We start from the raw sequence: 41524 nt of genomic DNA on the forward strand, positions 1-41524 counted from the left end.
AGCCCTGGCGGTGGCGGTTGTTTCGCACCGTAGAACAGTGTCCATCCACTCAACAGAAATGCTGGTGTCATTAAAACCAGCCACAACAACCATACTGGTGTTCGGGTGATGTGAGCGACGCTGTGCTGCACCATTAGATAAGTAGCTAGCCCCAGCAGGAGGATAAACAGAAACCAAAATGCCATATTATCTTCAGTAATTTTGACAAAACGCCCCACCAGTAGCTTCAGCACCATAGCATTAACTACAAGGCAGACCTCAAATCCCAATTTTTTTCATAAAGGTTAACAGGGGATTGGGGACTGGGTATTGGGTATTGGGAACTGGGTATTTGGGACTGGGTATTGGGTATTGGGAAAGAAATTCTTTTAAGATTTGGTTGGTATACCAATCTCCATTCAAGTCTTACCCAGTCCCCAGTCCCCAGTCTCCAATACCCAATCTCCAGTTCAATTCTTGAGAATTTCCACACTGTAACCAGATTGTCCACAACTCCCAGTTTCGGTTCTTTGATTATGTGCCCTTTACCTCAACAACCAAGTCATACAACTAAGCCACCACGGGCTGTCTTCCTTGACGAAGTTCCTAGCGGAAGTTCTCTGCAATCGGACTTCACACAAGAGAGCATTTTTGCTTTTCCACCCAATCGGGACACATTAGGGGGAACCTCTTATCTTATTGTAAGAAATGAAGGCAATATCCTCATAGATTGCCCTGCCCTAGAGCAAACAAATCAAGATTTTTTGCAAACTCATGGAGGCGTGCGTTGGTTATTTCTCACCCATCGAGGCGCAATTGGCAAGACTGCTGAATTTCAGCAAACCTTTGGCTGCGAGGTGCTGGTTCAAGAGCAAGAAGCTTATTTATTACCAGGCTTAACAGTAACTACCTTTAGGCAAGAATTTACTCTTGATGCAGCAACACAAGTGATTTGGACACCAGGTCACTCTCCCGGCTCATCTTGTCTCTACTATAGTGAACTTGGAGGCATATTGTTTTCTGGTCGACACTTAGTTCCTAATCATCAGGGTGGAGCAGTACCATTACGGACAGCTAAGACCTTTCACTGGCCAAGACAAATTCAAAGTCTTCAATTATTGTTAAAAAGTTTTACACCAGAAACTCTGCGGTACATTTGTCCTGGAGCTAATACAGGCTTTCTCAGAGGCAAGCGAGTCATCGATCAAGCTTATCAACGCCTGGCCTCTTTGGATTTATCAACTTTGCTGCGACAGACTCTTTAAACTCAGGATTAATAAGTAATAAGTAATAAGTAAAAAGATAATCCCCATAAATAAATTTAGTGGATTTAATAAGGACATATTATTTCTCTCTACGAGACGCCAAAGGCGAACGTGCTATGCATCTCGAAATAAATGTTTTTATTTCGTTACATAAATAAATTTAGGGGCTTGTAACCATTTTTTCTTATTCTCTCTTTAGCCTTTTAACTTTTTACTTTTGCCTTGTTCGGTCACTTTGTTCTCTTCCTCATGCCCAATCCCTAATCCCCAATCCCCTAACATTTGTTAACCAAGAGATTGTCATGGGAATTATAACGTTAGCACACAGAAATTTTCGTAAAAGTTTATGAGCGCAAAAGTTGATGGAACTTTAAAGATCGCTGGGTATCAAACTATAGAAGAACTTTATTCAGGTTCTCGTACCCAAGTGTATCGGGCAATTCGGGAATGCGATCGCCTACCAGTTGTCATCAAGCTCTTAAAACGAGAATACCCAAGTTTTAGCGAATTAGTACAGTTTCGCAACCAATATGCGATCGCTAAAAATCTAGATATTGCCAACATTATCAAACCCTACAGCCTGGAAACCTATTACAATGGCTATGCCCTAGTGATGGAGGACTTTGGTGGCATTAGCTTGCGGCAGTTTACTCAAGGAAAAACACTGACATTAGAGCAATTTTTACCCATTGCTCTGCAACTGCTAGACATTTTACACCAGTTACATCAACAGCGCGTTATTCACAAAGATATTAAACCAGCCAACATCTTGATTCACCCTCCTACGAAACAAATCAAGCTGATTGACTTCAGTATTGCCTCACTATTACCACGAGAAACCCAGGAGATCCAAAGTCCTAACGGGTTGGAGGGAACGCTAGCGTATCTGTCGCCAGAACAAACTGGACGGATGAACCGGGGCATTGACTACCGCAGCGACTTTTATTCATTAGGCGTGACTTTCTTTGAACTACTAAGCGGAAAATTGCCCTTTGAATCCCATGAACCGATGGAGTTGGTGCATTGCCACATTGCGAAACTTCCACCCATTGTGTGCGATTTCAACCCCGATTTGCCCTTGATGCTGGGCGAGATTATCCGCAAACTGATGGCGAAGAATGTCGAAGACCGCTATCAGAGTACTATGGGACTTAAACATGACCTTGTTACCTGCTTAGAACAGTGGCGAGAAACAGGTAAGCACACTTGGTTTGAGTTGGGACAGCGAGATATTAGCGATCGCTTTCTTATTCCCGAAAAACTTTACGGACGCGAATCGGAAGTACAGACGTTACTGGAAGCATTTGGCCATGTTGCCAATGGTGGCTCCCAACTGATGCTGGTGGCAGGTTTCTCTGGCATTGGCAAAACCGCAGTCGTCAATGAAGTGCATAAGCCGATTATGCGCTGGAACGGCTACTTCATCAAGGGCAAATACGACCAGTTCAACCGCAACATTCCTCTGTCTGCTTTTGTCCAAGCCTTTCGTGACTTGATGGGACAGTTGCTTAGTGAAAGCGATCGCCAACTAGAGCAATGGCAGAATAAGATTTTAGCGGCAGTTGGAGATAATGGGCAACTCCTGATCGAGGTGATTCCAGAACTGGAGCAGATTATAGGTAAACAGCCTGCGAGCGCAGAATTATCGGGTAGTGCGGCACAGAACCGTTTCAATCTGCTGTTTCAAAAGTTTATTCAAGTTTTTACCACACCAGAGCATCCGTTGGTGATGTTTCTCGATGATTTACAGTGGGCAGATTCGGCATCACTTAATTTGCTGAAGCTGTTGATGTTCCAGGGGGATTGCGGCTATCTATTGATTATTGGTGCATACCGCGATAACGAAGTATTTCCAGTTCATCCACTCATATTGACCCTAGATGAGATTGAAAAGGCATCCTCCCACATCAATACTCTGACTCTATTTCCCTTGAGTAAAGCAGATGTGAATCATTTAATCGCCGATTCCCTCAGTTGTGCAACAGAACAAGCATTGCCGTTAACGGAGTTGGTTTATCAAAAAGCTAAAGGTAATCCCTTTTTCACGACTCAGTTTTTGAAAGTGCTACATGAGGATAGGCTGATTACCTTTGATTGGGAGGTAGGTTTTTGGCAGTGTGATGTGACGCAAGTAAGAGCGATCGCTATCACCGATGATGTGGTGGAATTTATGGCCCAACAGCTTCAGAAATTGCCCGATATCACTCAAAATGTTTTGAAACTGGCAGCCTGTATCGGCAATCAGTTTGATTTGGCGACATTGGCGATCGTTTCTGAAAAGTCAGAGACGGAAACCGCTTCAGACTTGTGGAAAGCATTACAAGAAGGATTTATCATTCCCATCAATGAAATTTACAAGTTTTATCAGGATTCCTCGTTGGTGATTGGTCATTTGCAAATGACCAATCACCAAGCACAAATGACGGTTTACAAATTCTTGCACGATCGCGTCCAACAAGCTGCTTATTCCCTAATTCCAGACGCACAAAAACAAATCGCTCACCTAAAAATTGGGCAACTATTACTGACTCATACGCCAGTTCCCAAACAAGACGAAAAATTGTTTGAAATTGTTAACCAACTTAATATCGGTAAATCCCTAATAGTCCATCTATCTGAGCAAATAGAACTCGCCCAACTCAATCTAAAAGCTGGACAAAAAGCCAGAGCCGCAACTGCCTATATAGCCGCATTTGAATATTGCACTATAGGTATTTCCTTGTTAGCTGAAGATATGTGGCAAAGCCAGTATGAGTTAACCTTAGCTCTCTATGAAGCTGCTACTGAAGCTGCTTACCTGAGCGGCAACTTTCAGCAGATGACACAATTAGCGGCAGTCATCATCGAACACTCTAGAAACTTGTTGGATACAGTCAAGGTTTATGAAGTTCAAATTCAAGCTGCTCAAGCTCAACATCAATTTATAGAGGCAGTGCAGATTGCCCTGAAGATTGTAGAACGTCTAGGAACGAGTTTTCCTGAGCAACCAAGTCAATTAGATATTGCACAGGCATTCGAGGCGACTAAATCGATCCTGGCAGGCAGGCAACCGTTGGACTTAATCACTCTGCCCCAGATTGCAAACCCTAACAAATTAGCAGTTATACGGATTCTTGCGGCTGTCTCTTCTGCTGCCTTTGTCGTCACTCCAGCACTCTTACCGTTTATTACCCTTGAGCAGGTAAATTTATCCGTTCAATATGGCAACACCTCATTTTCGGCAATTGGCTATGCCTACTACGGACTAATACTTTGTGGAATGGTAGGAGAGATTGACTTTGGCTATGAGTGTGCAAAACTTGCACTTTTATTGCTCGAACATTTCAATGCCAAAGAACTGAAATCCAGAGTCTATGTCGGAATTCATTGTAGTGTGTGGCATTGGAAAGAGCCGCTCAAGAACACCTTACCGTTTCTTCGGGAAGGCTACGAAGTTGGATTGGAAACGGGAGATTTAGAATCAGCTGCTATTTGCGGATTTATTTACATCTCGTACTGTTGGTTTATGGGCAAAGAACTAAGCGAACTCAGCCGACAAAGCACTGCCTTCCGAGATCAGCTGGCGCACCTTAAGCAAGAAGGTCTTACCAGTCATCTGACAGTTTTTCAGCAAGCAATTTTGAATATGATCGGCGATTCTGCTGAACCTTGGCAACTGAGTGGAAATGCCTTTAATCGAGAGGAAATTGTGCCAGCCCTCCAGCGATCGGGCGATCAGACTGCGCTGTACTATTTCTATGCCAGCCAACTGGGTCTATGTTACATGTTTGGCAAGTTCGAATTGGCGGTGTCAGCTGCGATCGCAGCTGAAAACTATATAGGTGGCGCTACAGGCTTATTCATCGTTCCGCTCTGCTACACCTATGATTCTCTAGCCCATCTGACAATCTATTCTCAGGTTTCCCAAGCACAACAGCAACACATTCTGCAACGGGTGGCTAAAAACCAGGAAAAGATGAAAAAGTGGGCTGGCCATGCTCCAGAAAATCACCTGCACAAATTTTATTTAGTTGAAGCCGATCGATACCGAGTTTTACGGCAGAAATCAGAGGCAATAGATTTCTACGATCGCGCCATTGCTCTTGCTAAAGAACACGGCTACATCCAAGAAGAAGCACTAGCCAATGAACTAGCAGCTAAATTTTATCTCGACTGGGGCAAAGAAACGATTGCTCAGTCATACATAACCCAAGCCTACTATGGCTATGCTCGTTGGGGTGCTAAAGCCAAAATCGCCGACTTGGAACGACGCTATCCCCAACTCCTTGCCCCCATCTTAGAGAAAACCCGTTCTCCCCTCTCAACTAACGAAACTATCTTCACATTGGGGAGTGTCACCTCCACCAGTTCTGCCACTTCCAATAGTAGCAGCGTCTCTGTTGCTTTAGATTTAGCCAGCATTCTTAAAGCTTCCCAAACCCTGTCTGGGGAAATTGAACTCGAAAAACTGCTTTCAACTTTGCTGCATATCGTCATTGAAAATGCAGGAGCCGATAAGTGTGTGTTCATGCTTTTAGAGTCAGATCGGTTGCTAATTCAAGCGTTAGCACAGCTTTCCTTGAGCAATATACCGAACCAGACTGCCAAAGTTGATTTTTACCCAATGTTGCTCAACCCACAGTCTATTGAAGACTCGGTTGAGGTGCCAATTAGCTTAATTAATACCGTGAAACGCAGGTTACAACCTGCTGTAATTATGAATGCTACGGTGCATCCGCAATTAATTAATGACTCGTATATTCAGCAACAACAGCCCAAGAGTCTCTTGTGCAGCCCGATTTTGCATCAGGGTAAGTTGTTGGGCATATTGTATTTAGAAAACAATTTGGCAACCGGAGTCTTTACCAGCGATCGCGTCGAACTGCTCAACTTACTTTGCGCCCAAGCAGCAATTTCTCTGGAAAATGCTCGACTTTATCAAAATTCCCAAAACCATGCTCAACAATTAGAACAATCTCTAGCCAAATTGCAGGTTAGTGAAACCAGTTTCCAAAATTTGGCGAATAATATTCCTGGGATGGTGTACCAATTCCGTCTGGCGGCTGACGGTTCAACTTCAACACCCTACGTTAGCTCTGGCTGTCTCGACTTGTATGAGTTAGAGCCAGAGTTGGTGATGGTAGGCACGCATAGCCTTTATGCGATGAATCATCCTGACGATCGCGCAGCTGTTGCCCAAGCGATCGCTTACTCTGCCCAAAACCTCGCACCGTTTGAGCTAGAATGTCGCATTATCGTGCCTTCAGGAACCGTGAAATGGGTTAGATCTACTGCTCGACCAGAGCGACAAGCCGATGGTGCAATCATCTGGGATGGGGTGATGATTGATATTAGCGATGTCTACGACGAGCTTCGCTTACGCAAACAAGCCGAAGCATCTCTAGCCAAAGAACGAGAGTTTTTGAATGTAATTATTCAAACTATTACAGATGGGATTGTTGTCTGTGATTCTCATGGCACGTTGACTTTATTCAATACAGCAACTCGTGAATTTCATGGCTTACCAGTGGAATCATTACCACCAGAACAATGGACGGAACATTTCGATCTCTATCAACTTGATGGAAAAACACCTCTATCAACTACAGAAATCCCTCTGTTTCGCGCCTTGCAAGGGGAAATAGTCGAAAATGCCGAAATGGTAATTGCGCCAAAGCATGGTTCTAAGAGAATTTTGTTAGCCAGTGGACAGGCGATCGTCGATTCTTCGGGTAACAAACTCGGTGCGGTAGTTGTGATGCGAGATATTAGCGAGGTCTATGACGACCTGCGCTTACGCAAAAAAGCAGAACTTGCCTTACAGCAAAAGTCACAAGATTTACAACAAGCATTGAATGATTTGCAAAACGCCCAATTACAAATGGTGCAGAGTGAGAAAATGTCTGCACTGGGCAATTTAGTTGCTGGTGTGGCTCATGAAATGAATAATCCTCTTGGTTTTATTGCTGCTAGTCTCAAACAAGTTAAACCTAGCATCGCTGATATTGTTGAACATCTGGCACTATATCAAGAAAGTTTACCTCACAAAAATGACAAAATCCTTAACCATGCCGAAGAAATCGACTTGGATTATAGTTTAGAAGACTTGCCCAAGATAATTGATTCCATGACTATGGCGTGCGATCGCCTGAAAAATATTAGCACTAGTCTCCGCACTTTCTCCCGTGCTGATAGAGATTATAAAGTGCCATTTAATATCCACCAAGGCATCGACAGCACGATTTTAATTTTGAAACATCGTCTCAAAGCTAATGAACAACGTCTAGCAATTGAAGTAATAACTGAGTATGGCAATTTACCTCAAATTGAGTGTTTCCCTGGACAATTGAATCAGGTATTTATGAATATTATTGCCAATTCAATTGATGCTTTAGATGAGTCGAGTCTTGGGCAGAGTTTAGCAGATAATCAAGCAAAACACAACCAAATTAAAATTACTACTTCGACATTAGAAAATCTCGTTAAAGTTGCAATTCTTGATAATGGCAATGGGATGAGCGAACAAACAAAATCAAAAATATTTGACCATTTATTTACTACAAAAGCTGTCGGTAAAGGCACAGGATTAGGGTTAGCGATCGCTCGTCAAATTGTTGAACAAACCCACGGCGGAAAATTGAATTTTAACTCTGTTCTGGGCCAGGGTACAGAATTTGTTATTGAAATTCCGGTATAATTTTTGCTCTTTTGGTAAACAGCTTCAGATATCTGGGAATACTAAATCTGGAAATCTTCAGGATTTAGCAGTATGGTTAGCACCTTAGTCAGTATTCCCGGATATCGCATCAGTGAAGAACTCTACAATGGTTCCAGAACCCTGGTGTATCGAGGGCATCGAGAAACTGACTCATTACCTGTAGTGATTAAACTACTGAAAAATCCTTATCCGAGTTTGGGCGAACTCTTGTCGTTTCGCAATCAATACAGCATCGCCAAAAATCTTAACCATCCGGGAATTATTCAAACTTATAGCCTAGAAGCATACCAAAATGGCTATGCGTTGGTGATGGAAGACTTTGGGGGCATATCCCTTAAGGATTTTGTCAAGGTAGAGAGGTTACATATAACATCTCTAAAGGAATTTTTTCTCCCCGCTATATCTCTGTGTAACACATTAGATATTGTCATTCGTCATCGCATTATTCATAAAGATATTAAACCCAGTAATATTTTAATTAATCCCGAAACCAAACAAGTTAAATTAATTGACTTCAGTATTGCATCTTTGCTACCAAGAGAAACCCAAGAAATTCAAAATGCCAACGCTCTAGAAGGCACACTTGCTTATCTTTCGCCAGAGCAAACTGGAAGGATGAACCGGGGAATTGACTATCGCAGTGACTTCTACTCATTAGGTGTCACATTTTATGAATTACTCACTGGAGTTTTACCATTTGTCTCAAACGATCCGATGGAGTTGGTGCATTGTCATCTTGCCAAAAATCCCATTGCTGTACATCATCACAATCCCAATATTCCCTTAGTTTTATCTGAAATCGTCACTAAGTTAATGGCTAAGAATGCCGAAGAACGCTATCAGAGTACCTTGGGAATCAAGCATGATTTAGAAATTTGTCTAAGTCAATTACAAGCCACCGGAAATATTGAATATTTTACATTAGCAGAGCGAGATATTAGCGATCGCTTCCTCATTCCCGAAAAACTCTACGGCAGAGAAACCGAAGTATTAACCCTTCTCAAAGCATTTGAAAAAGTCAGGTTTGGGACAACAGAAATGATGTTGGTAGCAGGCTTTTCTGGGATTGGGAAAACTGCCGTTGTCAATGAAGTTCATAAACCCATTGTCCGGCAACGTGGTTATTTTATTAAAGGCAAATATGACCAATTCCAGCGCAATATTCCCTTTTCGGCATTTGTGCAAGCATTCCGAGATTTAATGAGGCAATTGCTTTCAGAATCAGATGCACAACTACAAGCCTGGAAAACCCAAATTCTCGAAGCCGTTGGCGACAATGGACAAGTCTTGATTGACGTAATTCCAGAACTAGAACGCATTGTTGGTACTCAACCTCCAGCTATAGAACTATCAGGGAGTGCTGCCGAAACCCGCTTTAATCTGCTGATGCAGAAATTTGTGCAAATCTTCACAAGCATTGAACATCCTTTAGTGATGTTTTTAGATGATTTGCAATGGGCAGATTGCGCATCGCTGAAATTGCTGGAATTATTGATGTCAGAAACAGGACATTTATTAATCTTGGGTGCATATCGAGATAATGAAGTCTCGCCGGTTCATCCATTCATCCTGACTGTAGATGAAATCGTCAAAAGTGGGGCAGTAGTCAATACGATTGTTCTGCAACCGTTAAGCGAAACAGATATGAATCAGTTGGTGGCAGATACCCTAAATTGCGAATTATTGCTAGCCCAACCTTTGACAAAATTAGTCTATCAAAAAACTCATGGTAATCCTTTCTTTGCTACCCAATTTCTCAAGGCATTAAATGACGATTGTCTAATTACGTTTGACTTAGAATACTGTCATTGGCAGTGTAATATTGCCCAAGTTAGAGCCTTAGCAATTACTAATGATGTGGTGGAGTTTATGGCACTGCAATTGCAGAAATTGCCGAACCAAACTCAGAATGTTCTCAAACTGGCAGCTTGTATTGGAGCGCAGTTTGATTTGAATACGCTGGCGATCGTTTCAGAACAATCCCTAGAAACAACGGCGGCTGATTTATGGAAAGCGTTGCAAGAAGGGCTGATTATTCCGAATACGGAAATCTATAAGTTCTTTATTCAATCTGACAGTACCTCGGTTTCTAATGCCGCAGCTAATCCGATTTATCGATTTTTGCATGACCGAGTTCAACAAGCAGCTTATTCCCTAATTCCTGATGACCAAAAAAAAGCAACTCATGTCAAAATTGGACAGTTACTTCAGCAAAACTTTTCCGAAATAGAACGAGAAGAAAAACTGTTTGATATTGTTGGACATTTGAATTTAGGAATTGAATTAATTAATCAACAACAGGAACGAGAAGCCTTAGCGCAACTTAACTTCAAAGCTGGCAGTAAAGCCAGAAGTTCAACTGCATACACTGCCGCCAAAGTGTATCTACAAACTGGAATTGATTTACTAGAGGTCGATTGTTGGAAACATCAGTATGAACTAACTCTGAATCTGTATGTGACGGCTGCGGAAGTTGCTTATTTGAATGGTGACTTTGAGGGTATGGAACAGCTAGCCGCAGTGGTATTGCGACAAGCACAAACCATTTTCGACAAAGTGAAAATCTATGAAATTCAAATCGTGGCACAGACGGCTCAGATCCAAATATTAACGGCGCTGGCAGTGGGAACAGAGGCTCTAGCGCAATTTGGGGTGGATTTCCCGACAAAAGTAGACGAAGCTTTGATTGACAAAGCCTTACAAGAACTTAACCAGCAACTAAATGGCAGAGAGATTGCTGGGTTGATCGAGCTGCCCGTGATAAGCGATCGCACCGCGATCGCCGCGATGCAATTGTTAAGAATGTTGGTTGCACCTGTGTTCCAGGGAATGCCAGGTTTACTGCCCCTGTTGAGCGCGACGATGGTGCGGTTATCGCTCCAGTTTGGCAATGACAAAGCCTCGACAGTCGGCTATGTGATTCATGGCATGGTGCTATGTTCAATTCTTTGCGAAGTCGAAACAGGCTACGAGTTTGGTAAATTAGCACTCTCCTTACTGGAGAGGTTGAATGCTCAGTCTATGAAATGCAGCACTCTCAACATGTTTGGGAATTTCATTCAGCATCACCAGCAATCATTCTTGGCAACTCTACCAACCATCAAAGATAGTTACACCATTGGTATGGAAACAGGTGATTTTCTCTTTGCTGGTTACGGCATAGCAAATTACGCCTATGTTGCGCTTTTTGCAGGTATAGACCTGGACACGTTAGCACCGGAATTGACTGGTTACAGTGCTGCCCTGGCTCAATTGAAACAAGATTCAGCGCGGATTATTTTGGGCATGGTGCGGCAAACAGTGCAGCAGTTCCAAGAAACGGTGAGCCAGCCCGATTGCTTAATAGGCACTGCCTACGATGAAACGGTGATGATTCCTAAGCACCAAGAGGATAAGAATCTCACAATGATCGCCTTTGTTTCTACTTACAAACTGCTGCTTGCCTACTACTTTGGCAATTATCAGGCTGCCCTCGACTATATCACCCAAGGCAAGCCCTATTTGATAGCAGCATCGGGAATGGTGCATATTCCCATTTTCCATTTCTATGCAGCGCTGACGTACTTGGCACTTGTTCCCACAAAGTCAGAAATTGAGCTTTCTGTAATTCTTGCCGAGTTTAAAACCTATGAAAGTATTCTGCATCAGTGGGCGCACAATGCCCCGATGAATCATAAGCATAAATGGCATCTCGTGGAGGCCGAAAAGTGTCGAGTTTTTGGTAACAAGTTGGAAGCAATGGAGCAGTACGATCGCGCCATCGCCCTCGCCAAAGAAAATCAATACCCCAACGAAGAAGGTTTAGCCAATGAACTAGCCGCTAAATTCTATCTGGATTGGGGCAAAGAAAAAATCGCTCAAACCTATATGACTGAAGCTTATTATTGTTACACCCGTTGGGGAGCAAAAGCTAAAGTTGTTGATTTAGAAACCCGCTATCCCCAACTACTCGCCACAATTTGGCAAAAACAGCAACCATCTTTCACATCTACGGAAACGATGATTGCGATCTCTTCTCACACGATTCAGACTTCCAACTTCAATAATGTTAGCCTTTCCGAAGCCCTGGATCTGGCGACCATTCTCAAAGCTTCTCAATCTCTATCGAGTGAAATTGAGTTGGATAAATTACTCTCAACCCTACTTGAGGTGGTACTGGAAAGTGCGGGAGCGGATAAATGTGCGTTGCTGATGCCTTCAGGCGAACGCTGGGTAATTGAGGCATTATCCCAATTGGAACAGCCTAGCATTATCTTGCGAAGGCTGCCCTTTGACGATGGTCAAACAGTACCCGTTACCCTAATCAATCGGGTCAAAAATACCCTCACCTTGACTGTAATTGAGAATGCAGTAGTTGAGCCAACCCTAGCGGCTGACCCTTATATTATTCGCCATTCACCTAAGAGTATTCTCTGTGCGCCAATTCTCAACCAAGGCAAATTGATTGGCATTTTGTACCTAGAAAATAATCTGACGGTGGGAGCATTTACGAGCGATCGCTTACAAGTTCTCAAACTCCTCACGACTCAAGCAGCGATCTCTCTAGAAAATGCCCAACTTTATCGCCAATTAGAGGAATATTCCCATACTTTGGAGCAAAAAGTCGAAGAACGCACCCAGGAAATAACACGTTCTTACACTCAGCTAGAATCAACCTTAGAAAAATTATACTCGACTCAAGCCAAGCTCATTCAAGCTGAAAAAATGTCCGGTTTGGGACAGCTAGTTGCCGGAATTGCTCATGAAATTAATAATCCGATTAATTTCATCTATGGCAACTTAGAACCAGCCAGTGAATATGTTGCTTCCTTAATTGAATTAAATAACTTATATCAGAAATACTATCCCCAACCATTGCCAGAGATTGCCGCAAAAATCACCGAGATAGAACTAGAGTTTCTGGTGAATGATTTACAAAAGCTACTCTCGTCGATGAGAACAGGAGCAGATCGTATCCGTCAAATTGTGCTGTCGCTGCGAAACTTTTCCCGTTTGGATGAATCAGAAATAAAATCAGTAGATATTCACTCTGGTATTGATAGCACACTGTTAATTTTGCAGCATCGACTCAAAAACAATAGTAAATCTTCCGAGATTACAGTGATTCGAGAATATGCAAATATGCCTTTAGTCAATTGTTACGCTTCGGCTTTAAATCAGGTATTTATACATCTGATAAACAATGCCATTGATGCTTTACAAGAATTAAAGGTAAATCGCACACTTACTATTAGAATTCGGACGGAATTTTCAGAATCAAAAAAAGTACTAATCCGTATTGCAGACAACGGTGTAGGGATGAGCGAGTCCGTGCAAAATAAGATGTTTAATCCATTTTTTACTACAAAGCCAATTGGTAGTGCTACAGGTTTGGGATTGTCAACTAGCTATTCGATTGTAGTAGAAAAACATGGAGGTCAGTTAAGCTGCATTTCCAAACTAGGAGAGGGAACAGAATTTTTCGTTGAAATTCCGGTATAATTTTTGGTAAACAACTTCAGATATCGTATCAGTGAGAACTCTACAATGGTTCGAGAACCCTAGTTTATCGAGGGTATCGAGAGAGTGACTCATTGAAGAACGACAATCAAGGGAAAGAAACTACTTTGCAAGAAGCGCTTTTAAATTTCAGCAGAGGTGAAATTGCTAGGCTTTGCACTTGCCGATCAATACCATCTCCCTGAATAATCACCTGAGAACGTGACTGAATTAATTCCCCTATCTGCGGACAACCTAGAACAGGAGTCAGTTCTGTTAAAGCAAAGAAAAATTCTGTGTTTAATTTGTCTAACGATGGTCGTAATGTTTGGTTTAAGTCTGGGACGTTAGGAAAAGATTTAATACCTTGCTTTTGCCAGTTTTTAAAATCAGCTGTTTGGATGAGTTTTCCTGCATCTATTTGTGCTTGAAAAAATTCTGCAACTCTATCGGGTTCTAGGTTATGAGTTTTTGCTTGTTGTCTAGCCTTTAATAGTAACTCTTGTTCGCGCTTGAGATCCTCAATAGGACGTTTGTGATTCCATTTCCACCGCGCTACATCATGTGCAATTAGTAATCGTTGCTGGATCAATTTTAGTAATTTATCTACAGGTAGCTGCTGATCTGCGATCGCAATATCTTGATAATTTGCTGATTTTACTGACTGAGAGTTCTGAGTAGTAAAATATAATTTTAAGTTCGCTGCAACTACTGTACTACTGAAAAAAAGCCCAAAGAAAACTATGATGACAAACAACAGTGGATGCTTTCTGAAAAAATTTAAATTCATGTCAAAAAGTTGCTCACCTCTGTTAACTATCAACAATTTACAGTATTATGATAGAAATACAGTATTTTAAATCTTAGATAGAATATCTCATAGTTACTAACAAAAAGCAAGATCAGCACAAAAAGCTGTTGTATTTGCTGGAATATTCTGGTTCTGAGGTGATTTATCAGACTGAGTTGCAGCTTAACTGCGCTGGCAATGAAATTTGCGCGCCAGTTGCTCATGGAGGAAACCCCTTCTCCCGTAGGTATCGCATTAAAATACAGCTTGCCTAAAAGCACCTACTAAGTTTGCTGGCGCTTATAGGCATCTGCACGTTCAAATACTATCGGATAACAATATTTAGTCGGTCGTTCCTAGTCAGAGATTTGGAACAAAACAAACTCCTAACTCTTCGTCTCTCCTTTAAGCCTTTCTGGCCACCACCGAGTTTTTAACCAAAAGTTCCACTGCTGCTTGATATTGCAGATCCGCCTCGGTACCAATCTGTTCGCGGTTAATGGCTGGTTGGGAAATAACCTGATCTGGCTTAATACCTAGTTTGTTAATATCCCGATGTTGAGGAGTTTCATACTTAGCAATTGTGACTGCCAAGCCCGAACCATCTGATAATTCAAATAAAGATTGAATTAAACCTTTGCCAAAAGTGGTTTCGCCTACCAACTGGGCGCGAGCATTATCTTGGAGTGCGCCGGCGAGAATCTCACTGGCACTAGCAGTTCCTTGATTCACCAAAATCACCAGAGGATCTTTCGTCAGGGCTGGCCCAAGGGCTTCAAAACTACCCTGAATGCCTTGTCGGTTAACAGTGTAAACGATAGTGCCGGAGTCTAACCACAGACGGGCAATTTCAATTCCTGATTGCAATAACCCCCCAGGATTATTTCGTAAATCTAGAATGTAGGCAGCAGCGCCTTTTTTTTCTAGACTAGAAATAGCGTGTGCCAATTCCGTTGAAGCGTTGGCATTAAATTGTGTAAGACGTAAGTAGCCAATGGGTGTACCCTCAGTGGAAACACGCAAATCTGAAACCACAGGGTTAAGAGCAATGCGATCGCGCGTTAGTCTAATTTCTGTTTCTGCCTCTCCATCCCGTTCGATCAGGAGAGTAACAAGGCTACCACTCGGCCCGCGCATTTTAGTTGCAGCTTCATCAAGGGTAAGATTTTTTGTAGAAACGCCCTCAATTTTGAGAATGCGATCGCGTGGTCGAATCCCCGCTTTATCTGCCGGTGAACCGGCGATGGGAGCCACTACTTCTAACTTCCCAGTCTCAGGATTCAAGGCAATTTGTAATCCCACCCCAGTCAGTTCCCCAGAAGTATTGACCTGCAAGCTGCGGTATTGTTCTGGATCTAAAAAGCGAGTAAAAGGATCGTCGAGGCTCTTGAGCATCTTCCCAATCGCCTCATAACTGGCATTTGAGTCTGCCAGTGGCTTCTCCAGAACCTTTTGCCGCACAGCCGCCCAGTTTTGATGATTAAATGTCTCATCTAGATAAGTGCGATTAACAATTCGCCAAACTTCCGAAACCAGCTTTTGTTCCGTCGTCAAAGCCATCGCCGGCTGAGTAAGCGTACCCAACGCCAAGCAAAACGCCATTAACAATGAAAATCCAACCCGAAAGACTTGTTTATTCATGAACCCTATTATCAATTCCACCTCAACCCAAATTGCCTAGATAATGCCCACTTCCCCTGTTGTTGATGAAATCTATCTCTCGATTATGTTACTTTTTTTATAGAAGTGGTGCATTTTTCTCATCAAGTTGTTCAGTCAACTGATGCATCGTATCCACTCACCAAAGGATAAAATCTACTTTGTGTCCACCATTTTGTGTGTAGGGGCGTAAAGAGATCGCAATATATTCCATCTTTACAGAATGTAAAGTTTCTGAAGTCTCTTAGCACGCCAAAAGCTGAAAAGCAAACAAAAAACTCCCCTTTACGAAAATCCCAAAATTGCTAATTGGGAGAGAAGTCTGAACAAAGGCTTCTGCCGATTCAGAACTTCGGGATTTATCAAACGCAACCGACTTTTAGGAACTTGAGATTGTATGGCCAACGTTTACGACTGGTTTGAGGAACGCCTGGAGATTCAGGCACTCGCCGAAGATGTCACTAGCAAGTACGTCCCTCCCCACGTCAATATCTTTTACTGTCTGGGTGGAATTACCCTAGTTTGCTTTCTCATCCAGTTTGCCACTGGATTTGCCATGACATTCTACTACAGACCAACAGTCACCGAAGCTTTCTCCTCAGTGGAGTACATCATGAATGAAGTAAACTTCGGTTGGCTAATTCGCTCCATCCATCGCTGGTCTGCCAGCATGATGGTATTGATGATGATTTTGCACACCTTCCGGGTTTATCTCACAGGTGGTTTCAAAAAGCCCCGCGAACTGACCTGGATCAGTGGTGTCATCCTGGCTGTGATTACCGTTTCCTTCGGAGTCACTGGCTATTCTCTACCTTGGGATCAAGTCGGCTACTGGGCTGTGAAAATCGTTAGCGGTGTACCAGAAGCAATTCCCGTAGTTGGTGTTCTGATCTCCGACTTGCTGCGCGGCGGTTCTAGTGTTGGTCAAGCAACACTAACCCGTTACTACAGCGCACACACCTTTGTACTGCCTTGGTTGATTGCAGTCTTCATGCTGTTTCACTTCTTGATGATCCGCAAGCAAGGCATTTCCGGGCCTTTGTAATCTCAGTTATTAGCGAAAGGCAACATTTGTCAGTTTTCAGATGACGTTGTTTGTTTTAAACTTATGAAACACAAGAAATTAATGGCACATAAGTTCTAAAAAACAAATACCTGTATCTGGAGCCGAAAACCGTAGAAAACCTCCAGATGGCGGACTGTAGAGAGACAAACGCTGTTTGCTGCCTGCTGGTTGCCTAGTAGCTGATAGCTTTCACAAATGCTTTAATTTAACTTAAGCAGGAGAGCAAATTTCAAAATGGCAACACAAAAAAAACCTGACCTGAGCGATCCTCAGTTAAGAGCCAAACTCGCTAAAGGCATGGGTCACAACTACTATGGTGAACCCGCTTGGCCTAATGACCTACTTTACGTCTTTCCAATTGTGATCATGGGTTCCTTTGCTGCAATTGTGGCTCTAGCTGTGCTAGATCCTGCAATGACAGGTGAACCAGCAAATCCTTTCGCTACACCATTGGAAATTTTGCCAGAGTGGTACTTGTATCCAGTCTTCCAAATTTTGCGATCGCTTCCTAACAAGCTTTTAGGAGTGTTAGCAATGGGTTCCGTACCACTAGGGCTAATTCTCATTCCCTTTATTGAGAACGTGAATAAGTTCCAAAATCCCTTCCGCCGTCCAGTTGCAACCACAGTATTCCTCGTTGGTACCCTTGTCACCCTCTGGCTGGGTATTGGTGCTGCTTTGCCATTGGATAAATCTTTGACTTTGGGACTATTCTAAATTAGTCACCTCAAAGTGCTTTGACGCCTGTGAGTTTCAATAGCAGATGCAGATGTGCTTTTGAAAACAATCAACAGGCGTCAATTTTAACAAGTCGCGCCAAGATTCCTTGACTTCGGCGCAGTAAGTCTTTTAGGAATGGCGCACCGGGACGGGGACTGAGGACTGTGAACTTAAAGAGTTTTATTCTCGTGCGAACACGCGCGAAGAAAACTTGGTTGGGGTCTGAATCCCCAAACAATTTTCCCAGTCCCCAGTCCCTTATCCCCAGTCCTTTTTCAATAAGAATTTACTTAACATAAGTTGCTAGTTACAACCCTTAGAATGCCAAAATCTTTCATGTTTTGTATTTTGGTAAATATAATATATAAATTCAGATTTTTTTATTTCAGAGAAATTTTGCGGATAGCGCAAAATTTAATAACTAGCAGCTTGGGTTTACTTACATTCAAGTCACAGTTAATGTTTAGCATAGTGCAGCAAGAGCATCTGATGGTTAAGAGCGAACTCAGGCTCTTAAACCAGGTGCAAGAATGGTTTGAGAAATTTTGTCTGCAACACTTATCTCAACTTGGCTGGTCAAAAACCCAACTTGATCGCCTCAATTTAGCATTAGCAGAAGGCTTTACCAACGCTGTTCGTCACGCTCATCATGCTTTACCTCCGGAAACAACCATTGAAATTAAAGTTTATCTGTGGATTGACCGATTAGAGATTAGAATTTGGGATTATGGAAAACCTTTCAATCCTGATGCGATCGCAGAACCAGCCCCAGGTACTCTACAAGTAGGTGGGTATGGATGGTTTCTCCTGAGGCGGTTGGCTGACCGTGTTGTATATGAACGTGGTCTAGATGGTAGAAATTGCCTGCTCATCGTCAAATACTCTGTAGAAGCACAAAAGTAAACTACTTACGCTGCACCATTTTGCAGAAAACTTTAGTGTGGGTTTTTAGTATCCGATCAAATATATGGTTATTTGATTGACAAAATCATACTGCTTTTTTAATTTGAATAATATATTTTTTACGTAAAATCGCTTAGTTGCTATATTTTTTGTAAAATTCTAAGGAATATATTTGTATAAAAAGAATTAGTGAAGACAGTAAAGACAGCATTCGAGTTACATTAGCTTCTTTGTTAGGATTTGCTAACGTGTTGAGAGTCTTAATTTTGTTCTCCAACAAATGCCATTTAGTGCTTAAAGAGATAGAGAGAATAGGGGACAAATGACCGAAAACGACTTATGATACAAGCCCCTAAATTTATTTATGGGGATCATTAATTTTGAATTTTGAATTCGGAGCGAAGCGACGTGACTAAGACAGCCCTAGTTACAGGAATTACTGGTCAAGATGGCTACTATCTCAGCCATTTGCTCCTCAATCGTGGTTATCGAGTTGTCGGATTAGTACCCCCGCATAGACAACCTAATTTGACAAAACTGGGAACACTGGCAAATCAGGTAGAAATTTTTACAGTTGATTTGCAAAATAGTGCGGCACTGTTGACCGCAGTTGAACAACTACGTCCCCAAGAAATTTACAATTTGGCGGCTCCCAGTTTTGTACCCGACTCCTGGAACGATCCATTGGGAACCTTGGATTTGATCACTGGTACGGCTACCAGACTCTTGGAAGCAGTACGAAAGGTTGGTTTGTCTACTAGATTTTATCAAGCTAGCAGTTCAGAAATGTTTGGCGATGTATTCCTCTCGCCTCAAGATGAAGAAACCCCTTTTCGTCCCAAAAATCCTTATGCTGCGGCTAAGATGCACGCCCACTGGACGATGGTGCATCATAGACAGCGCTATGGACTCTTTGCCTGTAGTGGAATTTTATATAATCACGAGTCTCCTTTACGCCCACCTCAGTTTGTTACACGCAAAGTTTCTCTAGCGGCTGCATCAATTAAATTGGGTTTAACTGACACCTTAGAAATGGGTAATCTGGATGCCAAACGCGATTGGGGATTTGCGGGAGATTATGCAGAAGCAATGTGGCTAATGTTGCAAGTTGATGAACCAGAAGAATATGTAATTGGCACTGGTAAACTACACAGCGTTAGAGATTTAGTTACCACAGCCTTTGAGTCTGTCGGATTGGATTGGACACAGCATATAGTATTAAATACTAGTTTTTTGCGACAAGATGAGCATTTTCAACTAGTAGCTAACCCCAGTAAAGCTAAAAGAAACCTCGGCTGGGAACCCCAAGTCAGTTTTGAGGAACTTTTAGAAAAAATGGTCAAAACAGATTTAGAAAGGTTACAAAGTGGTGCAATCGCGCCCTTACCGCGAGTGTAAATAACCTAACATGCAGATCACTACAGTGACAGAAAACCTCAAGTTAGGTAATAAAGTTAACAAAAAAACTAACCATGTCTTCGTGTTTTTAGAAATTTTTGCCCACGAAGGTGGTATCCAATCATATATAAAAGATATTTTTCGCGCCTATTCGGGATTGAGCCAAACCTACAAGGCAGAAGTATTTTTGCTACGAGATAGTCCTAATAGCTTAAATCCGTTTGAAGATGAGAACTTAAAATTTCATTACTTTAAAAACCAGTCTCCTTATTTAGGGAGATTGCAAATGGCAGCAGCTTTACTGAAGTGCCTTTTGCAAAGCCGTCCGCAGCAAGTTTTCTGCGGTCATATTAACTTAGCAGTATTAATCCAAACTCTTTGCCAGCCGTTGGGGATTCCTTATACCGTACTAACTTACGGTAAAGAAGTCTGGGAACCACTGAAAAATCAAGAACGTCGCGCCTTGACATCAGCAGTTGGAATTTGGACGATTAGTCGCTACAGCCGCGATCGCGCTTGTGTTGCTAATAGTCTAAACCCGAAAACAGTACAAATGATGCCTTGTGCAATTGATGGGGACAAATTTACTCCTGGTTCTAAGCAGCCAGAATTAATCCAGAAGTATAGTTTAACTGGTGCTAAAGTGTTAATGACAGTAGCGCGGTTATGGTCAGGGGATATTTACAAGGGTGTAGATGTCACGATTCGGGCATTACCACAAATCGCTCAAGTTTTCCCAGAAGTGAAATATTTAGTAATTGGTCGCGGTGATGATCAACCACGACTAGCACAGCTAGCAAAAGACTTAGGTGTGAGCGATCGCGTTATATTTGCTGGTTTCGTTGCCACAGAAGAATTAATGGAACATTACCGCCTTGCTGATGCCTATATTATGCCTTCACAAGAAGGCTTTGGCATTGTTTATCTGGAAGCAATGGCTTGTGGAGTACCTGTATTATCCGGTGACGATGATGGTTCCGCCGATCCTTTACAGGATGGTAAACTAGGATGGCGAGTACCACACCGCAGTCCTGATGCCGTAGCAGCGGCTTGTATAGAAATGCTGCAAGGTAATGACCAGCGATGTGATGGAGATTGGCTAAGAGAACAGGCGATCGCTCTATTTGGCATAGATGCCTTCCAACAACACTTGCAAAAAATACTTCTATTATCAGTAATGACTAATGACAAACGACTAAAATCGCTATCCTAGAAGGAGAGCAGGACGAAATTTAAAAAATGAGCTTTAAGTCATTTCAATTGAATCTTTTAAATCTCCGCCCTTGGCTCACCCTGCTGGCAGTTGTTTGGTTGCTAGCATCAGTGGGCTTGGGTTGGTTGGTCAATTCATTGCTAATTATTTTTGGGTTGCTATTGTTGGCACCTATTGTGGCTTTTTTTGGTTTTCGTTGGTGGCTACAACGCAACTTGGTTGCCGATCAGTGTCCCGTCTGTGAATATGAATTTACAGGTTTAAATAACAGTCAGTTGCAATGTCCTAACTGTGGGGAGTCACTGTTAGTACGAGATAGTCATTTTCAACGCTTCACACCAGAAGGCACGATTGATGTCACTGCTGTTGAAGTTCCAGCCAAATCACTCGAAGATTAGTCATTGGTCATTAGTTATTAGTCATTAGTCAAATTACTAATGACTAATTGTTTGTATTTGAAGATAAGATTATTTTTGTCAATTAGTATTTATGCTGAAAAAAATAAAAATAGAGTATTAAACTAACTTTTGTAGTAACTAGGCGTAGGCATCGCCTCACCAAAAATTGTGTTTCCTATCCCTTGCTAATGACCAATGACTAATGACTATTTCTTGTTTGCGAGATTGAGAGAGTGTAGTTATACTCTCGTTGCGATAGTTCACCTACATATAGCAAGTATTTTCCTACCTGCCAGTAACCAGAAAGTTCTGACTTACCTCCAGAGTAACTATCTGGTAGCACACAAAAGCGTCCTCCTGGCCCATCGATCAGTAGCGTTGCCTTTCCTTGACTTTCCGCTGTTAATCGCAAATAAGGTAGTGACTCTGTAACTTGGATAACTTGATTAGCTTCAGTGGTAATATTGCCACAATTACTTTTGACAGTTCCCCCAGACTTTCCGTTCAAAACCAGTGGATCGGGTTGGAGATTCCGATTAATTTGGATTGTTGGTGTTTGCGCCAAGTTAGCCTCAGTGAAAACCAAACTCATCGCCAAAGCTGTAGTAATAATTGCAAGTAGTCTAAGGGTTTTCATTTTAATTTATGCTCCAGATTTTTTTAGAGCAATCAATATTGTTATATTGATCTAATAGACGACAGCAATATGTCTTAGTTCCAAAAGCTGCCGTATAAAGTAATACTATTCAGGTAATGCCAATTTAATGTGAAGTTGCAGATATATTGATCCCCCTAAATCCCCCTTAAAAAGGGGGACTTTGATAGATGTTTTTCCGGTTCCCCCTTTTTAAGGGGAGCCAGCGCGGTCTTGGGGGTTTCCCCCATGAGCGACTGGCGTGGGCTAGGGGGGATCGAATTCTATGCAGTATGCAGCTTCATAAAGAATTGGTATAAGGGGTATTGGTGTAGATTTGATGGATGTATTTATAGATATGTTGCATCGCAATGTCTCTACAATTAATGTCTGGAAAATAACAAGATGAGTTTGCGATTAACAGACTCGATGCGGGATGTATTTAAAAACTTGATTGATGTCTAAGTTGTATAATCTCGCTTGTGATGTGATTAAATGTGCAATGAAAAATATCTGGTTCAACATAAAGCAATTCTTTCGGCATTATGCAAGGTGTCGAATGCAATCTCTTGTGTTTATGGTCATTGGATGTGTTGCTGTATTGAGTGTGATTACCTTTGGGGCAATGTATGTTCTGGCCCAACCGACTCCAACCTCATCTGAACGTCCCGTTGTTAAAGCGCCAAATTTGGGGCGACACTTTCAAGAAATCGGGCGTGAAGGCTCAATCTTGATTTACGACTCAAAAAACAACCGCATCTATGAACACAATCCTCAACGTAATGCAAATGGGATCGCTCCAGCTTCGACATTCAAAATTTTTAACGCGCTGGTGGCATTAGAAACAGGTGTAGTTCCTGATGATGTGGCGGTTCTCACTTGGGATGGAATTCACCGAGAAATTGATGCCTGGAATCATGATACAAATTTGCGTCAAGCCTTTAAGGATTCAACTGTTTGGTTCTACCAAGTACTGGCGCGTAGGGCTGGATATGAAAGGATGCAGCAATTTATTAACAAAGTAGGCTATGGGAACCGTCAGATTGGCACTGCCGCAGACATTGATCGTTTTTGGCTACAACCCCAGTTATTACAAATTACACCCAAAGAGCAAATTAAGTTTTTGCAACGGTTGTATCAAGGCGATTTGCCTTTCTCGCAACGAACAATAAATCTTGTTAAAGACATTATGGTGCGCGAACAAACTCCAGACTACATATTGCGAGGAAAGACAGGATGGTTAACAAGTACTAAACCAAAGGTTGGTTGGTTTGTGGGTTATTTAGAGCAAAATAAAAACGTCTACTTTTTTGCCACAACCCTTGATATGCAAAAACCGGAAGATGCACCCGCCCGGATCGAGATTACACGACGTAGCCTTAAGGATTTGGGTTTACTGGCTCAAATCAATTAACCACCCCCAACAATAGTTACCACTTCTAAGCGATCGCCTGGTTGCACTTTTGTTTGTGGCCAAAACTGGCGGTGTAAAATTTCGCCGTTATACTCCACAGCCACCAAACGGGGATTAAAACCCAACTGTTGGAGTAAGTCGGGTAAAGAAGTTTGAAACGAACAGCTATGGGTTTCCCCATTTATCTGAATCGTAATCTCATTAGACATAATGTGTGTATGGGGCATTGGGCATTGGAAATTGGGTATTGGAAATTGGGTATTGGTTACTCACTTTGGGCAAATGACAAATGACAAATGACTCTTTTAAAGTTCTGGTTTAATGCGATTGAGTTGGGAGAGTAAATATTGTGTCACGAGGGTAGGCTGTTCGGCCTGCATAAGCGATCGCACTACCGCTACACGTTCGGCTCCAGCATCGATCACATCATTGATATTATTGGCATCTATTCCCCCAATCGCAAACCAGGGAATTGAGCAATTTTTGGCGGCATAACTGACATATTCTAGCCCTGTTGCTGCTTTACCTACTTTTGTGGGAGTTTCATAAACTGGCCCCACGCCAATATAATCTACACCTTCAGCAATTGCTGCTTGCATTTCTTCTTTGTTTGTGGTAGAGCGACCTATCAAACGTTGGGAACCTAGTAATTGCCGAGCAATGGTAATAGGCATATCTTGTTGTCCCAGATGCACTCCATCGGCATCGACAGCTAAAGCTAGATCAACGCGATCGTTAACAATGAACAAAGCGCCGTAGATGTGGCATAACTGCCGTAATTTTCTCGCTTGTTCCAGGCGCAAAGAATCATCGGCGGTTTTGTCGCGGTACTGTAGAAGCGTTAATCCGCCTTTGAGTGCAGCTTCGACATTGTTCAACAAACTTTCATTAGGAGAAGTAACAAGATACAAATGCGATCGCCATAATAATTGATGGCGCTGATGACCCATTAAACTACTTTCTAGGGTATAAACTTGATAGCGCATCTGCTTACAAGCTTTAGCCATATTTGGCTGATAAAGCTTGCTGTATTCTTCCAACACCCGCAATGCTTCTTCTATCCGGCAAAAGTTAGCTTGCAATACCGATTTGATACTAGCTCGTTGTTCTTCCTGAGGATGGGTTAACTCAGTCCCCGGATCGCCTGGTGTATCTCGCGCTGCCCGCAGTTCGGAGGTATGCCACTTGGCTACCTCTTGTCGCAAGCGCTTGCATTCAAGAGCCAACTGGGCATTATTCAACCCAAACCGACACCATTCCTCAATAATTCGCAAGCCCTCACGAGCGCGGTCTAAATTGGCATCTAAAATGCGGTAAACAACTTGCTGTATTTGCTCTTTTTGGCTGTATGGCTCGACCATTACAACAACCCCATTAGTGCTTTCATCAAAGTGTGAATTATCATAAGCCCTAGTAACCATAGTTAATTAATTTGCTTTTTTTTACTAGATTTTTGCTGAATCTACGCAAAACAACGTAGTAGTGAGGGTTATGGTAAATTATCCCATGTTCCTATAGACAGTGATAAGGGTAGTTTGAGGCTACAGTTTTGCACTAAGTTTAGTCAAGTATTTTACGGTGAACGACAAACTTACAAAGGACTGACAAGAGGGAATACATCAAGGAATCCACAATAGAGATATCAGTGAAAAGAGATATCAGTGAAAAATGAATGTAGAGACGTAGCACTGCTACGTCTCTACAAGGGTTCTGGATAACGTATATTTAATTTCACTCCTATATCTAATAGATAAATGACGTAGGCACAATTCATCAATTGTACCTAGCAAGAATTTTAGGCAACACATAATTAATTTCTGGAGAAGTCTAATATCATTTATTACTCTGTATGAAATATCGCCAATTGGTCAATATGTGAGTAATATTATCGACATAATACTCTGTAAGAGTATAAGAATTTATGATTACTTCTAAGGAGTCGTGTTAAATATGATTCTCCCTTATGTGTTTGACAAGTACCGTAAAGTAGATGTTTTGCTTGCAAAGCTGAGGTTTCTCAAATCAGCAAGGCTTTTATTCTTCAGTTTTTCAGTATTATTATTTACCGTCAGTCTGGGAGCGGCAAGTTTGGCGTTTCTGGGTAGTGCGTTAGCGCAGCTCGCCGTTGGCGGAGCCTCTCGTAGAGAAGGCATAGCTCAGATTCCATCAACACCAGATTCAGCACCTCTAAGTGAGAAAACACCTTCTCAGACTAATGTGCTGTCTGTCAACCCTAGCATCGGAGATGACAAAGCAGGCAATGGCAGCGAATCCGCTCCTGTAAAAACTATTACCCAAGCGTTGCGATTAGCTAATGCCAATACTGTAATTATGCTTTCCACGGGTACTTATAGCGCCGAGACAGGAGAGGAATTTCCCTTAATTCTGAAACCGGGTGTTTCAATTCAAGGCAACCCTAGCAATCAAGGTAAAGACATTATTATTCAGGGAGGCGGTGATTACCTGAGTCGGAGCTTTGCCGGTCAAAATGTCACAATTGTTGGGGCAAACCAAGTCTTGCTGACTGGGGTGACAGTGACGAACTCTAACCCCCGTGGTTACGGTTTATGGATTGAATCTAGCAATCCGGTAGTTGCAGAAAATACATTCACTGGCAGTACTCAAGATGGGATTTCTGTCAGTGGTAATGCAGCACCTACTATTAGTAAGAATTACTTTGATCGCAATGGAGCTAATGGCATCACAATTGCCGGTAACTCCAGCCCCCAAGTGAAGGAAAATATCTTTCACGAAACGGGTTTTGGGATTAATATTGCCCAAAATTCCGCTCCAATAGTCATAGGGAATCAAATTCAGAACAATAGATCGGGAATTGTCGTGCAAGCAAAAGCCCGCCCGATTTTACGGAATAATATTATTCAAGATAATAAAGAAGATGGTTTAGTTGCGATCGCTCAAGCAATGCCAGATTTGGGTAGTGCATCGGAACCTGGGGGTAATACATTTCAAAATAACGGCCGCTACGACATTAACGCCAGCACTGCTAAACAGGTAATTTCTGCTGCTGGTAACAATCTTGTGAGCGATCGCATCACTGGCAAGGTAGATATTAACGGGACAACAGCACTAGCAACCCAAAATTCTCAACCTGCTGCCAATAATGTTTTACGAGAAATACCAGCACACGGTGAAATAAGCTTTTCGGCTTCCGAAATCTCTGAAACTACTAATAGGCAAAGCAGCAACAACATTTCAGCAAATAATCCTGTTTCTACACAATTAAATAGTCAACTGCTGCCATTGGTGCCAGCTAATATATCACTTTCCACCGCTAGATCCAATCAACAACCACCCACCTCAAAAGTCGCCGGATTTCCTACTCCTAGCAGCTTGTCAGGTAGACAAATATCAACTGACACTCAAGTTGCACAGCCGCCTAATACACCACAGTTAAATTATGTGCGGATTGATCCTAATACGATTGAGTTTAGTGCCCCTGAGTATCCATCTAATTCAGTTGCACAGCCACCAGTTCCAATTATGAGGAATCAAATACAGCAGCCATCACCAATACTGAAAACTGCTGTCCCAGAGGCTTCTGCACTTTTACCACTTTCTAACAACAATATCCCCATTGCTAATATTCGCAATCTGCGAACAAGTTCTGCAAGTATTTCATATCGTGGTAACTCTGCAACACAATTTGGTGTACGTTATCGCGTAGTAGTGCCACTAGCAACTGATAGAGATAAAGATTTAGTGCGATCGCTTGTTCCTGGTGCATTTCCCACAGTTTGGGAAGGTCAAAAAGTTATGCAGGCAGGAGTATTTAGCAGTGAATATAACGCCAAAGAAATGCTCAAAACACTCTCTAGCAACGGTTTAAGAGCCATTATGGAGCCGTTGAATTAATTCGGTATTGGGCAAAACAGTTCCGAGTTTCGAGTTGCAAGTGCTGAGTAGGGAATCTCACTTTTTTACTCAGCACTCTAGAACAATTAGAGGCTGAGTTAAAACGGCGTATTAATCAAGCTAGTTAACATAGAACCCGTTACTGGAATGTCAGTAACGGGATTTTTTTAATTTAACAGCTTGACTCAATGTGAATTTTGGGACTTGCCTTTATTCAGCAACGCGGATATTCCCGCGATCGCACACCCTTATATCTGCGCTGATTTGGCGACTTGCGTCTGGATACAGCAGGCTCAGTTTTTTCCGTTTTACTAATTACTGAGAAAGTGATTGCCCTATTAGACTTGCCCTTTATCCCCATTAATCTATGATGGCGGGTTATTTTCGACAAGCTTGCTGTGCGAACCGACGAAATGTAAACCATTCTAGGAATGTGTTCCACCTTATAGCCCAATTGTGTAATCAAAAATTTCTTTGCAGTTGTGGAATGCCCTTGAAAACCATGTATATTTAGTAAAATATACTGCACTCATGAGGTAGTACATGCAGCCACTAACTGCTGGTGTGATTGCGCTAGGCGCAGTGTCAGAATGCAATCGCAACAAAGTCTTTGAAAGTAGCTTTTGGAAAGACAATTGAGAAGCTGACACAAGCAACTCTAGCTCATATAAAAGCGCTACGTGACAAGATTTAGAACAAGCTTTGAGGTAATTTGAGGCAGCAACAGCTTTTGTAGAGGTAGAAAAAGGGTCAAGGGCTGATTTAGATAAGTAGTTGGTTACTTACAAGAGGTAATGAAATCTGACCCGAATTTTGCACAATCAGTAGAAAAATTAGCCTTTGAGATTTAGTAGAAATCTTTATGTTGGTCGTAATGCAATAGTCAGATTCCTAAACTTCAAGCTTTAACCAATCTTCAATTTGCAGTTCTTGAAGTAGTTGAATTTACAAGCGAGGATGTGATGACTCAATATGACTATATTGTGATTGGTGCGGGTTCGGCAGGCTGCGTCGTCGCCAACCGCTTGACAGAAGACGGTGAAACAACCGTGTTATTACTCGAAGCTGGCGAAGAGGATACTAAACCAGAGATTCAAATCCCGTTGTCATCCCCCAACCTACCCGGATCGGAGGTGGACTGGGGATATTTCTCCGAACCAGAACCGTACCTCAATAACCGCAAAATCTTTTGTCCCCGTGGCAAAGTCTTGGGTGGCAGCAGTTCGATTAATTCCATGATTTATATCCGGGGCAATCATCACGATTATGACCACTGGCAGTCATTGGGGAATCCTGGTTGGAGTTACCAAGATGTATTGCCCTATTTCAAGAAGTCTGAGAACCAGCAACGCGGTGTCGATGCATACCACGGGGTTGATGGTGAGTTGAGCGTGACCGATATTCAAGCCCCTACTGTAGCATCCCAACGATTTGTAGAAGCAGCCGTGGCAATCGGATATAACCACAATCCTGATTTCAATGGGATACAGCAATCAGGTGCGGGAATTTATCAGTTGACGGTGAAGGATGGTTTTCGTCACAGTGCTGCTGCTGCATTCTTAGTGCCAATTCTCCAGCGTCCCAATTTAACAACGATCACAGGAGCGTTGGTAACGCGGTTATTGTTTGAGGGAACCCGCACCGTTGGGGTGGAATATATGCACCATAGTCAGCTGCACCAAGCTAGGGTTAATAAAGAAGTCATTTTAAGTGCTGGTGCATTCGATTCGCCCAAGCTGCTCATGCAAAGCGGCATTGGTGATGCAGAACACCTGCAAAAATTGGGGATTCCTGTCGTCGTTGATTTGCCAGGTGTCGGTCAAAACCTCCAAGACCACTTTCTCGTTCCTGTAGCACACCAGATAATTGCCGAGTTACAGCCAACAATTACTACTCCTGCGGCACACCAAGTAATTGCCGGATTAAACCCAGCAATTACCAGTAATGGTAACGCTGAAGCCGGATTGTTTTTACATACCGAAGGGAATCTGGATGCCGCGCCAGATTTACAGTTTTTCTTCGGTAACATTCTATGGATATCTCCTGGCACTACCCTCTCCGGTTTGGGATTCACTGTTACAGTCAGTTTGACTCATCCCCAAAACATTGGGAGTGTCAGTTTGCGATCGTCTGACCCTAAAGACCCACCAATTATTCGGATGAACTTTCTGCAAAGTCAATCCGATGTGCTGCATGTGATTGAAGGAGTTAAAATTATGCGCCAATTGTTTCATACAAGTGCCTTTGATCAGTTTCGAGGTAGAGAAATCGGTCCCGGTGCTGACGTGACTAGCGATGAAGCACTCTCAAGTTACATCCGCTCAGTTTGCATTACGGGGTATCATCCTGTCGGCACCTGCAAAATGGGAACTGACCCAATGGCGGTTGTCTCGCCGGAACTCCGGGTACATGGGGTTGAGGGGTTGCGGGTTGTTGATGCATCGATCATGCCAACTCTGATCGGGGGCAATACAAACGCGCCCACCATTATGATCGGCGAAAAAGGAGCCGATTTAATTAAAGCAGCAGGTCGCGTTTCACAGCAAGTAGCTTCAGCAATGGGAAACTAAATCGCTGGCGCGATCGCGGGGTCAAATGAGCAATCGTACAGATAGTTACGGGCTTGCCTGTAACGCTTCCTGGTTAAGCATTCTGTCAATCGATATATTTGGCAATTCTCAATGTACCAATTAACCTATGGATTATTTGGTGCAACAATTTAATACGGCTCATCTTGGGTTTGAAGCTCCTAAATTTCAGAGACTTCAATTGGTACAGTTTCATCCGTGGCGATGCCTGCGGCGGCAAGCTACGCAGTGTAAATTTTATAGTTGGCTTATCGTTTTGGCTCGTAATTCATGCAGCATTACACTTTTGAGCCATTACGTGTAATGGGGGGCGAAAAGTATTATTTTCTCGTGGTTGTGAGCAGCGTCACTAATCTTGAGTATTTTCCCAACTTAGGATCATAAGTTGGGATTTGAGTTCTGACTGGATTAAATAGTTAAATTATATTTATGATACTTTTGGGCGCGATCGCCTTCGCCGTCAATCGGGTTAAGGAAACAAAACTCATCATCTAATACCTCAAAACGACTTTGAAGTACCTCAACACGACTTTGAAGTACCTCAAAACGACTTTGGAGTACCTCAAAACGACTTTGAAGTACCTCAAAACGACTTTGGAGTACCTCAAAACGACTTTGGAGTACCTCAAAACGACTTTGAGGTATCTGTTGCTTATTTAATGTTACTTTTTTGACAAGTTTAATAAATACCTCAGTACAATCCACTAAAAATAATTAGGTCGATCTTAATTTGCTTTAATTTTTCCGAATTATCTCTCAGAGAAGTTTATTGTTGCATTGGCTAGAGTACATGCAGTAATCCTATAACTTCCTTCAGGAGCGCATTTTATGGCACGACTAAAACGCAGTTCACTGACTCTCGAAAACGCTCTCCGTCGAATTGCAGGAATGCGATCGATTAGCCCGACGCTAGAATTTGGTAACGGATTAAATTTGACAGACTACGACAGCCGCATCCAAAACTTACAAACCCAGCTATCTACATATAACACTTTACTCTCTACCCTAGATGAAATGACGGGTCGCCTCTCTCTAATTGAAGAAGAATTGCGCGGCTACTCTGAAAAGATGTTAATGAGTGTAGCAACCCATTATGGCAAAGACAGTTTGCAATATGTCCAGGCGGGAGGCAAGTCACGCAAGAAATTATCACGCCGTTCGAGCAACACCCAATCCCCATCTGAAAGTACAGCTACAATCTTGAATGGTGCAAACAACTATGGTAAAGAAACCTCTGTTGTTTTACCCTAATCGTTTAACTGCATCATGCTGACAATCGCTCCTTTATCTTTGCTTCCCCTGCTCCTGAAAAACCTATCCTGGTTTATGATCCAAACGGGTGGCTTGCTCTAGGGCAGCTTTTTCTTTGGCTCGGCGGACGTATGGTTGTAATTGGGCGCGATCGCAACCTGTTAAAATAATTAAATTTTCCAAGGTGATTCCCCGCATCAACATTTCTACACGCCAGGTTTGTTGTGCTTGTGCTATGACTGGCGCTTGTCCTTGGGGAGTTAATAATCCTTCACTCCATACTTGCCAACGTGTCTCAATCTCTGATTCTGAGATGGGTGTGCCTGTTTCATTCAGAAACATGGCTGTTTGAGCATCTTTACGACTTTTCAGCCATTTGATTAAGGGATTATTGGTAAAAGCACCGTAGCGTTTGCCCAAAATCCACTGATTTACAGATACTTGACGGACAAATCCGGGGATTGTAATTTGCAAGAAGTGCCCTTGAGTATCGCAAATTTGGTGCGATCGCTCCAAGCTAGTTATTTCTATAGTGGATAATCCAGCGCCAAATAACACGTAAGCCAAGGCATAATCTCGGATGCCAAATTTCCTGGCTTGTTGCAGAATTTCGTGAACTAAAGTAGCAGGCAAATCAGCTACTTCTGTGGTGATGAACCCTCCTTGTAAAGAGTTTGTTGCTAGTTCTGCTGAGGATGACATAGCTCCATGTAAAAACAATTCCACCAAATTTTCCAGAAAATCATCCCGATCCTCCCAAAGTTCGTGAAATTCGCTGGTGAACTCAATTACGGCATATCCCAAGATCATCCCATTTAGTAAACTGGCTAATTTTTCTGCCGGTAAGTAGGTGTTTAGGTGTCCTTGCTGGATTACAGTAGCTAAATACTGAGCTACATAGCGGTTTGCTTCTGTTACTCCCCTGCCTAGTGCGCGACGATTTTCTGCCGGGAATTGGTCGGCTTCACCTACCACAGACCGGACGAACTCTGGTACTCGTTCTAAGGCATGTAAAGTGTCACTTGCATAATCTTTAAGAGCTTGGTAGACATTGCCGGGAGGCGTTGCCCGCCTTACCAGCGACTCGCCTAAATCCTTGAAGGCTGCGGACTCTTCCAGCACAGCCAAAAGTAGCCCGTGCTTATTGCCAAAATTCCGAAATAGAGTCACTTCATTGACTTCGGCTTTTTCAGCAATTTGACGGGTTGTAGTGGCGCTGACTCCATGAGCAGAAAACAACTCAAGTGCAGCTTGAATCAAGCGTTGACGAGTGGAAATGAGTTGAGAAGACATAAAGAAATGCAAGTGGCACTTGCACGGAAATTAGAGTTCTGCTAGCATAACAAATGTAAGTGATACTTGCTTTACTTTACCCTACGGCTGACGCTCCTGCGTCGCTAACGCCAGTCGCTAATGGGGGAAACCCCCCAGACGCTTGTACCTCGCTAACGCTGCGCTATCGCCCTTGGCGTCTCCCTTTGGGAGAAGACCGCGCTGGCTCACTGTAACTAACTGGTGACAGTGTGGGTAAATCCTTAGTGGGATGCCCAATAAAAAGTAAATCACTTCATCATCCATTAACAGGAATTTTTATGACCGCAAATTTTGGGGCGATCGCCCCTGAGAGAGGCAACTCACCTCGGCTCAGTTGGACAAATGTGGTATTTTTTGCTACATTTCATGCTTTAGCACTTTTGGCTCCTTGGTTTTTTTCCTGGTCAGCATTAGCTTTGCTAGTGTTTCTGCACTGGTTATTCGGGAGTATTGGTATTTGCCTGGGATATCACCGACTACTGAGCCATAAAAGTTTTCAGGTTCCTAAGTGGTTAGAGTATGCGATCGCCCTCATTGGAGCGCTGGCTTTACAAGGCGGGCCAATTTTTTGGGTAGGTGGACACCGCCAGCATCACGCCCACACAGAAGACATAAATTTAGATCCCTATTCTGCCCAAAGAGGATTTTGGTGGAGTCACATACTATGGATTTTCTACCCACGTCCAGAATTTTTTGACTATGACACCTATAAAAAATATGCGCCCGATCTAGCAAGACAACCCTATTATTGCTGGTTAGATCGTTACTTCTTACTGTTGCAAATACCCTTCGGGCTGCTGCTTTATGCCTTGGGAGGATGGTCTTTTGTGTTTTATGGAGTATTTCTCAGATGTGTCTTGCTTTGGCACTCAACCTGGTTTGTGAACTCAGCATCACACCTGTGGGGTTATCGCACCTTTGATGCTAATGATGGCGCTCGTAATCTTTGGTGGGTATCCCTCGTCACTTATGGAGAAGGATGGCACAACAACCATCATACCTATCCCCACATGGCGAAATCTGGGTTATCTTGGTGGGAAATTGATGTTACTTGGTGGAGCATCTTAGCTTTGCAGACTTTGGGTTTAGCCAAAAAAGTTGTATCGCGTCCTCCTCAAGGTGCAATTCACAGCTAAGTTGCAACTCAATTATCAGGAATTTGTTAAGCCGACTGCGGAAAGCAATCGGCTTAATATTTTTTATATCTAACGGTTTAGAGCAATTTTGCAAGACAGACCCCGCCACAAAACTTGCGGTTTCTCTTGTAGTCGGGGACTTAAACCCGCCGAAGTTTGTTAATGGACTTCCAAATAAAAAAATATTCAATTAACGTGAGTTCGATAAACCTCTCTCTGCGTTGAACTAAAGTTCAAGTCTGTCCCTCTCCGAGTCGCAGAGGGACGGTTTTGCATAGTAAAACCAGGGAGAGGTCTTTTTTACGGCTAATTAGATGGACACTATATGATTCTGTCGAACTCAGGTTCAATTAACTATTGTGGGGCGGGCATCTTGCCCGCCCCACAATATTGGATAATCTATTTCTTGGAGTTCCCTAACTAGCTAACTTGCTACTTAGTTCAAGAAATTTGGACTAGCACTACCACCATTCCTACCAACAGCAGGAATTTCCAGTAGACTATCTGTAGCTTTGCCAGTGCCGTCATTGGTAACAGATGTAGAATCACCTGGATGTCCATTGGGGACAAACAATTGCGGGTGGTCAAAAGGCGCTTTATCATACCTAACTCGCTCATCAGTCAGTCCTTTTAAAAAGGCGACCAATTGCTGTTTTTCTTCCGGTGAAAGATTCAGTGGAGGAAGAACGCCAAAATCGCCACCCCGATTATAAAAATCAACCACTTGTTCTAAGGTTGCCTGACCTCCATTGTGGAAGTAGGGAGCTGTGAGTTCCACATTGCGAAGTCCAGGTGCTTTAAAGGCTCCGTTTGCAAACACAGTTTCACTAGAATTCAATGGTGGAGTGAGAATGGGAGGGTTTTCGCCGAGGAGAAGCTGAAATTTGCCCAACTGAGCCAATCGTGCCTCTGAAAGCGGATTACCTTGACCGTTACCAAACAAACCGTCATTACCACCCAAAGCGGGGTCGTCTGTGGCAGGTCTAACGCCGATATTGAAGAAGCCATTGTCTTCAGGGGATCTTGCTCCGAACGGCGCACGTTTGATTCGTCCGTCTTTAGCCACGCTGCTGACTGAAGCAGCTGTTAATTCCGATCCGATATGACAACCAATACACAGACCTTTCCCCTCAAATATTTGTTTCCCTTTTTGCTGCTGCGGGGTTAGGGCAGTAGTGTTTCCTTCCAAGAAACGATCGAAGGGCGTATCATTGGCAATGAGTGTAGACTCATATAACTGAATTGCCAGCCCAAAGAATAGCGAGAAATTGTACTCCGTCAATGTGTACTCATTAGTCTTCAAGGAGCGATCGGGCCTCTTGACAATATTTCGTTGACCTTGAGCATCAACTTGGATAAGTCGATTAGACTTCCACCACTCTGGCTTGAAGGCATCTTGAATCATCTGCTCATAAGTTCTATCTTTGAGTCCGGGTTTGGGCCACCTACTATCTCGACCTAAAACGCTGTCTTGTGGATGCACTATTTGCTCACCTAAAGGTCTGAGAGCAAATAACTTTTTCCCAAGTTTTCGGGGGAGCTTTTTACCATTACTAATTCGTCCGAACTTATCACCAACTTCTTGAAAAGTACGACCATTGGCGGACAACTCGGTAGAACTGAGTGGTGGGCCGAGCGCCTGAGAAGCCAAAGACGAATTATTCAGGCTGATTTTGACAAATTTAGGCTGATTTGGGTTCTCGGCTTTGACAACAGAGGCATTAGGATCTCTTAAACCGAAGGGATTCACCCCATTAAAAATGTTTTGTGCCCTTCCGTCCCAGAAGTTACGGAAGTTGAACGCTGCATTAATTACAGTTGGTGTGTTACGCCCCTGGACTTGGCGCACATTTATACCACCCACATTAAACACCAGATCTGGCTCGTTTGTTACTTTGTCTTGTGCATTACCAGGTATGACATCAACAAACTTTGTATTGAAGGCCCCCTGAGAGGAACTGACATCGTTTTTGTCAGATACAAGAGTCGTAGGATCATCTGGGTTTGACAGTTTGTGGAATGGGAAATCTTCCGGCTTTAGCTGGTAGTTTGGTAGTCCGCCTACATTAAAAATTGTATCTGGATTAGCTGTCCCATCGGCGTTAATTCGTAAAAGCCCAGGATTGATCTGATTTTTGGATCTATTGTCAGCCCCAGCATGGAAGTGGCAACTAGCACAGGAAGTTTGTCCATCGCTTCCAACGTGCATATCCCAGAAAAGAGCTTTTCCTAACTTGATGGCGGCTACTTTGTCTTTTACGAAGTCTCCAAGATTGTCAGGCTGTGGAACCGATATGCTTCTTAGCGAGGCTAGAGGCGGCGGTGTGACTTGGGCTGATACAGTATTTCCAGCTATTACTGCTGCCATAATCAGGGCAGCAATTGTCATAGTCTTTAAAAATCTTGATCTCAAGTACTTAAGCTTGCGATATCTGAATCTCGACTCTTGCCGCTTTATTTTTGTAATTAAAGATTTGAGCAAAAATCTACCTCTTGAAGTCAACAGCAAGTAAATTGATAAGCTAGCAATAAAAATCACTAAGCTAATTATGGGTATAATCCCCATAGTTTTTTGTAAAAAAATAACATTGAGATAGAGTATACATTTACGATTGAGGTTGAAATTTAATATTCATGTAAAATAATTACGTAATTTACAAATTTTATGTAAACAAAAAATACTTACTTCGAGATACAAGTAAATTGAGTAGGTAGGTAAGCTCTATATTCTTGAATTTGCATATATTGGGCAAGCGAGATGCTCACCTTACAAGAAATGTAAAATTTCAGATGATGCAAACTAGTAGATGTGGTTTAACTTATAGCGTTTTCCGACCTAGTAAGGTGTAGGGGCACGGCATGCCGTGCCCCTACACCTTACGATGTAATGTTGTACCTCATCTGAATGGGAACCGCTATATTAAGATACTTTATCAATAAGAACTTAAAATCTTAGATATATTTCAGCTTACAATTAGCCCTACTTTGAGTAGGATACTTAAATGTCACTACATCAAAATTCTGGTCGGTGGCGCTTAGGGCTAGCATTATCGCTATTGACGGTCTTATTGTGGGGAATTTTACCTATTGCCCTGACGGTAACTCTACAAGTACTTGATGTCTATACCGTTATTTGGTTTCGCTTTTTGATATCATTTTTTCTGCTTGCCATGTATTTAGGAATACGCGGTAAATTACCAAAGTTAGAACAATTGCGTTCTGCTTCTGGAAAATTATTAGCGATCGCAACACTTTTCTTAGGGATTAATTACTTTTTGTTCATGCATGGTTTAGCGCTGACATCGCCTGCTAATGCTGAAGTTCTCATTCAATTATCTAGCCTTTTATTAGGTTTTGGAGGATTAGTTATTTTTAAAGAACGTTACCGACTGTCTCAATGGATTGGTGTAAGTGTAATGATTTGCGGTTATCTTTTATTTTTTCGGGAACAACTCACAAATTTAATTACAGCGCATGGCACTTACATACTCGGTAGTTTCTTGATTGCACTAGGATCGGCAGCATGGGCTATTTATGCTTTGGCACAAAAGCAATTATTACAATCTTTATCTTCCCCTAGTATTATGCTGATTATTTACGGGGGATGTGCTTTATTATTCACTCCTTTAGCCCGAGTAAAATCACTTTTTATACTTGATGGTTTCCATTTAGGAATGTTAGTTTTCTGTGCTTTGAATACTTTAATCGCTTATGGTGCTTTTGCCGAATCATTAGAACATTGGGAAGCATCACGGGTAAGTGCAGTAATCGCTCTAGCTCCCATTGTGACATTAATATCAGTTGTAGTTGTATCAGTTATTGCACCTTCTTTAATAGCACCAGAATATTTCACTTTTATCGCAATATTAGGTGCAGGTTTAGTAGTCACAGGTTCAGTAGCGATCGCCTTGGGAAAATCGGGTGAATTGCCATGATTTTCGGGATTTTTACTGGGTTTTTTAGCTAATGAATTAGTGCTTTATTCAAAGCTACAACATAAATACTGAGGCAGAGTATTTTTTATTTGTTATGATTTAATAGTGAAGGCAAGCTACTGAAGTCAGACAGATACTTTACCGATCTGCGTGACTCTGTAGTTGTTAATTGTTGACTTGATAGCCGAAAAATCCTTGAAAAAGAATTCAAAAATCAGAATTCAGGAGTCAGCATAAATTACTAGGTAAATTGGGAATCACTACTTTTTTTGACTACTAAATCTTAGATTTAGTGGAGATTTTAAACCCATTTATACCTATTATTTTCAGCAAGCTACATTCGCAAGTCATACATAATTCATCCTGAATTATAACTCCTGACTCCTAAATTCTGTTTTGATAAAATTGAGGCTAATAACTTTAAGTAAACTAAGCAGGGCGCCCGAATAACTACCAAAGCCAACACCCGATAAAACCAGACCACTGAAACAGTTGAGCGATGAATAGTTTGTTTGGTAATTGGGCCAGCACCCTCAGAAAAAATTCCCTATTGCTGGTTCTTTCAATGGTGCTGCCAACATTTGGAATTAGTAATTCTGTCTTGGCAGCAGAGCGGATTTATGCATCTTATTCAGCTTTAGAGCTTTCCATTTCAGTCTCCACTTTAGAGAATTACGCCAAAACAGGTGTAATTAACGAAGATTTGGCAGCTTATCAGCAATATCTGCCTCTAGAACAGCTTCAAGAATTGCGGCGGATTTTGCTTAATCGTGTGAAAGTTAGTCCGATAGTAGTTTCGCAACTTCTCTACACTCCACAAGGAGAATTTTTGCTGCATCGGTTGGCGCAAGTGATTATAAATAAATCTTCTCAGCCAAAAACAGAATTTAGTGCCTTGCGTTCGGCGCTAATTTTAGCTTCTGGTGAATCGGGAGGGTTGACACTTTTGAATGTGTTGCGGAAATATCCCAGCAGCAGCATTCGCCTTGATGTCGCCGAGACTTTGGAAATATCTACGGAATTGGAGAAACTTGTTAACCAAACCCATCAGGCGATCGCAGCAGTTTCCCAAAAGTCTAAAATAGAAGCTGCTACTATTTCTCAACCAAATTTCTCGCAATTACCAGATTTACAGGTTCCGGGAAAGTTGAAGTCGCAAAAATACATCCTGAAGTTTTTCGACTCAAGGCGCAACCGGCTCTTATTGACTGATGTTTACATTCCCAATGTCCAGAAAGCTGCACCAGTAATTGTCATTTCTCACGGCTTGGGTTTAGACAGTAGCAACTTTCAATATTTAGCCACTCATCTAGCTTCCTACGGATTTGCCGTTGTCGTTCCCAATCATCCTGGTAGTGATGCTAAACAATTACGTTCTCTGTTAAATGGACACGCCATTGAAGTAGCAGAACCAGGAGAATTTAAAGACCGACCAATGGACATAACATATATCTTGAATCAATTGGAAAAAGGTAATCAATCTGATTCACGGTTTAAAGGTCGCTTAAATCTGCAACAAGTCGGAGTATTTGGTCAATCTTTGGGTGGCTATACAGCCTTAGCCTTAGCAGGCGCTAAAATCAACTTTGAGCAGCTAAAACAAGACTGTCAACCAGCAGCACTACAAAATACCTGGAATATGTCTTTACTGCTCCAGTGTCGCGCTTTGGAATTGAGCAGCAAGTCTGACAAGGATTATAACTTGCGGGATGAGAGAGTGAAAGCTGCGATCGCAGTTAATCCCGTTACTAGTTCGATTTTAGGTAAAGCTGGCTTAAGTCAAATCAAAACTCCAGTAATGATTGTCAGCAGTAGTGATGATACAGTTGCACCAGCTTTATCTGAGCAAATTTTACCTTTCTCCTGGTTGACAAATTCACAAAAGTATCTTGTCATGCTTGTAGGTGGCACTCACTTTTCTACCATTGGTAATGGTAATCCTGCAAATCAACAAGTAGCATTACCTGCTGATATGATTGGTGATGCTTCCCAAGCGCGTCGTTATATGAATGTTTTGAGTTTACCTTTCTTCCAAACATACATTGTCGGAAAGCCACAATACACCCCCTACCTAAATGCAGGCTACGCTCAAAGCATTTCTAGTAAGTCGCTTGGCTTGAGCCTTGTCAAGTCATTGAATACAAACGAATTAGCTCAATTGCTGGATATTAAAGGAGCCAAAACCGCAAAAAAAAACTCCCCAACACCATAGTCAGCTTCGGATTTTGGATGTTGGATATTGGCGTTGCACTGCTGCATGTGATGATTTTTATTTGACTTGAACATAAAAAAGGGCGAGTCAAACACCCACCCCGAAGCATAAATTAGTGTAATTATCACAATACCTTATACCGTTTCACTTTAAGATTGATACAGATTCTTGCAGGGGGAGCAAGGGAGGCAGGGGAGGCAAGAATAGTGATTTCTTTGTATCAATAATTTCGTGAAATGGTATTACACTGTGCATTGTGACGTAACAAATGGTCACATAATACCAGGGCTACCATCGCCTCAACCATTGGAACTGCACGCGGTAACACACAAGGATCGTGCCGTCCTTTTGCCGCTAGTAGGGTTTCTTCACCTTCACGAGTTACTGTCTTTTGCTCTTTTCTAATTGTCGCCGTTGGCTTAAATGCAACTCGTAAAATGATATTTTCTCCGTTGGAAATTCCCCCTTGAATACCACCAGAACGGTTAGTTACAGTGCGAATTTCACCATTTTCATCAATATAATATTCGTCGTTATGCTCAATTCCGGTTAACAGCGTCCCCCCAAAACCGGAACCAATTTCAAAGCCTTTGCTAGCAGGGAGAGACATCACACCCTTAGCGATATCAGCTTCTAATTTATCAAATACTGGTTCGCCTAAAGCTTTCGGTACATTACGCGCCACACATTCTACGACACCGCCGATAGAATCACCAAGTCTACCAACTTGCTCAATTAATTCAATCATGCGATCGCTACATTCAGCATCGGGACAACGGACGATGTTGCTTTCAACCTGTTCTAAGGTAACAGTGTTGGGATCAACTACACCTTCCAAGTCTTTGATGCGCTTAACGTAAGCGATAACTTCGACATTGGCAACTTGACGGAGAATTTTTTTAGCGATCGCACCTGCTGCTACTCTGCCAATTGTCTCACGCGCTGACGATCTTCCCCCACCTTGCCAATTGCGAATGCCATATTTTGCATCATAAGTTGCATCCGCATGAGAAGGTCGATACTTATATGCCATCTCATCGTAGTCTTGGGGACGAGTGTCTTTGTTCCGTACCAAAATTGCTATGGGCGTTCCTAGTGTTTTGCCTTCAAATACACCTGATAATATCTCACAAGTATCGGCTTCTTTGCGAGGGGTCGTAATTTTACTTTGTCCCGGACGCCTTCTATCTAGTTCTACTTGAATTTCTGCTGCCGAAATTTCTAGTTGTGGAGGACAACCATCAATCACAACCCCCACACCGCCGCCGTGAGATTCACCAAAAGTAGTGATGCGAAATAGATGACCAAAAGTGTTGCCCATGATCTGAAAGAAAAAGGATTAGGCTTATGTATTCTACCTAGAGTTTGTGCAAAAGTTAATTTTTGTGATTTTGCACTTGGACTGTATGACGTATAAGCTATTTTTTACCCGTACAAACAAGAAAGCGCCCTCCGTTACCAGAGGGCGCTTTCTAATTTAGCTAAGCTTCAGAATTAACCGTTGATAGCAGGAGCGGTAAGAGCAACAGGAGCAACATCACCAGCAGCCAAATCTAGAGGGAAGTTGTGAGCGTTACGCTCGTGCATTACTTCCATACCCA

General features: G+C 42.4%; 26 protein-coding genes and 1 pseudogene (1 of these 27 running past the window's edge). 16 read left to right on the plus strand and 11 right to left on the minus strand.

Features of this window, described 5'->3' with window-relative positions:
- Positions 1–185 carry the beginning of a site-2 protease family protein gene (locus tag HWQ39_RS29385; RefSeq protein ID WP_292853333.1) on the minus strand. The gene continues 1336 nt to the left of window position 1, outside the view, so 185 of the gene's 1521 nt are visible here — the first part of the coding sequence; the start codon lies at positions 183–185; the stop codon falls past the left edge of the window.
- 330 nt (positions 186–515) lie between these two features.
- Between HWQ39_RS29385 and HWQ39_RS29390 the strand changes: the two genes are divergently transcribed.
- The 3 genes from HWQ39_RS29390 (at position 516) to HWQ39_RS29400 (ending at position 13422) form a co-directional block, all read left to right on the plus strand.
- A complete protein-coding gene (locus tag HWQ39_RS29390) occupies positions 516–1244 on the plus strand; it encodes an MBL fold metallo-hydrolase (protein ID WP_292853283.1) in 729 nt (242 codons plus the stop codon).
- Positions 1245–1590: 346 nt separating this feature from the next.
- Entirely contained in the window at positions 1591–7920 is a 6330-nt protein-coding gene (locus HWQ39_RS29395) for an AAA family ATPase (protein ID WP_292853285.1), read from the plus strand.
- 72 nt (positions 7921–7992) lie between these two features.
- Entirely contained in the window at positions 7993–13422 is a 5430-nt protein-coding gene (locus tag HWQ39_RS29400) for an ATP-binding sensor histidine kinase (protein ID WP_292853287.1), read from the plus strand.
- Positions 13423–13528: 106 nt separating this feature from the next.
- Here HWQ39_RS29400 and aroQ read toward each other — a convergent pair whose 3' ends face one another.
- Both aroQ and ctpA read right to left on the minus strand, forming a co-directional pair.
- Positions 13529–14209, minus strand: a complete 681-nt coding sequence (gene aroQ, locus HWQ39_RS29405; RefSeq protein WP_292853289.1) for a gamma subclass chorismate mutase AroQ — start codon at positions 14207–14209, stop codon at positions 13529–13531.
- Positions 14210–14614: 405 nt separating this feature from the next.
- Positions 14615–15859, minus strand: coding sequence for a carboxyl-terminal processing protease CtpA (ctpA, locus tag HWQ39_RS29410; protein ID WP_292853335.1), 1245 nt, complete (start codon positions 15857–15859; stop codon positions 14615–14617).
- A 406-nt stretch (positions 15860–16265) separates the two neighbouring features.
- Between ctpA and petB the strand changes: the two genes are divergently transcribed.
- The 6 genes from petB to HWQ39_RS29440 all read left to right on the plus strand — a co-directional run bounded on the left by petB (position 16266) and on the right by HWQ39_RS29440 (position 21566).
- Positions 16266–16913, plus strand: a complete 648-nt coding sequence (petB, locus tag HWQ39_RS29415; protein ID WP_099102529.1) for a cytochrome b6 — start codon at positions 16266–16268, stop codon at positions 16911–16913.
- A 255-nt stretch (positions 16914–17168) separates the two neighbouring features.
- A complete protein-coding gene (gene petD, locus HWQ39_RS29420; RefSeq protein WP_292853291.1) occupies positions 17169–17651 on the plus strand; it encodes a cytochrome b6-f complex subunit IV in 483 nt (160 codons plus the stop codon).
- A 462-nt stretch (positions 17652–18113) separates the two neighbouring features.
- Positions 18114–18557 carry an anti-sigma regulatory factor gene (locus tag HWQ39_RS29425; RefSeq protein ID WP_292853293.1) on the plus strand — a complete coding sequence of 148 codons (444 nt, stop codon included), beginning with the start codon at positions 18114–18116 and terminating at the stop codon, positions 18555–18557.
- Positions 18558–18965: 408 nt separating this feature from the next.
- Positions 18966–19955 carry a GDP-mannose 4,6-dehydratase gene (locus HWQ39_RS29430; RefSeq protein ID WP_292853295.1) on the plus strand — a complete coding sequence of 330 codons (990 nt, stop codon included), beginning with the start codon at positions 18966–18968 and terminating at the stop codon, positions 19953–19955.
- Positions 19956–19965: 10 nt separating this feature from the next.
- The gene (locus HWQ39_RS29435; RefSeq protein ID WP_292853297.1) at positions 19966–21168 is read left to right on the plus strand and encodes a glycosyltransferase; all 1203 of its coding nucleotides are present in this window, start codon (positions 19966–19968) and stop codon (positions 21166–21168) included.
- A 26-nt stretch (positions 21169–21194) separates the two neighbouring features.
- Positions 21195–21566 carry a hypothetical protein gene (locus tag HWQ39_RS29440; protein ID WP_292853299.1) on the plus strand — a complete coding sequence of 124 codons (372 nt, stop codon included), beginning with the start codon at positions 21195–21197 and terminating at the stop codon, positions 21564–21566.
- 199 nt (positions 21567–21765) lie between these two features.
- On the opposite strand, the gene HWQ39_RS29445 is transcribed toward HWQ39_RS29440, so the two are convergent.
- On the minus strand, positions 21766–22203 hold the full coding sequence (locus HWQ39_RS29445) for a hypothetical protein (RefSeq protein ID WP_292853301.1): 438 nt from the start codon (positions 22201–22203) through the stop codon (positions 21766–21768).
- Between the two features lie 556 nt (positions 22204–22759).
- On the opposite strand from HWQ39_RS29445, the gene blaOXA reads away from it, so the two are divergent.
- Positions 22760–23614 (plus strand): class D beta-lactamase, encoded by an 855-nt coding sequence (gene blaOXA, locus HWQ39_RS29450; protein ID WP_292853303.1) that lies wholly within the window; start codon positions 22760–22762, stop codon positions 23612–23614.
- Here blaOXA and thiS read toward each other — a convergent pair.
- Together thiS and HWQ39_RS29460 are read right to left on the minus strand one after the other, a co-directional pair.
- A complete protein-coding gene (thiS, locus tag HWQ39_RS29455) occupies positions 23611–23823 on the minus strand; it encodes a sulfur carrier protein ThiS (RefSeq protein WP_289795252.1) in 213 nt (70 codons plus the stop codon). The two genes, blaOXA and thiS, sit on opposite strands and share 4 nt — an antisense overlap.
- Positions 23824–23919: 96 nt before the next feature.
- Complete coding sequence (locus HWQ39_RS29460) at positions 23920–24975, minus strand: thiamine phosphate synthase (protein ID WP_292853305.1); 1056 nt, start codon at positions 24973–24975, stop codon at positions 23920–23922.
- A gap of 589 nt (positions 24976–25564) precedes the next feature.
- On the opposite strand from HWQ39_RS29460, the gene HWQ39_RS29465 reads away from it, so the two are divergent.
- Positions 25565–27487: a DUF1565 domain-containing protein gene (locus tag HWQ39_RS29465; RefSeq protein WP_292853307.1), complete on the plus strand. Its 1923-nt coding sequence runs from the start codon at positions 25565–25567 to the stop codon at positions 27485–27487.
- A 962-nt stretch (positions 27488–28449) separates the two neighbouring features.
- Entirely contained in the window at positions 28450–30057 is a 1608-nt protein-coding gene (locus HWQ39_RS29470; protein ID WP_292853309.1) for a GMC family oxidoreductase N-terminal domain-containing protein, read from the plus strand.
- A 426-nt stretch (positions 30058–30483) separates the two neighbouring features.
- Here HWQ39_RS29470 and HWQ39_RS29475 read toward each other — a convergent pair whose 3' ends face one another.
- Positions 30484–30780, minus strand: a complete 297-nt coding sequence (locus tag HWQ39_RS29475; protein WP_292853311.1) for a hypothetical protein — start codon at positions 30778–30780, stop codon at positions 30484–30486.
- A gap of 123 nt (positions 30781–30903) precedes the next feature.
- On the opposite strand from HWQ39_RS29475, the gene HWQ39_RS29480 reads away from it, so the two are divergent.
- A complete protein-coding gene (locus HWQ39_RS29480; protein WP_292853313.1) occupies positions 30904–31326 on the plus strand; it encodes a hypothetical protein in 423 nt (140 codons plus the stop codon).
- A 63-nt stretch (positions 31327–31389) separates the two neighbouring features.
- Here HWQ39_RS29480 and HWQ39_RS29485 read toward each other — a convergent pair whose 3' ends face one another.
- Positions 31390–32619, minus strand: coding sequence for a TetR family transcriptional regulator (locus tag HWQ39_RS29485; RefSeq protein WP_292853315.1), 1230 nt, complete (start codon positions 32617–32619; stop codon positions 31390–31392).
- Positions 32620–32918: 299 nt separating this feature from the next.
- Here HWQ39_RS29485 and HWQ39_RS29490 point away from each other — a divergent pair, with 299 nt between their 5' ends.
- On the plus strand, positions 32919–33776 hold the full coding sequence (locus tag HWQ39_RS29490; RefSeq protein ID WP_292853317.1) for a fatty acid desaturase: 858 nt from the start codon (positions 32919–32921) through the stop codon (positions 33774–33776).
- A 436-nt stretch (positions 33777–34212) separates the two neighbouring features.
- Here the strand turns inward: HWQ39_RS29490 and HWQ39_RS29495 are convergent, their stop codons facing one another.
- The gene (locus HWQ39_RS29495; RefSeq protein ID WP_292853319.1) at positions 34213–36165 is read right to left on the minus strand and encodes a cytochrome c peroxidase; all 1953 of its coding nucleotides are present in this window, start codon (positions 36163–36165) and stop codon (positions 34213–34215) included.
- A 613-nt stretch (positions 36166–36778) separates the two neighbouring features.
- Between HWQ39_RS29495 and HWQ39_RS29500 the strand changes: the two genes are divergently transcribed.
- Positions 36779–37711, plus strand: a complete 933-nt coding sequence (locus tag HWQ39_RS29500) for a DMT family transporter (protein WP_292853321.1) — start codon at positions 36779–36781, stop codon at positions 37709–37711.
- Between the two features lie 499 nt (positions 37712–38210).
- Positions 38211–39923, plus strand: a complete 1713-nt coding sequence (locus HWQ39_RS29505) for an alpha/beta hydrolase (RefSeq protein ID WP_292853323.1) — start codon at positions 38211–38213, stop codon at positions 39921–39923.
- Positions 39924–40143: 220 nt separating this feature from the next.
- Here the strand turns inward: HWQ39_RS29505 and aroC are convergent, their stop codons facing one another.
- Entirely contained in the window at positions 40144–41244 is a 1101-nt protein-coding gene (gene aroC / locus HWQ39_RS29510; protein WP_292853325.1) for a chorismate synthase, read from the minus strand.
- A 173-nt stretch (positions 41245–41417) separates the two neighbouring features.
- Positions 41418–41524: pseudogene (locus tag HWQ39_RS29515) on the minus strand (photosystem II protein D1); the annotation flags it as partial.

Source organism: Nostoc sp. NMS8, assembly GCF_017115045.1.
Lineage (GTDB): Bacteria > Cyanobacteriota > Cyanobacteriia > Cyanobacteriales > Nostocaceae > Nostoc.

What these genes read in the sequence shown, in the direction of transcription:
- HWQ39_RS29390 (WP_292853283.1), top strand. Translation starts at nt 516, where the DNA reads ATGTGCCCTTTACCTCAACAACCAAGTCATACAACTAAGCCACCACGG.
- HWQ39_RS29395 (WP_292853285.1), top strand. Translation starts at nt 1,591, where the DNA reads ATGAGCGCAAAAGTTGATGGAACTTTAAAGATCGCTGGGTATCAAACT.
- HWQ39_RS29400 (WP_292853287.1), top strand. Translation starts at nt 7,993, where the DNA reads ATGGTTAGCACCTTAGTCAGTATTCCCGGATATCGCATCAGTGAAGAA.
- aroQ (WP_292853289.1), bottom strand. Translation starts at nt 14,209, where the DNA reads ATGAATTTAAATTTTTTCAGAAAGCATCCACTGTTGTTTGTCATCATA.
- petB (WP_099102529.1), top strand. Translation starts at nt 16,266, where the DNA reads ATGGCCAACGTTTACGACTGGTTTGAGGAACGCCTGGAGATTCAGGCA.
- petD (WP_292853291.1), top strand. Translation starts at nt 17,169, where the DNA reads ATGGCAACACAAAAAAAACCTGACCTGAGCGATCCTCAGTTAAGAGCC.
- HWQ39_RS29425 (WP_292853293.1), top strand. Translation starts at nt 18,114, where the DNA reads ATGTTTAGCATAGTGCAGCAAGAGCATCTGATGGTTAAGAGCGAACTC.
- HWQ39_RS29435 (WP_292853297.1), top strand. Translation starts at nt 19,966, where the DNA reads ATGCAGATCACTACAGTGACAGAAAACCTCAAGTTAGGTAATAAAGTT.
- HWQ39_RS29440 (WP_292853299.1), top strand. Translation starts at nt 21,195, where the DNA reads ATGAGCTTTAAGTCATTTCAATTGAATCTTTTAAATCTCCGCCCTTGG.
- HWQ39_RS29445 (WP_292853301.1), bottom strand. Translation starts at nt 22,203, where the DNA reads ATGAAAACCCTTAGACTACTTGCAATTATTACTACAGCTTTGGCGATG.
- blaOXA (WP_292853303.1), top strand. Translation starts at nt 22,760, where the DNA reads ATGCAATCTCTTGTGTTTATGGTCATTGGATGTGTTGCTGTATTGAGT.
- thiS (WP_289795252.1), bottom strand. Translation starts at nt 23,823, where the DNA reads ATGTCTAATGAGATTACGATTCAGATAAATGGGGAAACCCATAGCTGT.
- HWQ39_RS29460 (WP_292853305.1), bottom strand. Translation starts at nt 24,975, where the DNA reads ATGGTCGAGCCATACAGCCAAAAAGAGCAAATACAGCAAGTTGTTTAC.
- HWQ39_RS29465 (WP_292853307.1), top strand. Translation starts at nt 25,565, where the DNA reads ATGATTCTCCCTTATGTGTTTGACAAGTACCGTAAAGTAGATGTTTTG.
- HWQ39_RS29470 (WP_292853309.1), top strand. Translation starts at nt 28,450, where the DNA reads ATGACTCAATATGACTATATTGTGATTGGTGCGGGTTCGGCAGGCTGC.
- HWQ39_RS29480 (WP_292853313.1), top strand. Translation starts at nt 30,904, where the DNA reads ATGGCACGACTAAAACGCAGTTCACTGACTCTCGAAAACGCTCTCCGT.
- HWQ39_RS29485 (WP_292853315.1), bottom strand. Translation starts at nt 32,619, where the DNA reads ATGTCTTCTCAACTCATTTCCACTCGTCAACGCTTGATTCAAGCTGCA.
- HWQ39_RS29490 (WP_292853317.1), top strand. Translation starts at nt 32,919, where the DNA reads ATGACCGCAAATTTTGGGGCGATCGCCCCTGAGAGAGGCAACTCACCT.
- HWQ39_RS29495 (WP_292853319.1), bottom strand. Translation starts at nt 36,165, where the DNA reads ATGACAATTGCTGCCCTGATTATGGCAGCAGTAATAGCTGGAAATACT.
- HWQ39_RS29500 (WP_292853321.1), top strand. Translation starts at nt 36,779, where the DNA reads ATGTCACTACATCAAAATTCTGGTCGGTGGCGCTTAGGGCTAGCATTA.
- HWQ39_RS29505 (WP_292853323.1), top strand. Translation starts at nt 38,211, where the DNA reads ATGAATAGTTTGTTTGGTAATTGGGCCAGCACCCTCAGAAAAAATTCC.
- aroC (WP_292853325.1), bottom strand. Translation starts at nt 41,244, where the DNA reads ATGGGCAACACTTTTGGTCATCTATTTCGCATCACTACTTTTGGTGAA.